Origin of the sequence: Serratia sp. OLAL2 (genome assembly GCF_002752475.1) — a bacterium.
In the GTDB taxonomy this organism is placed as follows: Bacteria; Pseudomonadota; Gammaproteobacteria; order Enterobacterales; family Enterobacteriaceae; genus Serratia; species Serratia bockelmannii.
On record NZ_MSTL01000017.1, the window covers coordinates 115344 to 171270 of the forward strand.

Consider the following 55927-nt stretch of genomic DNA (forward strand, 5'->3'; position numbering starts at 1 on the left):
CCTAATAACATGCAGGATTATAAGGTTAATGGCGATACTTACCGCATCGTAAAAGATCCGCAGAACTTCTCGCAGACCGGCCTGGCGGCCTGGTATGGCGAAGAAGCCAACGGCAACACCACGGCGCTGGGCGAGCAGTTCGACCCCAACGGTCTGACTGCGGCGCACCCGACCTTACCGATCCCAAGCTATGTGCGCGTCACTAACCTGGCCAATGGCCGTCAGCTGGTGGTGCGCGTCAACGATCGCGGGCCTTACACCAAGGGCCGTATTATCGATCTGTCGAAAGCCGCCGCCGATCGCCTCAACCTGTCGAACAACACCAAGGTCAAAGTCGATTTCATCAACGTGGCGCCGGACGGCACGCTGAGCGGCCCAGGCACCATCGGTACCATCGTGGCGAAGCAGAGCTATGCCCTGCCGTCGCGCCCGGATCTCGGCGCCAGCGGCATGGGCACCCCCATCCAACAGGACGTGCCGGTCGCCAGCGGCGCGGCGGTACGCCCGATCGATAACAGCACCCTGCGCACCGACGACGACAACGCCCCAGCAACTGGCGGCAACGCCGGTAGCGGCCGCAGCGGTTTCCTCGGCGCGCCAAGCGCATTGCCGGCCGGCGTGCTGGAAGGTTCGGAGCCTGAAGCCGCCGCCGTGGCAGCACCGGTCGCGGCCGGCGCCGCAGCTGCCGGCATGGCTGCCGCTTCGTCCTCCGGCGGTTACGTGGTGCAGGTCGGTGCGCTGAGCAGCGCCGAGCGTGCCCAGAGCTGGCAGCAAAGCCTGAGCCAACAGTTTGGCGTCCCGGGCAAAGTGGCGGCCAACGGCAACGTTTATCGCGTCCAGCTCGGCCCGTTCAGCAGCCGTCAGCAGGCGGCCCAGCTGCAGCAACGCCTGGCGAGCGAAGCGCAACAACAGTCTTTCGTTACTGCTGCACCCTGAGCATTAAGCCCGGTGGGCATTCACGGCCGATAAGCGGTTATTTAGCTGAAACATTTTCTTGCAGCTAAAAGGGCACTAACCGCAATTAGTCAGATGAATGGGTAATGCCTGCCGGGATCGCATCTGCTATAGTGTGGCTCGTTTTTTAACTTTACTTTCACGGATGTTGTAGTCCCGATCATGAAACAAGTAACTTCTTTTCGCTTAATCAAAAGCATCGCCCTCGGCACCGTTATCGCAATGAGCGCAGCCTCCGTTGCGCACGCCGATGACGTTAACATCAAAACCATGATCCCAGGTGTCCCGCAGATCGATGCGGAAGCGTACATCCTGATTGATTACAACTCCGGCAAGGTGCTGGCCGAGATGAACGCCGATGCGCGTCGCGATCCGGCCAGCCTGACCAAAATGATGACCAGCTACGTCATCGGCCAGGCGCTGAAAGCGGGTAAAATCGGCCAGGACGATCTGGTGACCGTCGGCCAGGACGCCTGGGCGACCGGCAACCCGGTGTTCAAAGGCTCCTCGCTGATGTTCCTGAAGCCGGGCGATCGCGTGCCGGTCTCCAAACTGACCCGCGGCATCAACCTGCAGTCCGGTAACGACGCCTGCGTGGCGATGGCCGACTACGTCGCCGGCAGCCAGGACGCGTTCGTTAACCTGATGAACACCTACGTCAGCAAGCTGGGCCTGCAGAACACTCACTTCCAGACGGTACACGGCCTGGATGCCCAGGGCCAGTACAGTTCGGCGCGCGACATGGCGCTGATCGGCCAGGCGCTGATCCGCGACGTGCCGGAAGAGTACGCGATTTACAAAGAAAAAGAGTTCACCTTCAACAATATCCGCCAGATGAACCGCAACGGCCTGCTGTGGGATAACAGCCTGAACGTCGACGGCATCAAAACCGGCCATACCGACGCGGCGGGTTACAACCTGGTGGCTTCGGCGACCGAAGGCCAAATGCGCCTGATCTCCGCCGTGATGGGCGGCCGCACCTACAAAGGCCGTGAAGCCGAAAGCAAGAAACTGCTGACCTGGGGCTTCCGCTTCTTCGAAACCGTGGCGCCGTTGAAAGTCGGTAAAGAGTTCGCCTCCGAGCCTGTCTGGTTCGGCGATGCCGACCGCGTTGAGCTCGGCGTGGACAAAGACGTCTACCTGACCATTCCGCGCGGCCGCATGAAAGATCTGAAGGCCAGCTACGTGCTGAACACGCCGGAAATTCACGCGCCGCTGGCGAAAAACCAGGTGGTGGGCAGCATCAACTTCCAGCTGGACGGCAAAACCATCGATCAGCGCCCGCTGGTGGTGATGAACGAAGTGAAAGAAGGCGGTTTCTTCAGCCGCATCGTGGACTACATCAAACTGATGTTCCACCACTGGTTCGGTTAACGGTTGAAACGGGCGAAATTGCCCCCATATACTGAATAACATTAACTCCCGCCCCGGCGGGAGTTATAATTTATAGATTAGCTAGCACTCTGGAGCGCACGCACATGCAAAAAACTAAACTGAACGAACTGCTCGAATTCCCTTGCTCGTTTACCTACAAGGTGATGGGCCTGGCGCAGCCTGAGCTGGTTGACCAGGTAGTTGAAGTGGTGCAGCGCCATGCGCCGGGCGATTACAACCCGCAGGTCAAGCCAAGCAGCAAAGGCAACTACCACTCCGTCTCCATCACCATCAATGCCACTCACATCGAGCAGGTCGAAACCCTGTACGAAGAGTTAGGCAACATTGAAATTGTTCGCATGGTGCTGTAATTCCAGCATAAACCCCTGCTTATCAACCCGGGATGGCGCAGCGTCTTCCCGGGTTGCGCATTTTTGGTCAGCGAAAGGCTGGCCGCAAGCCGGAGCGCCCGGTATAATGGCTTTACCACTTCTGTAACCTGACGATGACTCTTTTGCAACCAGACAAGATCATTTTGCGTCAGCTGGGGTTGCAGCCCTACGCGCCTGTATCCCAAGCCATGCATAACTTCACCGACAGTCGTACCGAGACTACGCCGGACGAACTGTGGCTGGTACAGCATCACCCGGTGTTCACCCAAGGCCAGGCCGGCAAAGCCGAGCATGTGCTGATGCCCGGTGATATCCCGGTGGTCCAGAGCGATCGCGGCGGCCAGGTGACCTACCACGGCCCGGGTCAGCAGGTGATGTACGTGATGGTCGATCTGAAACGCAACAAGGTCGGCGTGCGTCAATTGGTCACGGCGATAGAAGATACGGTTATCAACACCCTCGCCCACTTTCGCCTCGCATCGCGCGCCCGTCCAGATGCGCCTGGCGTGTATGTGGGGGAGCAGAAAATCTGTTCGTTGGGTTTGCGGATCCGCAAAGGCAGCTCATTCCACGGCCTGGCCCTGAATGTGGCGATGGATCTCAGCCCCTTCCAACGCATCAACCCTTGCGGTTACGCCGGCATGCAGATGACGCAGGTCAGCGCGCTGGCGCCCGGCGTTGGCCTTGAAGACATACACCCAATCCTGGTACAGGAATTTGTTCATTTACTCGGCTACCAGACGGTCGAGCTTCGTAACTGGAACCTGCACGATTATGAGTAAACCAATTCAGATGGAACGCGGCGTCAAATACCGCGATGCTGACAAAATGGCGCTGATCCCGGTCAAAACGGTGGTCACCGAACGGCAGGAGCTGTTGCGTAAACCCGAGTGGATGAAGATCAAACTGCCTGCCGACTCAACGCGCATTCAGGGCATCAAAGCCGCGATGCGTAAAAACGGCCTGCACTCCGTCTGTGAGGAAGCCTCGTGCCCTAACCTGTCCGAGTGTTTCAACCACGGTACCGCCACCTTTATGATCCTCGGCGCTATCTGCACCCGTCGCTGCCCGTTCTGCGACGTGGCCCACGGCCGCCCGATCGCGCCAGACGCTAACGAGCCGGAAAAGCTGGCGCAAACCATCGCCGACATGGCGCTGCGTTACGTGGTGATCACCTCGGTTGACCGCGACGACCTGCGCGACGGCGGTGCTCAGCACTTTGCCGACTGCATCTCGGCCATCCGCGCCAAGAGTCCGAACATCAAAATTGAAACGCTGGTGCCGGACTTCCGCGGCCGTATGGATCGCGCTCTGGAGATCCTCACCGCCACGCCGCCGGACGTGTTTAACCACAACCTGGAAAACGTGCCGCGCGTCTACCGCCAGGTGCGCCCGGGCGCCAACTATGAGTGGTCGCTGAAGCTGCTGGAGCGCTTTAAAGAAGCTCACCCGGATATCCCGACCAAATCCGGCCTGATGGTCGGCCTGGGCGAAACCAACGCGGAAATCGTTGAAGTGATGCGCGATTTGCGTCGCCACGGCGTGACCATGCTGACGCTGGGCCAGTACCTGCAGCCGAGCCGTCACCACCTGCCGGTGCAGCGCTACGTCAGCCCGGCCGAGTTTGACGAGATGAAAGAAGAAGCGATGGCGATGGGCTTCACCCACGCCGCCTGCGGCCCGTTCGTGCGTTCGTCTTACCACGCCGATCTGCAGGCCAAAGGGATGGAAGTGAAATAACGCGTAATAGTTTGTTACGCTAAAGACGGCGGAAACGCCAAAAAACGGATGTCCGCAAGGCATCCGTTTTTTATTGCGCGCAGTCAGACGGAATTAAACGTCTTTCTTTTCGACGCTCTGCTGAGCGGACTGGCTCTCGGCGGTGCTGTTGCCGGCGGCCGGCGGCGTGCTGTCGTCGCCCACCGCTTTTTTAAAGCCTTTCAGCGCCGCGCCAAGATCGGCGCCGAGCGTGCGTAGTTTGCTGGTGCCGAACAGTAAAATCACCAACACCGCAATCACCAGAAGTTTGGTAATGCTGATACCTTCCATACTCACCTTCTTATCATAGAGCGCTGTGTGAACAGCGAGAAAAACTGACCTTGCCTGCGAATATTTAGCGACTTTCCTTCGGCTCACACAACCGCAACATGTAACAGAGTGAGATCCGTTGCAGGAATGTCACGCAACCTCGCGGCGTGAATCCCAGACTATTCTTAGTTTATCACCCGCATGATACGCTGCCGTGATACTCATCAGGGAGATGCCGGATGTATATTGCCCCATCCATTTTCGATGCCCGAAAATCCGGCCTCAGCTTCGCCAAACGCACCTATCTGCCCCGCGTCGCCGGTCTGGGGCTCGGGTTTATCTGCGTTTGCGCCGCGCTCTATCCCTTGGCTCCGCCCGCGGCGGTCTGGCTATTGCTGGCCTTTCACGGCTTTCTCTGGCCGCATCTGGCCTATCGCCTGGCCTGCCGCGCCAAAGATCCGTTCAAAGCCGAGATCCGCAACCTCTTGATCGACTCCGCCTTCGGCGGCTTCTGGGCAGCGATGATGGCATTCAATGCCCTGCCGGCGATCGTCATCCTGTCGATGATGAGCATGAACAACATCGCTTCGGCCGGCAAAGCGCTGTTTGTCAAAGGATTGGCGATTCAATTGGCCACGGCGATGCTCACCGGCACGCTGCTCGGCTTCCCGTTTCATCCATACAGCACGCCGCTGCAAGTCTATCTGTGCCTGCCGATGATCTACCTTTATCCGACGTTGCTGGGGCTGGTGACCTACCGCACCGCCAAACGGCTGGCGGAAAAAAAACAGGAGCTGCAACGCATCAGCACCCGCGATGGGCTGACCGGCTTATATAACCGTCGCCACTGGGAACATCTTCTGCATCGCCAGTTCGATAGCTGCCGCCGCTACCAGGACAACGCCACGCTGATCCTGATGGACATCGACCGCTTCAAAACCATCAACGACACCTTCGGCCATGCGCTGGGGGATGAAGCCCTGGCGGTATTGGCGGAAGAGCTGCTGATCGGTTTGCGCAACGTGGATATCGTCGGGCGCTACGGCGGCGACGAGTTTGGCGCGGTGCTGCCGAACACTAACGCCGAACAGGCGGAAATCGTCCTGCACCGCATCCAGCAGCGGCTGGACGCGGTCAGTTTCAAGGAGGCGCCGCAGCTGCGGCTGCAGATCAGCGCAGGCATCGCTAACTACCACCCCGCGCTGAGCGGCTATCTTGACTGGCTGAAAGCGGCCGACGGTGCGCTCTATCGGGCGAAGCATAATGGCCGCAACCGGTTGGAAACGGCAGTGCCGCCAGGGGAGTAACTTACTGACTTAATAACTTGGCAAAATACTTCGGCGCTTCGACAAAGCCTTCGCGCCGGTAAAACGCATGCGCCCGCTCGCGGCGACTGTGGCAATGGACCTCTAACCGATCGCAGCCGCGACGGTGCGCCAGCGCCTCGCCCTCCGCCAGCAGCCGCCGGCCTACGCCCGCGCCGCGCGCTCGGTCATCGACGCAAAAATAGCTGATGCGGCCAATGTCGCCGGCCAACGCCAGCTGCGGCAGGAAATGCAGCGACAACACGCCCAACACCTGCTCCCCGTCCGTCGCCACCAGCAGCGCCTCATCCGGATGCGCCAACAGTTGCTGCATGCGCTGCGTCAGAAACGCCTCGGTGCCGGGATAATCCAACGCCGTCATTAATTCGGCGATAGCATGGCGATCGCTCAGGCGCGCCGTTCTGATTTGCATAGGGTGACCTCGCAGAGTGTCGATACTACAAAATAGATGGCGTTAGGTGTAACATCCACCGGGTACGGCAAAAAAGGCCGTGCGGCACGCTGGAGATGACATTCCTCCCTAACCGCCTTCACAGGCTGATGATGTCTACGTAACCTCTCGGAGAGAGGCGCGTAGCGTTACGCCTGTCCCTTTCCGAGTCCCGTGAATTTCTCTGATTGAAAGGTAGTTGCCCCATGTTGAGTTCTTTACTGGCCGTATTTATCGGCGGCGGCATCGGCAGCGTTTTGCGCTGGGCGGTAAGCATGAAAATGAATCCGCTGAATGCCCACATTCCGCTCGGTACGCTGATGGTCAATCTGATCGGTGGTTTTATCATCGGTCTGGCGATGGCGATTTTCACCCGCATGACGCATCTGGATCCCACCTGGAAATTACTGATTACCACCGGATTCTGCGGCGGCCTGACTACCTTCTCCACCTTTTCGCTGGAGGTGGTATACCTGATGCAAGATGGCCGCTTCGGCTGGGCGCTGGCCAACATGCTGCTCAACCTGGCCGGCTCGCTGGCGATGACGCTGCTGGCCTTTATGCTGGTGATGTGGCTCAACGGGCGCTAAGCCCTTAATGTTTCCTTAATCTTGCATGCGCATAATCTCATCCAGTACTCCTGACTGGATGAGAAACCGCTATGTTTAGCCTGCCGAAAACCGCCGCCGAAGCGATTGCCATTGCGCTGTGCGTCCTGATCGTCGCCGCCTTTATCAAATCCTACCTGTTCGCTTAAGCGCCCTTACCCGCAGCACGCGTTCATCTTGCGTCTTTCCGGCCGTTTACACTACAATTGAGAATGAACGTTCACACCCAAAAATGTGAACCCGGCTCACGCGTAGCAAAGGATCGGGCAGATGCTCTCCCCCAACGACAGTAAACAGGCCAAGGTGCAGGCGCGCCGCGATCAGATCGTCGAAGCGGCGAAAATCAGTTTCCGCCGCCACGGCTTCCACGCCGCCAGCATGGCGGAGATCGCCCAAGGCTCGCAGCTCAGTGTCGGTCAAATCTATCGTTATTTCGCCAATAAAGACGCGATTATCGAAGAGATCGTCAACCGCATCATCACTAACAAGATGCAGCGGCTGGAAAACCTTGGCGATCACATCAACCTGATCGCCGGCACGTTGGCGGCGCGCACGCTGTTTCAGCAGCCGGGCGAGAGCGAAACCGATCACATGCTGATGCTGGAAGTGACCGCCGAGGCCACGCGCAACCCGGTGGTGGCCAAACTGCTCAGCGATGCGGAAGCGCGGCTGTTTCGCCACGTGTGCCACAATCTGCAGCGGCTGTATCCCCATTTCAGCGCGGAAGAGATCGCCGCGCGGGTGGAATTTATCGCCGTCATGAGCGAAGGCACCGGTTACCGTATCCTTACCACGCAAAAAGCCGATGCGTCCCTGCTGCGCGATCTGTATCAGCAGGCCATTTCTCACCTGTTCAGGAAACTCTAATCTCCCATGACCAAACACTTAGCCAGACAGCGTCTGGTGTACGCCGTCGTGCTTGGCCTGCTGGCCGCGCTGGGGCCGCTGTGCACCGATCTCTACCTGCCCGCCCTGCCGGAAATGGCGGGTGAGCTGAATACCTCCACCGCCGCCGCGCAGCTCAGCCTGACCACCGGGCTGCTCGGTCTGGGCGTCGGCCAGCTGATTTTCGGCCCTTACAGCGACAAATTGGGCCGTATGCGCCCGCTGCTGCTGTCGCTGATCCTGCTGCTGGGCGCTTCGCTGTGGTGTGCGCTGGCGCCCACCATCGACCAACTGCTGATCGCCCGCCTGCTGCAAGGCATCGCCGGTGCCGGCGGCGCGGTGATTTCCCGCGCCATTGCTCGCGATCTGTACGCCGGCCATGAGCTGACCCGTTTCTTCGCCTTGCTGATGCTGGTTAACGGCCTGGCGCCGATCGTCGCACCGGTGCTGGGCGGCGTGATGCTGCAGGTAATGAATTGGCGCGGTATCTTCGGCGTGCTGGCGGCCATCGCCGTGCTGCTGTTCAGCCTGTCGGCGCTGAAGCTGCGCGAATCCCTGCCGGTCGAGCGCCGCAGCCAGGGCGGTATCCTGGCGATGCTGATGTCGCTCGGCGGGTTGCTGACCCAGCGCTATTTCATGGGCCTGTGCCTGACACAGGGCTTCGTGATGGCCGGCATGTTCGCCTATATCGGCGCCTCGCCTTTCGTCTTGCAGCAGATCTACGGCCTCAGCCCGCAGATGTTCAGCCTATGCTTCGCCATTAACGGCGTCGGCTTGATCATTGCGGCACAGCTGGCCAGCCGTCTCAGTTCGCGTTGGGGGGAACGCCGGGTATTGAGGGGCGGGTTAACGCTGGCGGCCGTCGCGTCGCTGTTGCTGCTGTTGGCCGCCGCGCTGCATGCGCCGCTGGTCGTGTTGCTGGTGCCGCTGTTCTTCTCGGTAGCGGTGATCGGCATCGTCGGCCCGACCGCCTCTTCGCTGGCGATGCAAAGCCAGGGAGACAAAGCGGGCAGCGCCTCGGCCTTGATAGGCGTGTGCATGTTCGCCCTCGGCGCCTGCGCCGTGCCGCTCACCGGGCTGGGCGGCACCTCGGGCCTGTCGATGGCGCTGACCATCGTCGGCTGTTACGCCATCGCCATCCTGCTGTTCGGCCTGTTGGCCCGCCGCAACGACGCATAACGCGCCCAATAAAAAACCCGCTCAATGAGCGGGTTTTAAGAAATTCAGCTACGCAGCTTAGATAGCAGTAACGTTAGCGGCAGATGGGCCCTTGGCACCGTTCGTGATTTCAAATTCTACACGCTGGCCTTCAGCAAGCGTTTTGAAACCGTTGCTAACGATGGCAGAGAAGTGGACGAAAACGTCCTTGCTACCATCTTCCGGAGTAATGAAACCGAAGCCTTTGGATTCATTAAACCACTTAACGCTACCTTTAATCTTAGACATCAAACTTACCTTTAACGTGAATGAAAGACACAAAACCTGTGTCGATTACAGTACAGCAAGCAGGCAGGATTTTGTCCACCACCGCGATCACAGAAATCCGATAAAGAGTGAAAAAATCCGTGTTGTCCGGTGTAAATGGATTGCACCGGTTGCGATACGTTACCGTTCCAGGCCAAACCTCTCCCTGCGCCGGCGAACAACGAGCGAACGCCCAAACTCGCCCGCTTCCCCCAGCGTTGACGCCCCCATGCAGACGCAATCGCTATGAAATATAACCAGATGGTCTTTTTGCTTCGGCGGTCCCTGCACTAGGGTTAGGGTTTATTTCCCACTGTGAGCCAAGCCTATGACCAGCCAATTGGCAGACAAAATCATCGCCTATCGGCGTGAGCTGCACCAAAACCCGGAACTTTCCAATCACGAATTCGCCACCACCGCCCGGCTGACCCGCTGGCTGGAAGAGGCAGGCATCCGTCTGCTGCCGCTGGCGCTGAAAACCGGCGTCGTGGCGGAGATCGGCAGCGGCAAGGGGCCGATTATCGCGCTGCGCGGCGACATTGATGCCCTGCCGATCGACGAAATCGCCGACGTGCCCTTCAGCTCGCAAAACAGCGGCGTAATGCACGCCTGCGGCCACGACTTTCACACCTCGGTGATGCTCGGCGCCGCGCACCTGCTCAAAGCGCGTGAGGCCGAGCTGCCCGGCACGGTGCGCATCTTCTTCCAGCCGGCGGAAGAGACCTTCAACGGCGCCCGGCACCTGATCGACGCCGGCGCGCTGGATAACGTTGCGGCGGTATTTGGCCTGCATAACGCGCCGGAGCTGCCCACCGGTACCTTCGCCACCCGCGCCGGGCCGTTCTACGCCAACGTCGATCGTTTCCAGATCCTCATCACCGGCAAAGGCGCCCACGCCGCCAAACCGGAACAGGGCGTCGATACCATCGTCACCGCCAGCCAGATCGTCGGCGCGCTGCAGACGCTGCCCAGCCGCAGCTTCAGCTCGCTGGAATCGCTGGTGGTGAGCGTGACGCGCATCGAAGGCGGCAATACCTGGAACGTGCTGCCGCAAACCGTGGAGCTGGAAGGCACGGTGCGTACCCACAGCGACGCGGTGCGCCGCCAGGTGCCTGATAAAATTCGCCAGGTGATCGACGGCGTTGCCGCCGCGCTCGGCGCGCAGGCCGAACTCCACTGGCAGCCGGGGCCGCCGGCGGTGATCAACGACGCCCATTGGGCGGCGTTCAGCAAAACCGTCGCCGCCGAGGCCGGCTACCGGGTCGAAGAGGCGGAGCTGCAAATGGGGGGTGAAGATTTCGCGCTGTATCTGCATCACGTGCCGGGCGTCTTCGTCAGCATCGGCTCCGCCAGCGAGTTCGGCCTGCATCATCCGCGTTTCAATCCCGATGAACGCGCCCTGTTCCCCGCGGCACAATATTTTACGCTGCTGGCGGAACGCACGCTGCAACAGCTCACTACCGCGCCAGAAAAAGCCCTCAGCAACGCCTGAATAACGTGAAATAGTATTTCCCCGACGCCGCAGATACCGCGCCGGGGATTATTATTTTCGCTCGCCGTGATATTTGCAGTTTTCAACATTTGAATATGCTGTTTTGTTGTTTTACATCCCGTTGCCGCTCATCAATAGTGGACACATCGACACCGCGCGCCTTTGCGGCGCATGACAGGATAATCACGATGAGCGACAACGCGAATAATCAACGGCAATTACGGCTGGGCGCCATTCTGCACGGCGCATCGGGAAATATGTCCGCCTGGCGCCACCCGGATGCCACCGCCGACGCCAGCATCAACCTCGAATTTAATATCGCCTCGGCGAAAAAAGCCGAACAGGGGAAATTCGATTTCGTGTTTGTCGCCGATGGGTTATATATCAACGAAAAATCCATTCCGCATTTTCTTAATCGTTTCGAACCGCTCACCCTGCTGGCCGCGCTGGCCGCCGCCACCGATAAAATCGGCCTGGTAGGCACCCTTTCCACCTCTTACAGCGATCCGTTCACCGTCGCCCGCCAGTTCGCCAGCCTCGACCACCTGAGCAACGGCCGCGCCGGCTGGAACGTGGTGACGTCGCCGCTGGAAGGCTCGGCCAAAAACTTCTCGCGCGCCGAACACCCGGAACACAGCCTGCGTTACCGCATCGCCGGCGAATTTCTCGACGTCGCCAAAGGGCTGTGGGATTCCTGGGAAGACGATGCCTTTGTGCGCAACAAGGCTAGCGGCGAATTCTTCCGCACCGGCAAGCTACACACCCTCAATCACCAGGGAGAGTTCTTCTCGGTGCAGGGGCCGCTGAACATCGGCCGCACGCCGCAGGGGCGCCCGATCCTGTTCCAGGCCGGCGCCTCCGAAGACGGCAAACGGCTGGCGGCTCAACACGCCGATGCGATCTTCACCCATCACGACACGCTGGAACAAGCGCAGGATTTTTATCAGGACGTGAAGCGGCAGCTGGTGGAACAGGGGCGCGAGCCGGACGACCTGCGCATCTTCCAGGGCGTCAGCGTGATCGTCGGCGACGACGACGCGGACGTCGAGCGCCAGTACCAGGAGACCGCCCGCCTGGTCAGCATTGAGAACGCCCTCAACTATCTTGGCCGCTACTTCGAACATTACGACTTTTCCCGCCATCCGCTGGACGCCCCCTTCCCGGACATCGGCGATCTGGGGCAAAACAGCTTCCGCAGCACTACCGACGCCATCAAGCGCAACGCCCGCGAACGTAACCTCACGCTGCGCCAGGTGGCGCTGGAAGCCGCCTCGCCGCGCCCGGTGTTCAGCGGCACGCCGGAAGCGGTGGCGGACGGTCTGCAACGCTGGTTCGACGGTGAAGCCGCCGACGGTTTCATCATCAGCGGCGGTACGCCCAACGCCTTCGGCCACTTCGTCGATCGGGTGGTACCCATCCTGCAACAGCGTGGCCTGTTCCGTCAGGCGTACCACGGCGATACGCTGCGCGAGCACCTGGGCCTGAAGCGCCCGTTGAACAGATTCACCCAATAATAAGATCGTTTTCAGGGATATCCGCTATGCAGAAAACCGTTACCGCCGCCCTCGTGGCGGCCTTGCTGAGCCTGACCGGCGCCGCGCAGGCGGGCACCGGCATCGATTTACAGGCCAATGAAATCCCGATCCACGCGCCGAAAAACCCGCAGGCGATCGCCAAACTGCCGGCCGATTTCCACTTCGTGAAGCCGGGCCAATTCACCGTTGCAATCGCCGCGCTCAACACGCCGCCGCTGGCGCTGTTCGCCGCCGATAACCGGCGGCTGATCGGCAGCGAAGTGGATATCGCGCAGCTGGTGGCCGACAGCCTGGGGCTTGAATTAAACGTGGTGCAAACCTCGTGGGAAGACTGGCCGCTGGGGGTGGTTTCCGGCAAATATGACGCAGCCATCACCAACGTCACCGTCACCAAAGAGCGCAAAACCCGCTTCGACTTTGCCACCTACCGCATCGATTCGCTCGGCTTTTACGTCAAAACCGGCGGCAAGATCGCGACGATCAAACAGCCTGCCGATATCGCCGGATTAAAGATCATCGTTGGCTCCGGCACCAATCAGGAAGCAATTTTGCTGGCGTGGGACAAACAGAACCGGCAGCAGGGGCTCAAACCCTTCCAGCCGATCTACGTGACCGACGATGCGGCCGCCACGCTGGCGATCCAGTCCGGCCGCGCCGACGCCTACTTCGGGCCGAACGTGCTGGGCGCCTATAAAGCGGCGCTGAACGGCCGCACCCGGCTGGCGGGCACGGTGGAAGGCGGTTGGCCCAAGGCGGCACACATCGCCGTCACCACCCGTAAAGGCAACGGCCTGGTGCAGGCGGTGAACGAAGCGCTGAACGGCGCGATCCGCGGCGGGCTGTACGATCGGGTGCTCAACCGCTGGGGCGAGAGCGTCGAACGCCTTGCGCAGTCGGAAATCAACCCGCCCGGCCTGGGCGATTAGGAGCGCGCGATGACGCAAGACACTTTCATTCAGACGCTGCCGACCGACCCGCTGATCGCCCCGGTGATCGAGGGGCTGTTCGGCGAATATCGCCAGCGTTACGGCGACTATTTTGGTGACCAGGAACCGGAAGCGCTGGATCTGTACGCGCCGCCGCAAGGGGCCTTCATCGTGCTGCTGCGCGCCGGTGCGCCGATCGCCATGGGCGCCTTCAAACGCTATGACGCACAGACCGCCGAGCTGAAGCGCATCTGGACGCGAGGCGATCTGCGCCGCCAGGGCCTGGCGCAGCGAGTGTTGCAGCAGTTGGAAACGCTGGCGCTGGCGCAGGGATATCGCCGGCTCTATCTGACCACCGGCTTTCGCCAGCCCGAAGCGGTGGGCCTGTATCTGAACAACGGGTATCAGCCGCAGTTCGATCCCACCGTCGACAGCGAGGTTTACAGCCGCCCGCCCTACGATGGCCGCCTGCCGTTCCGCAAAAGCCTGATTGCAGAGGACGCGTGTTGTTGCGCGTCGGAAAGGAAAATCGCCTAAGACCCCTTTATCTGTATCGGGAGACATGACATGTCCAAACAAGAAGTCTTGAAAGTGGTGCCCGCCCGCTATCCGCTGCGGCTGATCGGCGCGCTGTTTTCGCTGTTTATTCTGGCCGCCATCGTGCAATCGGTGGCGGGTAACGCGCGCTGGGAATGGGGCGTGTTCGCCGAGTGGTTCTTCGCGCCGGCGGTACTGGCGGGGCTGGGGCAAACCCTGCTGCTGACGCTGCTCGGTACGCTGTTCAGCATCCTGTTCGGCACCCTGTTGGCGCTGGCGCGCCTGTCGCGCTCCTACCTGCTGGCGTCGCTGGCCTGGGGCTATATCTGGCTGTTTCGCTCTCTGCCGCTGATCCTGGTGCTGATCATTCTGTACAACTTCTCCTATCTGTATGACGCCATCTCGCTGGGCATTCCCTTCACCTCCGTGGTGTTCGCCAGCTTTCCCACCATCGACATTCTCGGCCAGTTCGCCGTGGCGGTGCTGGGCCTGACGCTGGTGCAGTCCGCCTACACCGCCGAGATCATCCGCGGCGGCATCCTGGGCGTGGATTACGGCCAGCACGAGGCGGCGGCGGCGCTAGGCCTGCCGGGCTATCGTCGCACCTTCCGTATCATTCTGCCGCAGGCACTGCGCTCCATTATTCCGACCGGCTTCAACGAGATCATCAGCCTGGCGAAAGGCACCTCTATCGTTTACGTGCTGGCGCTGCCGGAGCTGTTTTACACCATTCAGGTTATCTATAACCGCACCCAGCAGGTGATACCGCTGCTGATGGTCGCCACCGTCTGGTACCTGTTCATCACCACCGCGCTGTCGGTGATCCAATACTATATCGAGCGCTATTTCGCCCGGGGCGCGGTGCGCGAATTGCCGCCGACGCCCTGGCAGAAACTGGCCGGCTGGCTAAAACGTTAGGAGACCCACATGTCTGAAGCCATTGATTATTACGCCTTGCCCGAGCAGCCGGTACGCAATCTCACCCCGGTGCCGGCACGCGGCCTGATCGAAATCAGCAACGTCAGCAAGTTCTTCGGCAAACACAAGGCGCTGGACGACGTCAGCCTGACGCTGCAGCCGGGCACCGTGACCGTGATCCTCGGCCCTTCCGGCTCCGGCAAATCGACGCTGCTGCGGGCGATCAACCACCTGGAGCGCGTCGACGAGGGCTTTATCCGCATCGACGGCGACTACGTCGGCTACCGCCGCAAGGGCAACCGGCTGTACGAGCTGAAGGAAAAGGCCATCCTCCGGCAGCGCATCAACGTCGGCTATGTGTTCCAAAATTTCAACCTGTTCCCGCACCTGACGGTGCTGGAAAACATCATCGAAGCGCCGGTGGTGCACAAAATTCACTCCCGCGAGCGGGCGAAGGCGGTCGCCTATGAGCTGCTGGATACCGTCGGGCTGCGCCACAAGGCGGATGCCTACCCGCGCCACCTCTCCGGCGGCCAACAACAACGCATCGCCATCGCGCGCGCGCTGGCGCTGAACCCGAAGGTGATCCTGTTCGATGAACCGACCTCCGCGCTCGATCCCGAGCTGGTCGGCGAAGTGCTGGACGTGATTAAGGGGTTGGCGGATCTGGGCGTCACGCTGGTGGTGGTCACGCATGAAATCGGCTTTGCGCGCGAAGCGGCGGATCGGGTGGTGTTTATGGTCGACGGGCAGATCGTCGAACAGGGCGACGCCAGGCAGGTGCTGTCCCAACCGCAGCATCCGCGCACCGTTAACTTCCTCAACAAAGTGCTGTGATCGTCGGGGCGCCGCGGCGCCCCGCACCTGAGCCGCTTATAGGCCGGCGAAACGCCGCTTCTCGGCGGCGAAATCCAGCGGGCGGATCCCCTGCTGGTTTTTATCCTCGTCGGTCAGCAACGCCGGCGGAATAAACCAGGTCACCTCGAACAGCAGCCCGTCCGGATCGTGACCATAAATGCTTTTGTGCACGCCATGATCCTCTTCCAGCCCGAGAATACCGCGTTCGGCCAACTGGTGACGAATGCGCTCCAGCTCTTCCAGACTGTCCACTTCCCAGGCCAGATGGTACAGCCCGGCCGGTGGCTCATGCTCCGCCGGCGGCTCGTTGTTGGCACGAAACACCCCGGCGCGCTGCTGGCCCAGATTCTTGCTGAACAGCGCCAAATCGTGATCGTTTTCCGAATCGGCGGCCTGGGTAAATACCGCGCGATCGGGGCTGTCGGACGGCTTCAGCTTGAAGCCCAAGACCTGATGATAAAAGTCGGCGCTCTGCCGCACATCGCTGACATACAGCACGGCGTGATTGAGACGTTTGATGCCCATCGATATTCCTTTTTCGCATTGAATGAAGTCAGCATGAACATAGCATGTGGCCAGGAAGCCGCTAAATGCCGTTATCGCATGACTAAATGCCGCCCGCGCAATCTGTCGCTGCAAGGCATTCCGCGCTATCATAAGCGCTGTATTGAACCCTTTTGTGAGAATAGCGATGAACGGCAAGATAACGACTTTTTTTGAAGACAAAGGCTTCGGCTTTATTACCGACGAGAACGGAGAAAATCGTTATTTTCACGTGATTAAAGTGCAGAACCCGGAGCTGATTAAGAAAAACGCAGCGGTCACCTTCGAGCCAACCAACAACACCAAAGGCCCGTCGGCTTATGCGGTAAAAGTGTTGGCGCCCAGCAAATACATCATCATCGCCAATGAAAGAATCAAGATCACCAGCATCAAGTCTTTTAATACCTTCACCAAGGAAGTGCCGGTCAAAGCCGACGTGGATAAAGAGAACACCGTGCTGTCGGTCGGCCTGCTGATGAACCGCATTCGCCCACAGTCCGAAGATCAGGCGCAGACCATGCAAACGCTGCGCATGCTGACCATTACCACCTTCCAGAACACCACCCATACCTTCTCCGAGCACGAGATCGATATGGATGAAACCATCAAGGCGCTGAAAAACCTGTAAGTATCTGCGTACGGAAAATAACCAACGAAATTTGTCGTTGCCTGTGTTAGCGTGAGTTTTCACCTGACACAGGCCATTGATATGTCCGATTCCAGCAGCGTCAAAGGTTTTATCAACCGCTCCACCCAAATCGTCTGCCCTAAATGCGGCTATGTTACCCGGCAAAAATGCGCAGCAATGCTGCAAGATGTGATACTGATTTGCCCTAATTGCGAAACCCGCTTCGAGCCCAGGCAAGGCTGAAAACGGTTAACGGAACAGGATATGCTCGACGCTGTTGCCGTTGATCACGTTGAACGACTCCACCCGATTACGCCCCTGCGATTTGGCGCGATACAGCGCGATATCCGCCATATTCATCAGCTGTTCCAACGATTTCACCTCATTCATCGCCAGGCTGGCAACGCCGACGCTGATGGTGATTTTCAACGTCTGCTTGCCTTCCGCCTGCAGCTCCGTCTGCTCCACCAGCCGGCGCAAATGTTCCCCCAGCGCCACGCCCTGCGCCGCCAGCGCGCGCGGCAGCATGATAGCAAACTCTTCCCCGCCCAAGCGGCCGAACAGCTGATCATGACGCAGCTCGCGCCGCACGATGTGCGCGAACGACGCCAAAACCTGATCGCCGGCGCTGTGGCCGTGCGTATCGTTGATCTGCTTGAAATGATCGATGTCGATCAGCAGCAGCGACACCGCCTCTTTGGAACGGTGTTTATGCTCCAGCAACTCGCCCGCTTTGCGGGTCATCGCGCTGCGCGCCAGCACCCCGGTCAGAAAATCGTGGTTGGCACTGTGCTCCAGACGTCGCATCAGCTTGCGGTTGGCGGCGATGGAGCTGGCGAGGATCAGCGGCCCCATCACCAGCATGGCGATGCCCAATCGGGCGGACATCAGGGTATCGAGGAAGGCGTTGTGGTTGTTCGGCGTTTCATAAAGCACCAGGTTGGCAGAAATGCTGCTGATCTCGGTCATGCCGGTCAACAACGTCAGCAACGTCACGGGGAACAGCGGGTAGCGTACCGCGCACCACAGCAGCGCCGGGATCGGGAAGGCGATGGCGCCCGGCCCGCCGATATAGACGCTGAACGCCAGCGACAGCAGCAACGCCAGCAACGGCAGGCAGCCTTTCAGGCGCCAACGTACCTGCATGCGCAGCAGTTGCTTCAGCCGCGGCGCCGCCATCAGCACCGGCAACAGCAGCAAGGTCGTCGAGAATTGCTCACTGAACCAAGCCAGCCAGGCGATCACCACCGTGTTGTTATAGAGGCTATCATTACGCAGCACCGACAGCGTCGACGCCACCGCCGCGCCGGCCAAACTGGCGCTGAACATATAGAGTATCGCCTGGGGCTTGCCCATGCGCCGTTGAGATTGTGGCAGCATCAGCATGATGCCGTAACCGACGGCGATCAGCGACATGTTGCAGGCGTTCAGCCACAGCGCCAGAGACCAACCTTCGCCGGTGCTGAGATCGGCGGCGACCATGCCCAGATAGGTGGTAAGCCAGCCGAGCGGCGTGCCGTAAATGGGTTTGCGCAGCAGCAGACCGAGCAGAATCGCATTCACCGGCCAAAATAAGGAAAGCGAGCCAATCGGCCGGCTAAGAATACCCACCAGGGAAAGCAAAAAAGCCAGCATGAAAAGATTGATCAGCTGAACCGTTAGCGGCAGGCCATGCCTGGCGTTTATTCTGGCGTTCATCGCCTTGCCCATATTTTGCTAATAACCAGAATAATAATGTGCATACTCTCTCGCCCGGCCAGTGAGGGATAGTCAACCCGGATTTCAACCAAAAAAGCCAGACAAATCAATAATAAAAAACGTTAACATTTAATTAACAGACTTTTCTTAGCCCCGTTCGGCTGCGGCGGGCACACCCGCGTAGCGTCAGCAAATAATGGCTACTCTGCTGTCAGCATAGCGCATAGCGTAATAGGTCGCCGACGGCGTCAATTACATTAATAAGCTTGTGGTTATTGGTCGTTGAATGATGTTTGAATAACTGCGCGATTATTTTCCTGCAACTGGGCCGCCCGTGCAATAACAACCCAAAAAAAGCCCGCATGAAGCGGGCTTGCTTGAACAACAGCAAATCGACAGTTACAACACGGCCATGCCTTGCATGCCCGTGTTGCCACGCAGTATAGCGGTGAAAGCTTAAGCAGACCTTAGCAACAAAAAACCCGGCCTAGGAACCGGGAATATTTGTACGAAATGCAGTGTTAGCCCAAGCAGGCTAATAACATTTCGCAGCCTACACGCCAATTGTGCAGAGAAAATGAACGCGGCATCCGTTCAACCGCACCGCCACCCCATCTACACGGTAAGGCCTTACGCCAGTTTGGCGGCAAAGCCCGCTACGCGCTGGCCATAGAGCTTGGCGGTCGCCAGATCGCCCGACAGCATCTCATCCACGCCGGCATCCGCCGGGGTCTGCACCAGCAGCCCCACCGAACCGCCCAGGTTATTGACGTCGGTACGCTGCGCCGATTTGGTGTTGGCCGGCAGCAGCCCCAGACTGACCCACAGGCCGCCATGTTGCGAAGCCAGCGTCTGCAGCGCGATCAACGTGACCTGCTTGTCGCCGTTCAGGCTGGCGCTGTTGGTAAAGCCGCCGAACACTTTGTCCTGCCACTTGCGGCCGAACCAGGCTTTGGAGCTCGCGTCGGCGAATTTCTTGAACTGCCAGGACGGGCCGCCCATATAGGTCGGCGAGCCAAAGATGATGGCGTCCGCCTCATCCAACGTCTGCCAGGCTTCGTCGCTGATGTCACCGTTCTGATCGATGGCGATCAGTTCCGCCCCCGCACCTTCCGCCACGACTTTCGCCAAACGCTCGGTATGGCCGTAGCCGGAATGAAACACCACTACTGTCTTCGCCATAGAAATTCTCCACTCATTGCACAAAGGCACCGACGGCGCCCCCTCTCGCGTTCAATCTAATCAAGCGCGCAGCGGCTGAATACCGAATAAAACTGACGGTGTTATTCAAAAAAATCGCGTTACGCACCGCCGGGTATGCGCAGATAAAAAAAATCCCGCACAAGGCGGGATAAACTTAACAGGGATGGGGTAATACACTACAGGGAATGGATAACACACAACATCATCGGGTAGAGCTACAGTACCAATCCCAATGTATAGAACTGTCATCCCCGCGTAAGTTTGCTCGGCCAGATGTAACGCCGAATGGGAAATATGACATTTTGCTCAACGCACCACGAACAGGCGCGACTCAAAGCCGCCGCTCTTGAAGGTGCCGGTATTGACCCACCCGGGCGGCGAACGGCCGAAGTCCTGATTGAAATCGCCGCCGCTGACCAGCCAGATCCGGCGATGGCCTTTCGCTAACGTGCTGAGATTATCGACGTAAGTCTGCGCCGCCCGATCGTGGAAAAAGGTGCCGAAACCATAGGCATTGGGCTTGCCCGAAATGCCGTTGGGCCTGGCCGGGGTATACAACAGGGCGCGATAGCCCTGCTTGTTGTAATACACATAGCTCAGGTAGTTGAACATGTTGCTGACCACCACCGCATCGTTAGGCTGATAGAGACTGTTGATGTAGTGCACCATCACTTTGAACTCATCTTTCTCGACCGGGTAATCGTTACGCACGCCGCAGCCGAACAGCAAACTGAAGAACAGCAGCAAAGAAATCCCGCGCACCCGGCTTTTCGTGCCGGCGATCAGCACGCCCAACACCAGCGGAATGCCGAGCGCAGCCGAGTAGAGATAGCGATCGACAAACAGCGGCGAGCGCCAGGAAATGGCGAATACCAACGTCACCGGGATCAGAATGCCGCCGAGCAGCAGCAGCGAGAATGTTCTCGGCGTCTCCCGCCGCCACAGTAGCAATGAACATAAGGCGATAAACATCGCCGGCAGCAGCCAGAGAATGACCGTCGGATAATTGCTGCCATCATGCCCAGTGAGAAAACGCCAATACATCGCCGGCAGATCGCCCCAGGAAACCTGAGGGATCCAACCGACGTCGCCGCCGACCCGCAGCTCGGCGATATGCGCCAGCAGATTGAACAGCACCAGCAGCCAGGGAATGTAGGCCACCCCGATCGCCACATTGGCCAGCCACCACGCCGGCTGCTTGATGTAACGTACGCCTTCGCGGCGGCACGACAGCGCCAGCAGCACCAGCCAGTGAGCGATCAGCGTAAAAATCGTGAAGTAGTGGGTATAAAAGCTCAGCGTCATCAACAGCGCATACAGCGCCAGATAGCGGCGGTTATCCGGTGTTTTCAGCCATTTCGCCAGCACCATGGCGGCGGCGATCGCCAGCATCCCCATCAGCGCGTACATGCGCGCCTCCTGGCTGTAACGCACCGCCATCGGCATGATTGCCATCAGCCACCCCGCTATCAGCGCCGCCCGCTCATTGGTCAACCAACGGGTAAAACGCATCGCCAGCGCCACCGTCATTACGCCGAACACCAGGCTCAGCGAGCGGGCCGCCATGATGCCGTCGCCAAACAGCGCCATCCAGCCATGCAGCAACAGGTAATAAAGCGGCGGGTGAACATCGAAAGAAGCGTGGTACAGCAAAGCGCCCACGTCATAGCGGCTGGTCAGTACGCTGGAGGCTTCATCGCACCAAAAATACCGATCTGATAAGGAAATAAATCGCACGATCGCCGAAAACGCCACGATCGCCAACGCGTAATGTTTGTAACCGATGCCCTTTAAGCCGTTGTTGCTCAAAGAAACATTCGATACCTGCTGCAGTGACATAACGGCATTCCGCCCAAGAGAACCACACCGTGTGGAGACGCAGCGTCATCATTGCCGACGGCGGGTAAATGGCGGGTAAATCAGTGCGAAAAAGTCGGTGCAATCACCGCGGCGCCGCACGGCCCTCAGCGGATTTCAACGCTGATATCCGGGTAGGCTTTCTCGCCATCGCTGAGGTAATGCCCCAACGCCCGGTAAGCCATGACGTACAGCACGGCGGCGGCGCACAGGCACAGCAAGGTCACGAGCAGGAATCTGGATTTGCGCACGATAGGCTCCATGGGGAAATTTTCGCCTATTGTAGCGTGACAAACTAAACGAAGGTTCAATGCCGCTTGCCGTTTCCTGTGACCGCGTTCGGTGCCTGGCAAAGACCCGTCACTTAAATCCCCACTGTCCCCGCAGTGAACAGGAACCAGCCGCCCGTCCTCTTTATGAACAAAAAGAGAAAAGTGAATTGCCCGCCGGTCCCTTTTTCCACCGATGCGCCCTCTCTACTATTGGTCCTATCCAGCTGCTTAACGCTCAGCTGGCTGACCTCACAACCGCCTTAGGCACGAGTGTTTCGGGATAGCAGCGTGCTTCACCGCCGCTTTTCAGATACGACACATTAAAGGAGTTGCAACAATGGCTGTAAAATTTCCTTATGCCGGTCAATCTTTTACCATCAAGATGGACAATGGTCTCGAAGTTAAAAACGCCTACCATGCCAGTGAAAACACCATTACCGTTGAGTTTCTAAACGGAGAACTTCGTGGAACCATTATGAATGTGCCTTTCCAGTGGCGTTCATTGGCTGACGGCTATTTCATGATTTCCTGGCAAGAGTCCGATAAAAATACCGTTGTTCACTGCGATAATTTCGAAAAAAACATTTCTTATGCTTACTACACAACGATGAGTGGAGATTTTTACGTGATGGAAGGGAAAATTATTTAATTTAATTCAGGATCTTTAATTTTTTTCGTGTATTAATTTCTGCTCTATCAAATAACCTATCCTTAGCGTGGCCGTTTTTAAAATCCAGCAGCTAGGCTCCCCCTAGAGTTGGAACATTTATTCAGCATGTAGGTGACGGTTTCACCGCCGGTGGTGGTGACGCTGACCGCTATCAGCGCATAGCCCTTGCCTTCGAATGCATCGGGGGTAGACCAACGCCCCCCCCATTCCGGATAAACCAATCATTGTATTATTACTTACGAAGTCATCCTCCCTCAAGCAGATGTTGCTTGCCTAATAAGCAATGAAAGCGCGACATTAATGCTCTACAGCTTTGCCTACTCCCTTTTTAAATTTATAGTTATCGACAGCGCTAAATATCTCCGTAAAAAGGTCATCATCTCCTTTAGCCCAAAATATTTCTGGATCATCCCCACCCCACATATCATGAGTATGACATACAAACTCAAGTAGACCTGTATCAAAGTTAGTGAAATCGATATGTTTTTCTTCACTTCTCATTATTATATTTTAATAAAAAAGCACGATTTGACAAGTGCAGTTATTAATATTATAAAAAGAGAGGAAATCATTTAAATTCTTTCTCAAAAGAGGAAGATCGCTTTCTTCAGTAACTCTATGATGATAAAAGAAAATAAAATCTTTTTTACCTCGATATTTTAATTGTCGAGATATTCGCCGTTTGAAAGCTCGGCCATCCTCTTTAATTTTTAGAGGATCATGATGAGTGAATTCAAACCCAATCATATGCCTTTCACTATATTGCCCTTCACAATCCTTATAAAATATCGAACGTAAGACAGAATTATCCCCATCAGGAAAATACCTCAAGAAATCTCTTTTCAATAAATTTTTATATCCATCTCTTTCCATCTGAATCGCATATTCAATATTAGATCGTCCAGAAGAAAATACAGAGCTAAAAGATTTCCTTTTGTGCCTTCTAAGAATATCATCCGGAAGGCAATTTTCCCCTATTGAAATCCAAAGAACCTCCGAGTTAGAATTATTACGGTACTTCCATTTTTTATGAAGATTAACAACAGTTCGCTTCAGTGACTTAAGATTGTTTTTTATATATTGTTTAATAACTTCGCTACTCATCAATACACCTCATTTTTACTGCACTATCAATATAGTTTACATAATAAACATCAAGTTATTGATAAACTTTACTTTAACCAACCAATACACTTACAAACAGGTTCTAATTACAGCTTTAATTAATGCTTAAACACAACATCTGGTACACACCAGTCATTTATATGGTAATTACCTGCCGACTCAATTTTCTCAACAAGTAAATTCAGATGCATTCATTGATGTATTAAAATTTAAATCAAATCCGAACATAAAAATTTACATAATATAGATATTATACTTCAAACACATTAACTCAACCATCTTAAAACTCAATCCATCCCAAAAATCATTTAATTTTTATAGTCTTTTTTACTTAAAAATGCAACTTACTTGCGATAACAACACACACAGCGCGTTCAAATTTTAATCAGAAAAACTCAGGCCGACTAATGATGATCCTATAGGAAGCAACTTCGTAGTTATAGCAGATGATAATGTTAAGAGCATCTGAAGCAAACAAGATGGTGGAGAGTCTATCTACGTCACTAGCAAACATTCAAAGTCGTGTTAGGAGCGCATGCATTATGATGGACTGTAGTAAACATCAGGAGAATTCTTAATGGCACGCCCTATAGGATTCGAACCTATGACCTACGGCTTAGAAGGCCGTTGCTCTATCCAACTGAGCTAAGGGCGCATTGAGATGCGGCAACCTGTGGTTGCGGGTTGCGATTATACGGTCAGAGGTTAGCGAGTCAATGCCTTTTCATGACGTTACGGCGGCGACGGCGCTTTATGGCGTTTTTTCCGCCAGCGCCCGCGCTATGTTACGGTGCGCCAGGCCGACCGCGGTATCGCCTGGTGTGCGCTCAGCCTCTTGCCGCCCACCGCCCCGCCGCAGACAAAGGCGCGTAGACTGTACCACTGCGGCAATATCCCCCCAATCGGCATGCTCAACCACCTGCATATTGCAGGTCGCTTCCCCCCTTTCCCCCAATGCGGAGTCAGGGCGTGCGCTGTTTAAGGATGCCTGGCTCCACGGCGCCCAAGCCAGCAATAGCGCGCAACCTCCCCATGCGCTGCCGTTCATGCGCACAGCTTCCGCCACAGCGCGCTCAGGCGCGCCCGCCACGACGGCGCTGCCTGGTGCTGGCCGAGCTGATGCAGCGCGGTGAGTTGCGCACTGCCCGCCGGATGCCGTGAAGAATCGAACACCGTCTCCCCTACGTGTTTAGGCTCCGCCGGTTGCTGATCAGGTTGATGATGCAACGGATAAAGCCGGGTTATCGCTCTCATGATCCTGCCCTCTTTCGCCCTGTGTATGGCCCCAGCGTATGCAAATGCAGGTAAAAATGGCGTAGAGGATCCTGAGGCCGATATAAAAAAAGCGTAAATCGCCGTCGGCAACGGCGGCGAGGGTGATTCTGCGCCTGACAGCGCGCTCAGCTTCTGCCAGAATAGCGGCATCCCCGCTTTTCTTAATTGATGGATTTCCACACTGATGTCAGCAAAGATTATTGATGGTAAAACGATTGCGCAGCAGGTTAGAAACGAAGTGGCTGAGCAAGTGAAACAACGTCTGGCGGCCGGCAAGCGCGCCCCAGGGCTGGCGGTTGTGTTGGTCGGCGAGAATCCGGCTTCGCAAATTTACGTCGCCAGCAAGCGCCGCGCCTGCGATGAAGTCGGCTTCCTTTCCCGCTCCTACGACCTGCCCGCTGCCACCAGTGAAGCCGAGCTGCTGGCGTTAATCGACCAGCTGAACGCCGACGCGGAAATCGACGGCATTCTGGTGCAGCTGCCGCTGCCGGCCGGCATCGATAACGTCAAGGTGCTGGAACGCATCCACCCGGACAAAGACGTCGACGGCTTCCACCCGTACAACGTCGGTCGCCTGTGCCAGCGCGCGCCTAAGCTGCGACCGTGCACGCCGCGCGGCATCGTTACCCTACTGGAGCGTTATAACATCGATACCTACGGCCTGAATGCCGTGGTGGTCGGCGCATCCAACATCGTCGGTCGCCCGATGAGCATGGAGCTGCTGCTGGCCGGCTGCACCACCACCGTCACCCACCGCTTCACCAAGAATCTGCGTCATCACGTCGAGAACGCCGATCTGCTGGTGGTGGCGGTCGGCAAACCGGGCTTCATTCCGGGCGACTGGATCAAACCGGGCGCCATCGTGGTGGACGTCGGCATCAACCGCTTGGAAAGCGGTAAAGTGGTGGGCGACGTCGATTTCGACGCCGCCAGCGAGCGCGCCGCCTACATCACCCCGGTGCCGGGTGGCGTTGGCCCGATGACCGTTGCTACACTGATCCAAAATACCTTGCAGGCCTGCGAGGAATATCACGACGTTCAACCTAAATAAGTAAGGCAGTATGGAAATTTTCAATCTGGACAATCATCCCCACGTCGAACTGTGCGATCTGCTGAAGTTCCAGGGCTGGTGTGAAAGCGGCGGCGCCGCCAAAGAAGTGATCGCTGAAGGGCAGGTGAAAGTCGACGGCAAGGTCGAAACCCGCAAGCGCTGCAAGATCGTCGCCGATCAGGTGGTGGAGTTCAACGGCGGCAAGGTCATGGTTAAACCCTAATCCGCTGCCATAGAAAAAGGCGCTGAATTCAGCGCCTTTTTTGTTTTTCCCTGCGGCCGGATTATTTACGGCGCCAGGTGGTGCCCTGCGGGCCGTCTTCCAGCACGATGTTCATCTCGTTCAACCGATCGCGAGCGGCATCCGCCAGCGCCCAGTCTTTGGCGGCACGCGCTTCGTTACGCTGTTTGATCAGCGCTTCAATCTCCGCTACTTCGCCGTCATCAACCTGAGCGCCCCCTTGCAGGAACTGCTCCGGCTCCTGCTGCAGCAGGCCGAGCACTTTCGCCAGCTTGCGCAGTTCCGCCGCCATGCCGTTGGCCGCCGCCATGTCTTCACCCTTGAGGCGGTTAACCTCGCGCGCCAGATCGAACAGCGCCGAGTAGGCTTCCGGGGTATTGAAGTCGTCGTCCATCGCTTCGCGGAAGCGGGCTTCGAACGCTTCGCCGCCGGCCGGTGCGGCGTCGGCATCGGTGCCGCGCAGCGCGGTATAGAGGCGCTCCAGCGCGGTGCGCGCCTGCTTGAGGTTCTCTTCGCTGTAGTTCAGCTGGCTGCGATAGTGGCCGGACATCAGGAAGTAACGCACCGTTTCCGCATCGTAATGGCCGAGCACGTCGCGGATGGTGAAGAAGTTATCCAGCGATTTGGACATCTTCTCTTTGTCGATCATCACCATGCCGGAGTGCATCCAGTAATTGACGTACGGGCCGTCGTGGGCGCAGCTCGACTGCGCGATCTCGTTCTCGTGGTGCGGGAACATCAGATCGGAACCGCCGCCGTGGATGTCGAAGTGGGTGCCCAGCTGTTTGCAGTTCATGGCGGAGCATTCGATATGCCAGCCCGGACGGCCCGGCCCCCACGGCGACTGCCAGCTCGGCTCGCCCGGCTTGGACATTTTCCACAGCACGAAGTCCATCGGGTTGCGCTTCACGTCGTCGATTTCCACGCGCGCGCCGGCCTGCAGCTGATCCAGATCCTGGCGCGACAACAGCCCGTATTGCGGATCGCTGTCGATGGAGAACATCACGTCGCCGTTGCTGGCCACATAGGCGTGATCGCGATCGATCAGGCGCTGCGTGATCTCGATGATCTCGGCGATATGCTGGGTCGCGCGCGGCTCTTGATCCGGACGATCGATCAGCAGCGCGTCGAAGTCGGCGTGCATTTCCGCCAGCATGCGTTCGGTCAGCTGGTCGCAGGTCTCATGATTTTCCGCCGCGCGGCGGATGATTTTGTCGTCCACGTCGGTGACGTTGCGCACGTAGTTCAGCGAATAGCCGAGATAGCGCAGGTAACGCGCCACCACGTCGAAAGCGACAAAGGTACGACCGTGGCCGATGTGACACAGGTCATAAATGGTTACCCCGCACACGTACATGCCCACTTTCCCGGCATGAATGGGTTTGAATTCCTCTTTTTGACGACTCAGGGTATTAAAAATCTTTAGCATCGGGAGATTCCGTGGTGTGCGTGATAACAAAAAAGATAACCGGGCTTCAGGTTTCCGCCCGGTAGCGTATTGAAACCTGAAGCCTGATCTATTGCAAGGTTAAGGCCATGCTTTGCTGGCTTCACGCGAAGAAAACGCGCAAAATTCGGCGGTCAGCGCAATTGTTATAATATAACATAAACACAATTACCACAGACAGTGCGCGGTTGAGCCGCTGCTGACTCGCTAGGGCGGATATGTTATAAGGGCGGTCTGAATGTTCACTCGCTTTACGTGACGTCTCACTTCACCTTGTTAGGATTAAAACTATGGTTACTTTCCACACCAATCACGGCGATATCGTTATCAAGACCTTTGCTGACAAAGCGCCGGTTACCGTTGAAAACTTCCTGAACTACTGCCGCGCCGGTTTCTACGACAACACCATCTTCCACCGTGTGATCAACGGCTTCATGATCCAGGGCGGCGGTTTCGAGCCGGGCATGAACCAGAAAGCGACCAACGCGACTATCAAGAACGAAGCCAACAACGGTCTGAAAAACACCATCGGCACCCTGGCAATGGCACGTACCAACGATCCGCACTCCGCCACCGCACAGTTCTTCATCAACGTGGCTGACAACGACTTCCTGAACTTCCGCGGCGAAAACGCGCAAGGTTGGGGCTACTGCGTGTTTGCAGAAGTGGTTGAAGGCATGGACGTGGTCAACAAGATCAAAGGCGTGAAAACCGGCCGCAGCGGCATGCACCAGGACGTACCGGTAGAAGACGTCGTGATCAACAGCGTGACCGTCAGCGAGTAATCGCGGCTGCATGAGTACGCTGTTCATCGCAGATCTGCACTTGTGCGCACAGGAACCGGCAATCACTGCCGGTTTTCTGCGTTTTTTACGGCGCGAAGCGGTGCACGCCGACGCGCTGTACATCCTCGGCGACCTGTTTGAAGCCTGGATCGGCGACGACGATCCCGAGCCGCTGCACGCGGAGATCGCCGCGGCGCTGAAAGCGCTGCAACAGGCCGGTGTGCCCTGCTATTTCATCCACGGCAACCGCGATTTTCTGCTCGGCAAACGCTTCGCCCGCGCCAGCGGCATGCAGCTGCTGCCGGAAGAAAAAGTGCTGGAGCTGTACGGCCGCAGGATCCTGATCCTGCACGGCGACACCCTGTGCACTGACGATCAAGCCTATCAGCAATTCCGCCGTAAAGTGCACAACCCGCTGATTCAAAAACTGTTCCTCGCGATGCCGCTGCGCTGGCGACTGAAGATCGCCGCCAAGATGCGCGCCCGCAGCCAGCAATCCAACCAGTACAAGTCGGACGCCATCATGGACGTCAACCCGCAGGCGGTCGAGCAAACCATGCTGCGCCACGACGTGCACTGGATGATCCACGGCCATACCCATCGCCCGGCGGTGCATCGGCTGGCATTGAGCAACGGCGAAGCCCATCGCGCGGTGCTGGGTGCCTGGCACGTCGAAGGATCGATGATCAAAGTCAGCGCCGACGCCGTCGAGCTGATCTCATTCCCATTCTGAATTCCGCACTGGCGCGCGAGTAAAAATTCGCGCTTTCGACGGTGAAAACCGGCGACGCAACCGTTTTCCTCGCCGTGCGCTCATGGTATGCTCTACGCCCTCATTCGGCCCTCAGCCGACGCCAGAAAAATCACAGGAGCCTTACACCCATGGGAGCCAACGCCGCTTCAGCCGCCAATACCGGGGCTAAAATCGCAATTGTAATGGGATCGAAAAGTGACTGGGCCACCATGCAGTTCGCCGCCGAAGTCCTGACCCAGCTCGATGTCCCCTTCCATGTCGAAGTCGTTTCCGCTCACCGCACGCCGGACAAGCTGTTCAGCTTCGCCGAGCAGGCTGCCGCCAACGGCTTTGACGTGATCATCGCCGGCGCCGGCGGTGCGGCGCACCTGCCGGGCATGCTGGCGGCGAAAACCCTGGTGCCGGTGCTGGGTGTGCCGGTGCAAAGCGCCGCGCTGAGCGGCGTAGACAGCCTGTACTCCATCGTACAGATGCCGCGCGGCATTCCGGTGGGCACGCTGGCGATCGGCAAAGCCGGCGCCGCCAACGCCGGGCTGCTGGCGATGCAGATCCTGGCGCTGCACGACGCCGCGCTGGCGCAGCGTTTGGCGGACTGGCGTCAGGCGCAGACCGAAGACGTCTTGAACCACTCCGATCCGCGGGAGGACGCATGAAGCCGGTTTGCGTACTGGGCAACGGCCAACTGGGGCGCATGCTGCGCCAGGCCGGCGAACCGCTGGGCATCGCCGTCTACCCTGTCGGCATCGATGCCGAACCTGAAGCGGTGCCGTATCAGAACAGCGTCATTACCGCCGAGATCGAACGCTGGCCAGAAACCGCGCTGACGCGCGAGCTGGCGACCCACAGCGCCTTCGTCAACCGTGACATCTTCCCGCGTCTGGCGGATCGCCTGACGCAAAAACAGCTGCTCGACCAGCTCGGCCTGGCGACCGCGCCGTGGCAGCTGCTGGCGAGCGCCGCCGAATGGCCGCAGGTGTTCGCTGCGCTGGGCGAGCTGGCGATCGTCAAACGCCGGGTCGGCGGCTATGACGGCCGCGGCCAATGGCGCTTGCGCCCGGGCCAGGAAGCCGAACTGCCGGCCGACGCCTATGGCGAGTGCATCGTCGAGCAAGGCATCCATTTCTCCGGCGAAGTGTCGCTGGTGGGCGCGCGCGGCCACAACGGCCGTTCGGTATTCTACCCGCTGACCCACAACCTGCATGAAGACGGCATCCTGCGCACCAGCGTGGCGCTGCCGCAGCCCAACCCGGCACTGCAGCAACAGGCCGAGCAGATGCTGGCGGCGATCCTGAACGAGCTGAACTACGTCGGCGTGATGGCGATGGAGTGCTTTATCGTCGGCGATCGGCTGCTGATCAACGAACTGGCGCCGCGCGTGCACAACAGCGGCCACTGGACGCAAAACGGCGCGTCCATCAGCCAGTTCGAACTGCACCTGCGCGCGATTCTCGGCCTGCCGCTGCCGCAGCCGGTGGTGAGCACGCCGTCTGTGATGGTCAACCTGATCGGCACCGCCGTCAACGAACAGTGGCTGTCGCTGCCGCTGGTGCATCTGCACTGGTATGAGAAAGAGGTGCGCCCGGGCCGCAAGGTCGGCCACCTCAATCTGAACGACCCGAGCGCCGCCGATCTGCGCCAGGCGCTGCAGGCGCTGGCACCGCTACTGCCGGGTGAATACCAAAGCGGGCTGGCCTGGGCACAGCAGAAGCTGGCTTAACGGTTTATACCGCCGAAAAGAAGAAGGTTCAGCCCAGGCTGAACCTTTTTTTTGCCGCAAAGATCAACGCGAGCCGATGTTGCGCAACGGTTTGCCGGCCATCAGATTGCGTTCAATATGTTCCAGAGAAATATTTTTCGTTTCCGGGATCAGCGCCAGCGTGATGAAAACAAACAGCACGTTAAGCCCCGCATAGACCCAAAAGGTGTGAGCGCTACCCAACGAATTCAGCATGGTCAGGAATGTCGCCCCCACGATCATATTGGCGATCCAGTTAGTGGCGGTGGAACAGGTGATGCCGAAATCGCGGCCTTTCAATGGCTGGATCTCTGAGCACAGCACCCAAATCAGCGGGCCGGCGCTCATGGCAAAGCCGACGATAAACATCAGCAGCATGACGATGGCGAAATATTGCTCCGCCGCCGAGTTCATGCCGATGTTCATCATGGTTCCCAGCGCCCCCATGCCGACGGCCATCACGATAAACCCAAGGATCAAAGTGGGCTTGCGGCCCCAGCGGTCTACCAGCCCAATAGCGATAAAGGTGGCCAGCACGTTGACCAGACCGACGATCACCGTGCCCCACATCTGCTGTTCCGTACTGGCGAAGCCCGCCAGACCGAAAATCTTCGGCGCGTAATACATGGTGACGTTCATCCCGGTGAACTGCTGCATCACCTGAAGAAGAATGCCAAGGAAAACCGCGCGGCGGAAATTTTTATTGCCTTTGAACAATGCCCAACCGCTTTGCTTCAGTTTGAGGCTTTCACGAATTTCATTCAGTTCATACTGCGCCTGGGCACTACTGTCGCGCAGCTTCTCCAACACCTGACGCGCCTGCTCATGACGATTGCGCGAGGCCAACCACCGCGGGCTGTCAGGTAAAAAGAACACGCCGACCAACAACAGCCCGGCCGGGATGGTGATGACGCCCAACATCCAGCGCCAGGCACCGGTATAGCTGAATGCCGTATCAGACAGGTAAGCGGCCAGAATACCGATGGTGATCATCAATTGATACATCGAGATCATGCTGCCGCGGATTTTCTCCGGCGCGATTTCAGAAAGATAAATCGGCGCGGTATAAGAAGCGATCCCCACCGCCAATCCCAGCAGAATACGTGAAACGATCAACACCTCCACGTTGGGGGCGAACGCAGAACACAGCGATCCCGCCACGAAGAGGATAGCGCCGATCATCAAACTGTATTTGCGCCCCAGCCGGAAGTTCATCCAGCCGCTGCCGATAGCGCCGACGGCGGCGCCAAACATCATTGAGCTGACCACCCACTCCTGCTGAGAGCTGGTGATCTGAAAAGTCTCGGTAATAAACGGCAGGGCGCCGGCGATCACGCCGATATCAAGACCGAACAGCAGGCCGGCCAAGGCGGCTAAAAAACAGACGAAAAAAGTCATGCCGACATGAGTCGGGCTTTTCTCCGCCGGTGTCACTTTGACGGTATCGCTCATACAGCCTCCAGGAGAAAACGGTCATCAGTGTGCGACATGATAGGAGGCAATGCGTCTAAGATAAGTGAGTGCGATTACATTAGTGAAAACGGTTACATTCCATTAAAAATGGATATGCTGTTTTTCAAGGTGGATAAAGTCGCTTAATTTATGCATAACCTTATAAATTAATGCATAAAATAGGCGAAACCGACCTGATATCCGTTGCACCGATTATCAAAGGTAGCCGTATTGACACAACATAAATGTAATCGATTTCACTTAAGGTAGGCATGAAGAGGAATAGCGCCAGTAACGCGCCCAAGAAAAACGGCAGGCCCGGCCACGCTTGGCGGCAACGGGCCTGCGACAGCAAGATCAGCCCTCATAACTGCGGAACAACGCCCGGCCGCGCAGCAGGCGCACGCCCAGCCAGCCGCCGCACAGCGACAGCAGCAGCGCGCTGGCCAGCGGCAGCGCCCACCACAGCACCGGCGTCGGCGTCCACGGGAAGTCAAACACCCGGCTCTGCAGCAGCCACAGCGCCGCCTCGGCGCCTACCGCCGCCGCGATGCCCGCCACCAGCCCCAGCAGGGCGAACTCGCACCACAGCGTGCGGCGCAGCAGCCGTTTGCCGGCCCCCAGCGTGCGGTACACCACCAGCTCCTGGCGGCGCTGACGCATGCCGACCTGCACCTGTGCCAGCAGCAGTAGGCCGCCGCACAGCACCACCAGAACCACCATCACCTCCAGCGCGCGGCTGACCTGTTGCAGCACGCCGCCGACCTGTTTCAGGATCGCGCCGATGTCCAGCAGGCTGAGCGTTGGGAACTGGCGGTTGAGCTGGGTCAGCATCTGGCCGTCGCCGTCGTAGCGGAAGCTGGTGAGCCAGGTCTGCGGCTGGCCGTCCAGCGCGCCCGGCGGGAAGATAAAGTAAAAGTTCGGCTTCAGGCTTTCCCAATCCACCTGGCGCAGGCTGGTGACTTTGGCGCTGAACGCCTGGGTATCGCCGCTGAAGGTCAGCGTGTCGCCCAGCGTGATCTTCAGCCGCCCGGCGATACCTTCATCCATCGAGACTTCGCCGCTTTTCGGCGGCCAATTGCCCGCCACCAACGGATTGTGATCCGGCAGTTCGGCCAGCCAGGTCAGGTTCAGCTCACGGTTCACCGCCTCGCCGCCCGGATCGTCTTCATGCACCCGTTCGGTCGCCACCTGCTGGTTTATCTCGGTCAGGCGCACCCGGACGATCGGGTAATAGGTTTCCGGTTTGATCTGGTGCTGCTGCAGGAAGGTTTTCACCTGCGGCACCTGCGCCTCGGTCATGTTGAGCAGGAAATAGTTCGGGCTGTCCGGCGGCAGCTGTTGCTGCCAGCGTTCGAGCAGATCGCCGCGCAGCACCAACAGCAGCGCCAGCAGCATGAACGACAGCGAGAACGCCGCCAGCTGGCTGATGGTCACCCACGGCTGATGCAGCAGGCGGTTGACCGCCAGCCGCAGCGCCAGGCTCTTGAGCGTGATGCGGCGCAGCAGCAGCAGACTGCCCCAGCCGATGCCGCCCAGCAGCAGCGCCAGTACCGCCATACCCGCCAGGATCGCCCACAGCAGCGTGCTGGCCCCCATCAGCGTCACCAAAAGCGCCACCACGATCGCCACCGTCACCGGCAGGAAGTAGCGCAGCGGCCAGACGTTGGCCACCACATCGCGGCGCAGCACCCGCAGCGGCTGGGTAGCCAGCAGTTGGCGATACGGCCGCAACCCGACCAGCAGCGAAATCAGCACCAGCGCGCCGAGCGCCCACAGCCACGGCCAGGCGCCGGCGGCGGGCAATGCAGCCGGCAACACCGGTTTCAGCAGGCGAATCAGCAGCGCTTCGAACGCCAGCCCGATCGCCCCGCCGCACACCGCCGCCAGCGCCATTACCGCCAGCCACTGGCCGACGATCAATTTACGCAGCGCGCCGCGCCCGGCACCAAGAGTTTTCAGCACCGCAATCAGATCGTAGCGGCTGCGGCAATAGTGGCTCATCGCCACCGCCACGGCGGCGATCGACAACAGCAGCGTCAGCAGAGCCGACAGCAGCAGGAACTGTTGGGAGCGCTGCAGCGACTTGCCGAGCGCGCTGCCGGACTCCTGTAGCCCGAACCAGCGCTGATCCGGCGTCAACTGCGGCGTCAACCGCGCTTCGTAACGCTGAATATCCGGCTCGGCGCCGGCGAACATGTAGCGGTAGGTCAGCCGGCTACCCGGCTGCACTGCGCCGGTCTTATCGACGTCCGCAAGGTTGATCATGATGCGCGGCGCGGTCTGGAACGGATTGAAACCGGCGTCCGGCTCCTGAATGATTTCACCGGCGATGCGCAGCGTGGTGTCGCCCACCTCGAGCGAATCCCCCACTTTCACGTTCAGCAGCGCCAGCAAACGCGGCGCCACCAGCACGCTGCCCGGTTCAGGCTGGATGTTGGCCGGGCGCGTTTCCAGCTTGCCGTACAGCGGATAGGCCAGATCGGTGGCTTTCACGTCCGCCAGCTGCGGCCGATCGCCGGCATAGGTCATGGTGGTGAACGACAGCTGACGACTCACCTTCAGCCCCTGTTGCTGCGCGTCCAGCAGCCAACCTTCCGGCACCGGATGCGCGCTGCGCAACACCCGATCGCCGGCGATAAAGTCACGGCTCTGCTGGCTGAGCCCTTTGTCCATGCGATCGCTGATGCTGCCCAGCGCCAGCACGCAGGCCACGGAGAGCGTCAACGCCAACCAAACGATCAGCAGCGACGGCGAGCGCCATTCGCGCCAGAACCAGCGCCAGATCATGCTTCCTCCCACAGCTTGCCTTCACGCAGCCGCAGCCGCCGCTGGCAGCGCGCCGCCAGGGTTTCGTCATGGGTCACCAGGATCAGGGTAGTGTCAAAATCGCGGTTGAGGGAAAACAGCAGGTCGGCGATGCGATCGCCGGTCTGACGATCGAGGTTGCCGGTCGGTTCATCGGCGAACAGCACCCGCGGTCGGCCGCTGAAGGCGCGCGCCAGCGCCACGCGCTGCTGCTCGCCGCCGGACAGCTGCGCCGGCAGGTGATCGAGCCGTTTCCCCAGCCCCAACTGATCGAGCAGTTGCACCGCCTGCTCGCGGCTCTGTCTGTCGCTCTCGCCGCGCAACAGCGCCGGCAGCTGCACGTTCTCCAGCGCGTTCAGCGTCGGCACCAGCATGAACGACTGAAACACGAAGCCGACATTCCTGGCGCGCAGCGCGGCGCGCCCCTCTTCGTCCAGCGCGGTCAGCGACTCGCCGAGCAAGCGCACCTCGCCTTCGCTGCCGTCATCCAGCCCGGCCAAAATGCCCAGCAAGGTCGATTTCCCCGATCCGGATTCGCCGATCAGAGCGATCGTCTGCGCGGGTTTGACAAGCAGCTCGACTCCGGTAAGGATGGTGAGCTGATGCTCACCCTGACCAACGTGTTTACTAAGATGATGAACTTCAAGAACGTTTTCCGCTGGCATCTTCCCTTCCTTTTGCTGTTGGGATTATTCAGTTTACGCGCTGCCGCCGCCGATACCTTGTTGATTTTGGGCGACAGTTTAAGCGCCGGCTACCGCCTGCCGATCGAGCGGGCGTGGCCGACGCTGTTGGCCGAACAGTGGCAGAAAAAGTCGGGCGCGCCGCAGCTGGTCAACGCCAGCATCAGCGGCGACACCGCCGCGCAGGGGCTGGCGCGTCTGCCCGCGCTGCTGAAACAGCATCAGCCGCGCTGGGTGCTGATCGAGCTGGGCGCCAACGACGGCCTGCGCGGCTTCCCGGCGCAGGACGTGCAGCGCGATCTCGGCCAAATCATCACGTTGGTGCAGCAAGCCGGCGCGCAGCCGCTGCTGATGCAGATCCGCATCCCGCCGAACTACGGCCGCCGCTATACTGAAGCGTTCAGCGCCGTCTACCCGGCGCTGGCCAAACAGTTCAACATTCCGCTGCTGCCGTTCTATATGGAACAGGTGGTGGTGAAGCCGGAATGGATGCAGGATGACGGATTGCACCCCAATGGGGATGCCCAGCCGTTTATCGCCACCTGGATGGCGGAGCGCCTGGAGCCTCTAGTAAAACATGAGTCTCACTAAATTAGGGTCGTACACTAGGTAAAGTTATGCAAAAAGCGGTATTGATAACCGGCTGTTCCAGCGGGATTGGCTTGATTGCGGCGCAGGATCTGCGCAACCGCGGCTACCGGGTGCTGGCTGCCTGCCGCAAACCGCAGGACGTGGAAAACATGCGCCAGCTCGGGCTGGAAGGCATCGAGCTGGATCTGGACGACAGCGCCAGCGTCGAGCGCGCCGCCGCCGAGGTGATCGCGCTGACCGACGGCCGCCTGTACGGCCTGTTCAATAACGGCGGTTTCGGCGTTTACGGCCCGCTCAGCCGCATTTCGCGCAGCCAGCTTGAGCGGCAATTCGCCACTAACCTGTTCGGCACCCACCAACTGACCCAACTGTTGTTGCCCGCGATGTTGCCGCACGGCGAAGGGCGCATTATTCAGACCAGTTCGGTGATGGGCCTGGTTTCCAGCGCCGGGCGCGGCGCCTACGCCGCCAGCAAGTTCGCGCTGGAAGCCTGGTCGGACGCGCTGCGCATGGAGCTGCACGGCAGCGGCATTCAGGTCAGCCTGATCGAACCGGGGCCGATCTCCACCCACTTTAGCCAGAACGTCAACCAGGCGCAGAGCGACAAGCCGGTGCACAATCCCGGCATCGCCAAGCGTCTGACGCTGCCGCCGGAGGCCATTCTGCCCAAATTGCGCCACGCGCTGGAAAGCCCGCGCGCCAAATTGCGCTACCCGGTGACCCTGCTGGCGCACGCCATGAGCGTGCTGCGCCGCATTTTGCCGGGCCGCTGCCTGGATTGGCTGCTGCGCAGCAACGCTTAATTCGCCCGCCGGGGTTGAAGAATGGCGGCGCGCCCCCATCTACACCCCATGGCTCCGCACGATCAGAGAGAAAAAAGATGCTAGCTCAAGCTGTTGTTGATATTAACGAAACTAACCTGCACCAGACGCTGGAACAGTCGATGTCCATTCCGGTGCTGTTCTACTTCTGGTCCGAGCGCAGCCAACACTGCCTGCAGCTCACGCCGGTGCTGGACAAGCTGGCGGCGGAATACGCCGGTCAGTTCATTCTGGCCAAGGTGGACTGCGACGCCGAACAGATGATCGCCTCCCAATTCGGGTTGCGTTCGATTCCGACGGTCTACCTGTTTAAAGACGGTCAGCCGGTCGATGGCTTCCAGGGCCCGCAACCGGAAGAAGCGATCCGCGACTTGCTGCAGCGTTTCCTGCCGAAGGAAGAAGATCTGAAACTGGCGCAGGCGCAAGAATTGCTGGCCGCCGGCAACGCCGCCGAAGCGCTGCCGCTGCTGAAAGACGCCTGGCAGAGCAGCCAGCAGCGCAGCGACATCGGTCTGACGTTGGCCGAAACCCAGATCGCCCTCAGCCGCAGCGAAGATGCCGAAGCGGTGCTGGCGACCATCCCGCTGCAGGATCGCGATACCCGCTATCAGGGCCTGGTGGCGCAGATTGAACTGTTGAAGCAGGCGGCGGACACGCCGGAAATCCAGCAGCTGCAACAACAGGTGCAGCAGCAGCCGGACAACGTCGAACTGGCGGTGCAGCTGGCGCTGCAGCTGCATCAGGTCGGGCGTAACGAAGAAGCGCTGGAACTGCTGATGGGGCATCTGAAGAAAGATCTGGCCGCCGCCAACGGCAGCGCACGCAAAACCCTGATGGACATTCTGGCCGCGCTCGGCACCGGCGACGCGCTGGCCGCTAAATATCGCCGCCAGTTGTACTCTCTGCTGTACTGATATCCGTCATACTTGAAGCTGCATCCAGGCGGCAAACGTGAGAAGCCCTGGGAACTTAGATAACTAAGTGACCAGGGCTCGAACATGCAGCCAGCTTGAAATATGACGGGGATTAGCGATAGACCCGCACCCCGCCCTCCACGCCCGCCGGGCTGAACAACACCTGCCACAGCTGAATGTTGCGCGAACGGAACGCGCCGGCGCAGGCGTTCAGGTAATAGGTGAACATGCGTTCGAAGCGCTCGGAATAACCGCCCATCAGATCCGGCCACGCCTTTTTGAAATTCTCCAGCCAGGCCATCAGCGTGCGATCGTAATCGGCCCCAAAGTTGTGCCAATCCTCCATCACGAAACGCCCTTCGCTGGCCTCGGCAATATGCCGCACCGAAGGCAGGCAGCCGTTGGGGAAGATGTATTTGTCTATCCAGGCGTCGACGTTGAGATCGGTCTGATTGGAACCGATGGTGTGCAGCAAAAACAGGCCGTCGGGCTTCAGGTTCCGCGCCGCGACGCTGAAATAGGTGTCGTAGTTTTTCGGCCCGACGTGCTCGAACATGCCGACCGACACAATGCGATCGAACTGACGATCCAGATCGCGGTAGTCCTGCAGCAAGATCTCGACGTCCAGCCCGGCGCAGCGTGCCTGCGCCAGCTTCTGCTGCTCGGCCGAAATGGTCACGCCGTGCACCGTGACGCCGTAGTTTTGCGCTGCAAACTGCGCCAGCCCGCCCCAGCCGCAGCCGATATCCAGCAGCGTCATGCCCGGTTTCAGCTGCAGTTTCTCGCAGATCATCCGCAGCTTGTCCTGCTGCGCCTGCTCCAGCGTCTGCGCCTCTTTCCAGTAGCCGCAGGAGTATTGCATGTAAGGGTCGAGCATCGCCCGGAACAGGTCGTTGCCGATGTCGTAGTGTTCTTTGCCCACCTGCCAGGCACGCTTGCGCGATTGGCGGTTGAACAGCCGGGCATAGGCGATGCGCGCGATGTCGCTCAGGCTTTTCGGCAGCCGCTCATCGACGCCGGCCTGCAAAATGCGGGTGAACAGCATATCCAGCCGTTCGCACTCCCACCAGCCGTCCATATAACCTTCGCCGAAGCCGAGCGAGCCTTCCTGCAAAATGCGTTTGAACAGCGCCGGGTTATGCACGCGGATATCCCAGGCGCGCGGGCCGTTGATGGCGACGCCGGCTTCCGCCAACATCTCCTCCACAATGCGATACCAACGATCCTTCTTCTGGGCGAGTTCATCAACACTGAGCGAATCCATAACAATCCTTGGCCGAAATGTCATTTCAAAAAGCATAGTCGCAAATAAAAATGACAACTTTTTGACGGTAAATACAGGGGGTGTTTTTACTCTAGCCAAGGCGAGCAACAGCATGAAATGAATAAAAATTATTGAAATCATGCCATTTAGGCATACTTATTTTTCAGCTGTGCCACACTTGTCGTGACAACACTCTGTTCCAGACGCGGGATCCACCGCTCGCGGGTTGCGTCAGCGCCCTGGATTAAGTCGCGGTATCAGTAGGCATTTTTCCGGCGCTGACGTAATATCTGTTTACATATGTCTGACAGGAGGTTTGCATGCTTACTTTTATTCCCATCGTGATCGTCGTCGCGCTGATTGTGGTGTTCGCCGGCGTCAAAATTGTGCCGCAGGGGTTCCAATGGACGGTAGAACGCTTCGGCCGCTACACCAAAACGCTGATGCCGGGGCTGAACCTGGTGGTGCCGTTCATGGACCGCATCGGCCGCAAAATCAACATGATGGAGCAGGTGCTGGATATCCCTTCCCAAGAGGTGATTTCCCGCGATAACGCCAACGTCGCCATCGACGCGGTGTGCTTCATCCAGGTGGTCGATCCGGCGCGCGCCGCCTACGAGGTTAGCAACCTCGAACAGGCGATCGTCAACCTGACCATGACCAACTTCCGCACCGTGCTCGGCTCAATGGAGCTCGACGAAATGCTGTCGCAGCGCGACAGCATCAACAGCCGCCTGCTGCACATCGTCGATGAAGCGACCAATCCTTGGGGGGTGAAAATCACCCGTATCGAGATCCGCGACGTGCGGCCGCCGGCGGAACTGATCGCCTCGATGAACGCCCAGATGAAGGCCGAGCGCACCAAGCGTGCCGACATCCTGGAGGCAGAGGGGGTGCGTCAGGCGGCCATTCTGCGCGCCGAGGGGGAGAAACAATCGCAGATCCTGAAGGCCGAGGGCGAACGCCAGTCGGCGTTCCTGCAGGCGGAAGCGCGTGAACGCGCCGCCGAGGCCGAGGCGCGCGCCACCCAGCTGGTATCCGACGCCATCGCCAGCGGCAACATTCAGGCGGTGAACTACTTCGTGGCGCAGAAATACACCGACGCGCTGCAAAAGATTGGTTCCTCCAACAACAGCAAAGTGGTGATGATGCCGCTGGACGCCAGCAGCCTGCTCGGCTCGATCGGCGGCATTACCGAATTGCTGAAAGAAAGCAAAGGCAAATAATCATGCTCGAACTGATCGCGGCGAATCCGCTGTGGTTCTGGCTCTCTCTCGGGGGCGTGTTGCTGGCGGCGGAAATGCTCGGCGCCGGCGGCTACCTGCTGTGGAGCGGTGTGGCGGCGCTGTTGGTCGGCGCCCTGATCTGGCTACTGCCGCCGCTTTCCTGGGCATGGCAAGGCATGATCTTCGCCGTCCTGACCGTCGTCGTCGCTTACCTGTGGTGGTACTGGCTGCGTCGGCGCCCGGCAGCCGCATCCGGCGGGTCGCCGGTGCTCAACCAGCGCAACCGCCAGCTGATCGGCACCCGCGCCACGCTGACGGAGCCGATGCACAACGGTATGGGGCGCATTAATATCGGCGACAGCAGCTGGCGCGCGCAGGCGGCGGAAGATCTGCCCGCCGGCACCGAGGTGGAAGTGGTGGCGGTGGAAGGGGTCACGCTGGTGATCCGCGCCATCAGCCGTTAATTAGAACGACAACACCCCGCCAGGTTATTGATGATGGGGCACTCCGCCCCCTCATCGCCCGGGCATTGTTCCGCCAGCGTCAGCAGGCGCTGGCGCATGTTCCCCAGCTCGCTGATGTGCTTTTCGATCTCCGCCACCTTCTGCAGCGTGCGCGCCTTCACGTCGGCGCTGTGGCGGGCCGGATCGTTGAACAACGCCACCAGTTCGCGGCACTCGTCCAGGTTGAAGCCCACCTGCCGCGCCTGACGCAGCAGCGTCAGCTCTTCGACATGCTTGGCGGAATAGTGGCGGTAACCGTTGTCGCTGCGGATCGGGGCGGTAATCAGCGCTTTCTCTTCGTAAAAACGAATCGTCTTGCTGGTTAACCCGGTTTTTTTCGCGACGTCGCTAATATTCATTTCCCCTCCTTGACCTTACCCTTGCTGGAAGGTTTAAGCTCCATTCTTAGTGAAAACAGGTCCGGCGGTCAACCTTTAAACACCGCCCTTTAAGCAAGGAGTTCAATCATGTCACACACCACTATGCTGGCATTGCAGGGGCTGTCCTGCATGAACTGCGCACAGCGGGTGAAAAAAGCCCTGGAAAGCCGCAGCGATGTCGAACAGGCGGAGGTTAACGTCCATTACGCCAAAGTGACCGGCGAAGCGCCGGACAGCGCGCTGATCGACAGCGTGATCGCCGCCGGTTATCAGGCAGAAGTCGCGCCGCGCGCCGACACCGAACTGCAGCTGAGCGGTCTGAGCTGCATGCACTGCGTCGGCAGCACCCGCAAGGCGCTGGAAGCGGTGCCGGAGGTGTTCGCCGCCGAGGTCGAGATCGACAGCGCGAAAGTGTACGGCGATGCCGATCCGCAGGCGCTGATCGCCGCGGTGGAACATGCCGGTTATCACGCCAGCGTGGCGGGTGCCGTCGTCCCAAAAACTGAGCCGTTGACTGACGCAACACCTTCGTTGCCGGACGTTCAGCCAGCGGCGCAGCCTCCCCTTCCGGCAACCGACAACGCGGACGACAGCGTACAGCTGCTGCTCAGCGGCATGACCTGCGCCAGCTGTGTCAATAAAGTGCAGCATGCGCTGCAAAGCGTCCCCGGCGTTGAACACGCGCGCGTCAACCTGGCGGAGCGCAGTGCGCTGGTCACCGGCGCCGCCGATGCGCAGGCACTGGTAGCGGCGGTGGAAAAAGCCGGCTACGGTGCCGAGATGATTCAGGACGAGACAGAACGTCGCGAACGCCAACAGCAGACCGCACGCGCCAACATGAAGCGCTTTAGCTGGCAGGCGGCGCTGGGGCTGGCGTTGGGTATCCCGCTGATGGCCTGGGGGCTGTTCGGCGGCAGCATGACGCTGACGCCGGAAACCCAGCGCCCCTGGCTGCTGGTCGGCGTCATCACCCTGGCGGTGATGGTGTTTGCCGGCGGGCACTTCTACCGCAACGCCTGGCGCGCGCTGATGAACGGCAGCGCCACCATGGATACCCTGGTGGCACTCGGCACCGGCGCCGCCTGGCTTTACTCGATCGCCGTCAACATTTGGCCCGATTTCTTCCCGACGGAAGCGCGCCACCTCTATTACGAGGCCAGCGCGATGATCATCGGTTTGATCAACCTCGGCCATGCGCTGGAGCAGCGCGCTCGTCAGCGTTCTTCACAGGCGCTGGAGCGGTTACTGGATCTGACACCGCCCACCGCGCGGCTGGTGACCGACGACGGCGAACGCGATATCCCGCTGGCGGAGGTGCAGCTCGGCATGACGCTGCGGCTGACCACCGGCGATCGCGTGCCGGTCGACGGTGAAATCGTGCAGGGCGAAGTCTGGCTCGATGAAGCGATGCTGACCGGCGAAGCGGTGCCACAGCAGAAAGGCCCCGGCGATACGGTGCATGCCGGGACGGTGGTCGACGACGGCAGCGTGCTGTTCCGCGCCGCCGCCATCGGTAGCCAAACCACGCTGGCGCGCATCATCAAACTGGTGCGTCAGGCGCAGAGCAGTAAACCGGCGATTGGCCAGTTGGCTGACCGCGTCTCGGCGGTGTTCGTGCCGGCGGTGGTGGCGATCGCCCTGTTCAGCGCAGCGATGTGGTACTTCTTCGGCCCGCAGCCGCAGCTGGTCTATACGCTGGTGATCGCCACTACGGTGCTGATCATTGCCTGCCCGTGCGCATTGGGCCTGGCAACGCCGATGTCGATCATCTCCGGCGTCGGCCGCGCGGCGGAGTTCGGCGTGCTGGTTCGCGACGCCGACGCCCTGCAACAGGCCAGCCAGTTGGACACCCTGGTGTTCGACAAAACCGGCACCCTGACCGAAGGGAAACCGCAGGTGGTGGAGATCCTGACCTTCAATCAGGTCAGCGAGCAGCAGGCGATCGGCTGGGCCGCCGCGCTGGAACAAGGCTCCAACCACCCGCTGGCGCGCGCCATCATGGAACGCGCCGCCGGGCAAACGCTGCCGCAGGTGGCGCAGTTCCGCACCCTGCGCGGCGCCGGGGTCAGCGGGGAGATCGACGGCGCGCAGTTGCTGCTGGGTAACGCCGCGCTGCTGGAACAGCATCAGGTCGCGACCGCCGAACTGGATGCGCCGATGCGCGCCCAGGCCGAACGCGGCGTGACGCCGGTGCTGCTGGCCGTTGACGGTAAACCGGCCGCGCTGTTCGCCATTCGCGATCCGCTGCGCGAGGACAGCATCGCGGCGCTGCAGCGCCTGCACCAGCAGGGATATCAGCTGGTGATGCTGACCGGCGACAACCCGGTGACCGCCAACGCCATCGCCAAAGAGGCCGGTATCGATCGGGTGATTGCCGGCGTGCTGCCGGACGGCAAAGCGGCGGTGATCAAACAGCTGCAGGCGCAGGGCCAACGCGTGGCGATGGTCGGCGACGGCATCAACGACGCCCCGGCGCTGGCGCAGGCCGACGTGGGCATCGCGATGGGCGGCGGCAGCGACATCGCCATCGAGACCGCTGCCATCACCCTGATGCGCCACAGCCTGAATGGCGTAGCGGATGCAGTGGAGCTGTCGAAGGCCACGCTGCGCAACATGAAGCAGAACCTGTTCGGCGCCTTTATCTATAATACGCTGGGCATTCCAATCGCCGCCGGCGTGCTCTACCCGCTGACCGGCACACTGCTCAGCCCGGTGGTGGCGGGTGCCGCGATGGCGCTGTCGTCGATTACCGTAGTCAGCAACGCCAACCGGCTGCTGCGTTTTAAACCCAGGAAGTAAGCTCCGGGGCGCCGTCAAGGCACCCCGCTGTTTTCCGGGCTTCCCTGCGCGGCGGATAGCGTTTAGCATGAATAACGATTTTCCCTCGCCTTGCACGCGAAAACGCGCACCCGTTATTCAGGAGCCACGCCGTATGGGTCAACTGTTACGCCGCCTCGCCGCCTTTCTCGGCCTGATCTCGCCCAAAAGTTACGCTTATCCGGCGCTGGACATCACCCTGCCGGGCGAACGTCGGCTGCATCTGGTAGGCAGCATCCATATGGGCACCGTCGATATGTCGCCGCTGCCGCCCCGGCTGGCCGCCCGGCTGCAACAGGCCGACGCGCTGATCGTCGAAGCCGATATCACCGGCGCCGCCTCCCCTTTCGACCACGCCGAACAGCAGCCGGAGCTGGAACAGCGCCTGTCCGCCGAAGAGTATCAACAGCTGCTGGCGCTGTGCCACGAACTGGGCGCCGATCCGCACGCCTTCGCCACCCTGCCCGGCTGGCAGGTGGCGCTGATGATGCAGGCGCGGCAGGCTCAGCGTCTGGGGCTGCGCGCAGAGTACGGCGTAGATTATCAGCTGCTGCAGGCCGCCAGAGCGCAGGACAAACCGGTGATCGAACTTGAAGGGGCGCAGCAGCAGTTGGCAATGCTGGAACAGCTGCCGGAAGGCGGCATCGCACTGCTGCGCGATACGCTGGAACACTGGCATACCAACGCGCGGCTGCTGCAAACCATGGTGAGCTGGTGGCTGGACGCCAAACCGCGCGGCACGCTGGACACGCTGCCGGCCACCTTCAGCGCTGGGCTGTACGACGTGCTGATGCATCAGCGCAATCGCGACTGGCGGCGTCAGCTGGAGGCGCTGCCGGCCGGGGACTATGTGGTGGCGGTTGGCGCATTGCACCTGTATGGCGAGGATAACCTGCCGGCGATGCTGCAGCCACAGGGGTAAAAAAGTGGCCAATATCGCTATTGGCCAGTCAAAGAGGAATTTCTTGTATTCTAGTTATACGCATAGCAACCGTGTTAACGGTTACAGTAAACAGGGTAGCAACCCGGTGAATATCTTGGCAACCCGCTTTATGTAACAGCCGCTCAGGTTGCCGGGCAGGTTGGATTTTTGTATTTTTAAGGCTGGTTATCACCCCTTCCCCGCTGGGGACATTTTGGACAACACATCATGACGCCCGCAGTCGTTCTGCTTGAGAAACAAAAGGTCGCCTTCACCCTCCATCCTTATCACCACGACAGCGACGAAACCAACTTCGGCGATGAGGCGGTGAGAAAGCTGGGGCTGGATGCCGATCGGGTTTACAAAACCTTGCTGGTGGCGCTGAACGGCGACGCCAAACACCTGGCGGTGGCGGTCACGCCGGTCGCCACCCAGCTGGATCTGAAAAAGGTTGCCCGCGCCCTCGGCGCCAAAAAGGCCGAGATGGCCGATCCGCAGCTGGCGCAGCGCGTCACCGGGTATCTGGTGGGCGGCATCAGCCCGCTGGGGCAGAAAAAACGGCTGCCGACGGTGATCGACAGCCCGGCGCAAGCGTTCGCCACCATCTACGTTTCCGGCGGCAAACGCGGGCTGGACATCGAGCTGGCCGCCGCCGATCTGTGCCGCCTGCTGGCCGGCAGCTTCGCCGACATCGCCAAACGCGACTGACGCCGCGTACTCAGCGGCACACCACCGTGGCGTCACAGGCTGCCAGCGTCTCCACCAGGCGGTCCTCCAGCGCCTTCACCTCCGCGCCGGGCACCAGATAGTTGTTGCTGATAATGGCGAACGCCAGCGGCCGTCCGGTCGCCGAATCGACATAGCCGCTGAGCGACGAGACCCCGGTCATGGAGCCGCTCTTGGCGTGGGCGCGCCCCGCCGCCGCGCTTTTTACCATACGGTGCTGCAGCGTGCCGCCCACCAGCAACCCCGGCTGGCCCGCGACGGGCAAAGCGCGATACCAGTCGGCGAACCACGGCTGTTTTCTGGCCGCCAACAGCAGCGTCGTCAGCTGTTGCGGCGTGATCTGGTTCATGCGCGACAGCCCTGAACCGTCCACCTGACGGTACGCGCCGGCCGCGATGCCCTGGCTTTGCACAAACTGGCCGATCGCCTGCAGGCCGGCGGCCCAATCCCCCTTACCCTGCGTTTTGCGGCCCATCACTTTGGTCAGTACCTCACCGTAACCGTTATTGGACACTTTCAGGAAGGTGACGACCAGGCGGGAGAGCGGCGGCGAGGTTTTTTGCGCCAGCAGCTGTGCGCCGGCCGGCGTCACACCCTCTTCAGCATTACCGCGCAGGGTAATGCCGTGCGCGCGCAGGGCATTTTGCAGTAAGGCACCAACCACGCGGGTGGGTTGATCGACAGTGATCAATCGCGAACGAGCCTCCGCCTGCGCGGCAATGGTGCCGCTGACCACAACCCGGTTACTGCCCGGTTGGCGCTCGAACGTCAGTGCGGTGTCGCCGCCGGTGCTGGTACGGTTGACCAGCGTCACCGCGTCATTGGCGGGATAGAAGCTCACCCGCCCCGGCGCACCGGCGCGGGCGCCCGGTTGCACATCCACCCGCACCACGTTGATATCGCCGCCGGGGGTAAAGGCGTAGTTTAGCGCCGAGATCGGTGCAGCGAAGGCAAAGGGTTCATCGTCCCAGCTCCAGCCGGCGCCGAATGGCGTTTGATCGAACGCGCTGGCGTCCAGGATCAGCCGCCCATGAATCTGGCGAACGCCGCGCTGCGCCAGCGTGGCGGCGAAGGTGTCGAGATCGTCAGGATGCAACGTCGGATCGCCGCTGCCCTGCAGATAGAGATCCCCCTGCAAGGTGTTGCCGCGCTGTTCACCGGTGGTCAGCAGCCGGGTTTCAAACCGGTAATCCGCCCCCAGCACGCCGAACGCCGCCAGAGAAGTGAACATCTTCATGTTGGAAGCCGGCGCCAAACGCTGCTCCGCGTGCGCCTGATACAGCACGGTGCCGCTCTCGGCATCGCGCACCATCACGCCGCTCGACGCCCCAACCAGCGCCTTGTCCTGGCCGAGGGCCGCCAGCGCCTGGCTAAGCGTTTGCTCATGACCTTGGCCGGATGACGAACACCCCGCCAGCGCCAGGATGGCGGGCAGCAGCCAGCCTGCGGTTTTCAACATGTCATCTTCCTGTTTGCGTTATCAAAACCAAATTGTCGCTCAGGCTATCATTGGAAGGCAGCGGTGGCGAGAATGTCCGCCCCGTTTATCATTCAGCTACGCGCAGGCAACGCCAAACGACGCTCGTTGTGCGCCACCCGCCACGCCAACAGCAGCACGCAGAGGCTGCAGAGCGACAGCACGGCACCCAAGTGCAGCGACAGCCCCGCCAGCACCAGGCCACCGCCGAGCATCAGGTAATACATCAGGCCAAGGATGGCGCCGGCGGTGCCCATGCAGTCTTTATAATGGCGCAGCGCGCGCGCCAGAATATTGGGAATGGCGATGCCGTACGCCATCACCACCAGCATCATCGGCAGAACAAACCACAAGGTCCCTTCCAGCAGCAATACCAGCAGGCCGCCGGTCAGCGACAGCGCGCAGGCCAGCATCAACAGTGCGGGGAACAGCCAGCGTTTGCCGATCAAAAACTTGTTGATCGCCGCGCCGATACCCACTCCGACCGCCAATACCAAACCGGTATAACCGAACCACTGCGCCGGCAATCCCAACGCTGAGAAGTGGAATGGCGCCAGTTGGTAATAGCTGAACATGCAAATATTGAACAACGCCACCAACAGCGCACTGAGCCAAATATCCCCGTCCTTGATCATCCGCCCCAGCGTGCCGAAAAATGAACTCTTCACCACCTGTTGCGGACGCGTCTCCGGCAGTTGCCAACCGGCATAGCCCAACAACAGCGCCGCCAACAGCGCCAAACCGCCGAACACCCCCTGATAGCCCCAATAGTAAGTCAGCACTGCGCCGCTCAACACGCCAACCGCCGGACTGATCGCCATGGCGATCCCCATCACCGAGAACACCCGCGCCAACTCATAACCGTCGAAGCGATCGCGAATCGCCGTTTGCGTCCCGACCGAACCGACCGCCGCGCCAAAGGCGGCCAGCACACGCGCCGCCAGCAGCACGCTGAAGCTGCCGCTGAACAGTGCGATGATAGAAGCCAGCAGATAAAGCGTCAGCCCGGCCAAAATGGTAGGACGCCGCCCGATGACGTCGCACATCCGCCCCCATACCACCACGCCGAGCGCAAAAGCGAAAAAGTAACAAGAGAGCGTTTGCGCCGCCATCTCCGCACTGACCCGGAAACCGTGCGCAATGTGCGTCAATGCCGGGCTGTAGATGGTCTCCACCACCTGGGGAAACATCATCATCGACGTCGCCAACGTCAGCGTCAGTTTACGTTGCATAACAGATCCTGTAGCCAAGAATAGGCTGCACAAGGTAGCATCAGCTCCCCGGTGCCGATTACAATATAAAAGACAATAAATTTACAAAATCGGACATACTATGGCGTGGCTTCAGGCGCAGGACAGTTTTAATCCGGATACGCTCGACAACGGGGTACTCGGGATCGCCGCCGAACTGGCGCAGCACGACTCGGGCACGCATTGGCATGACAGGGGGCAGTTGCTGTTCTGTCAGCAAGGCAGCATGCGCATCACGCTCAACCAAAGCATCTGTATGCTGCCGCCGGGCAGAGTCGCCTGGATCCCGCCGCAGGTGGCTCACCGCGTTCAGGTCAACGGCGTCGTCGGTTACCGTTCGCTTTATCTCGACGCCGATCGCTATGCCTGTCTGCCTGCGCAGCTTGCCGTACTGACAGCCTCGCCGCTGCTGCGCGAGGTGTTGGAACGCATCGCGTTCGCCGCCTTCGACACCGACTGGCAGCATGGGCCTTACGCCAATATTCTGGCGGTCTGCCTCGACGAGATCGCCGCCGCGCCGCGCGAACTGACGCTGCTGCCGCTGCCCAGCGACCGCCGCCTGCGCCATCTGGCCAATCTGGACATGCTTCCGCCGCTGCACGAGCTATCGCGCTATAGCGGCGCTTCCGAGAAAACCATCAGCCGGATTTTCCGCCGTGAAACCGGGCTCGGTTATCAACAATGGCGTCAGCAATGGCGCCTGATCAAAGCGATAGAGATGCTGGCCGCAGGGATGAGCCAATCCGACGTCGCCGGCCAGCTGGCGTTTTCCAGCGACAGCGCCTTCGCCACTTTTTTCAAGAATATGATGGGTTGCCCAGCGAGGGCGTATATGGAGAGACGAAAGTAAGACGCCGTCTAAAACGGCAACGCCGACAGAAGGCGTTGATGGAGAGGAGGCTCGCGAAGGCGGGAACGGCGCCCCCGCGACACGCGAGAACGCCGTTCCGCTACACCTCTATCGATAGACGATCTCGCCCTTTGGCTCGTAGGCCGCCGCATCCAGCGGCGAGTGTTTCTCGATGTACTGCTTCAGCACTTCGGCATCGATAAAGCCGGTGTTGACGTAGCTCGGCAGCCCGTCCAGCTTCGGATAGCCGTCGCCGCCCAGCGCATTGAAGTTCAGTGTCGCCATGCGGTAGGTTTTATCCGCCTGCAGCGGCTGGCCGTTGATCTTCACCTCGCTGACGCCCTTGCCGTCCGCCACTAGGCTGACGTTGGCGAACTGGGCGTAGGCGCCGGAGTCCGGCTTCATGTTGGCCACCACCGCCAGATACTGTTCAACCTCACGGCCTTTCATATCGACATGCACCAACGTGTTGCCAAACGGCTGCACCTTGAGCACGTTCTTGTAGGTGATATCGCCGCTTTCAATCGAATCGCGCACCCCGCCGCCGCTCATCACGGCGAAGTCGGCGTCGGCGCGCTCCCTCTGCGCCGCCAGCATCACCCGAGCCAGGTTGGTCTGCACGAAGCGCACCTTGCTGCGATCGCCTTCAAGCTTGCCGTTGACGCTGCCGATCTTCACGCCCAGCTGCGCCTTGCCCTTATCCTGGAACGGCGTCAGCAGCTTCATCATGGTCGGATCTTCCGCAATCTGCTGGGTGTAGTACACCCGCTCGCTGGTGCCGTCCGCCTTCTCCACCTTCTTCTTCAGGTTTACCGGGATCAGCTGATAATGCACCAGCTTCAGCTCGCCGTTGCGGAATTCGAAGTCGGCGCGACCCACGTATTTCCCCCACTCATGCGCTTGCACGATCCAGGTGCCGTTCTGGCGATCCGGCGAGCACGGCGTGCCCGGCACATAATCCACCTGTTTGCGGTTGTCGCCGGCCATACACACCGGATCCTGTGAGTGGCCGCCGACGATCATGTCGAGATATCCGGCCGGCAGGCTGCGCGCCATCTCCACGTCGCCCGGCGCGTTCGAGCCGTGTTCGCCGTTATCGTAGTGCCCCATGTGGGTGGCGGCGATAATCACGTCCGGCTTCTCGTCCTTGCGAAGTTGCTCCACCACCTGCTTCGCTTCCTGCGCCGGCACGCGGAACTCCATGTCGGTGAAGTACTCCGGGTTGCCAATCTTAGCAGTGTCGTCGGTCGTCAGGCCGATAACGGCAATCTTGATGCCCTGCTTGTCGAACAAGGTGTAAGGCTTGAACAGGCGTTGGCCGGTGCTTTTCTGATAGATATTGGCGGACAGCAGCGGGAAAGTTGCCCATTTCTCCTGCTGGCGCAGTACGCTCAGCGGGTTGTCGAATTCGTGGTTGCCGATCGCCATCGCGTCATAGCCCACCAGGTTCATGCCGCGGAAGTCCGGCTCGGCGTCCTGCAAATCCGATTCCGGCACGCCGGTGTTGATATCGCCGCCGGACAGCAACAGCAGGCTGCCGCCCTGCGCCGCCACTTCCTGACGAATGCCGTCCACCAGCGTTTTCTGCGCGCCCAGACCGTATTCGCCGTGATCGTTCTGCCAGAAGTGACCGTGATGATCGTTGGTATGCAGAATGGTGATGGCGTAGGTCTTATCCTTTTCCCAGGCACTGGCGGCCCCCGACAGCAACGTCAGGGAAACGGCCAGCGCGCATGCGGTGGTTTTCAGCGAAAAACGCATGGCGGATCTCCGTGTATTCAATAGCTTTTATGATGAGGGCGGAATTGTAGCGCGAATTAATGACAGCTGATTTCAAATTTTTGCGATGTGAGTCTGATTATTTCAGATATGGTAAAAATTGGGCGCCCTGCCTAAGATGTCATCTCTGTGCTCAACAACTTCTCAGGCTAATAATAATATGACCGACAGTAGCCAAAGCGCGATGCCGCCCGCCAAGGGCAGTGCGGTGAAGGGAACCGCCTTCTCCATCCTTGGCGCCATCAGCGTGTCTCACCTGCTCAACGATATGATCCAGTCGCTGATCCTGGCGATCTACCCGATCCTGCAAGCCGATTTCCACCTCAGTTTCGTGCAGATCGGCATGATCACCCTGACCTATCAGCTAACCGCCTCGCTGCTGCAGCCGCTGATCGGGTATTACACCGATAAACACCCGCAGCCTTACTCGTTGCCGATCGGCATGGGCTTTACCCTGTCCGGCCTGCTGCTGCTGTCGGTGGCGAGCACCTTCCCGCTGGTGCTGCTGGCGGCGGCGCTGGTGGGCACCGGCTCATCGGTCTTCCACCCAGAATCCTCGCGCGTGGCGCGCATGGCCTCCGGCGGACGACACGGCCTGGCGCAGTCGCTGTTCCAGGTCGGCGGCAACTTCGGCAGCTCGCTCGGCCCGCTGCTGGCCGCGCTGATCATCGCGCCTTACGGCAAAGGCAACGTCGCCTGGTTCACGCTGGCGGCACTGCTGGCGATCGTGGTATTGCTGCAGGTCAGCAAGTGGTATCAACATCAGCACCGGGCAACTAAAGGGCAGCCGAAAAGCCCGTCGATGCTGAAACCGCTGCCAAAACGTACCGTTGCCTACTCGCTGGGCATTCTTCTGGTGCTAATTTTCTCCAAATACTTCTACTTGGCCAGCATTAGCAGCTATTACACCTTTTATCTGATACATAAGTTCGGCGTTTCAGTGCAGAATGCGCAAATTCATCTGTTCGCCTTCCTGTTCGCAGTAGCGGCTGGCACCATTATCGGCGGGCATCTTGGCGATAAGATAGGGCGTAAATACGTTATTTGGGGCTCTATTCTCGGCGCTGCACCATTTACCCTTGTTTTACCCTATGCATCACTCTATTGGACCGGCATTTTAACGGTGATCATCGGGGTTATTCTCGCCTCGGCGTTCTCCGCCATTCTGGTCTACGCTCAGGAGCTTATCCCCGGTAAAGTCGGCATGGTTTCCGGCTTATTCTTCGGTTTTGCTTTCGGTATGGGCGGGTTAGGCGCGGCAGTTCTTGGTTATGTCGCCGATTTAACCAGTATCGAACTGGTCTACCAAATCTGTGCTTTCCTACCGCTGATCGGCATTATCACCGCGCTACTGCCCAATATGGAGCATAAACCGCAATAACCCCGCGAACCGCCCGGATGAAATTATTTATTCATCCGGGTTATCCTACGGATAAATCAATGTTATTTGGCTTATCTGACACAAAACTCCCTTATTGCCCCGCCTTAAGTGAAATCCTCTGCTTTTTTACAAAAAAGGCCAAATTAGCCAAGCAAGCCGCGAACAAATGCAATAAACTAAATGTATCTTTTCGTAACTTTGTTGCGTTTCTCCCGTGCCGCGATGCATAGCCAGAAGGAGTATGGATGCATAATTCAACACCGCTCATTACCACCATCGTCGGAGGGTTAGTACTCGCCTTCCTCCTCGGCATGCTGGCGAACCGCCTGCGCATCTCCCCTCTGGTGGGGTATCTGGCCGCAGGGGTACTCGCCGGCCCGTTCACCCCCGGTTTCGTTGCTGATACCTCACTGGCGCCGGAACTGGCGGAAATCGGCGTTATCCTGTTGATGTTCGGTGTTGGCCTGCACTTCTCTTTGAAAGACCTCCTCGCAGTAAAATCTATCGCCATACCCGGCGCCGTGGCGCAGATAGCCGTCGCTACCCTGCTCGGCATGGGGCTGTCCAAGCTGCTCGGCTGGGATCTGATCTCCGGGCTGGTGTTCGGCCTCTGTCTCTCCACCGCCAGCACCGTGGTGCTGCTGCGCGCGCTGGAGGAACGGCAGCTGATCGACAGCCAGCGCGGGCAAATCGCCATCGGCTGGCTGATCGTCGAAGATTTGGCGATGGTGCTGACGCTGGTGTTACTGCCGGCCTTCGGCAACATGCTGGGCAACAACAACGCCAGCAGCGGCCAACTGCTGATGGAGCTGGCGCTGACCATCGGCAAGGTCATCGCCTTCATCGCGCTGATGATCGTGGTCGGCCGCCGTCTGGTACCGTGGATCCTGTCGAAAACCGCCAGCACCGGCTCGCGCGAACTGTTCACCCTGGCGGTATTGGCGCTGGCGCTCGGCATCGCCTACGGCGCGGTGAAACTGTTCGACGTCTCCTTCGCCCTGGGCGCCTTCTTCGCCGGCATGGTGCTGAACGAGTCCGAACTGAGCCACCGCGCGGCGCACGATACCCTGCCGCTGCGCGACGCGTTCGCGGTGCTGTTCTTCGTCTCGGTCGGCATGCTGTTCGATCCGATGATCGTGATTAACGAACCGCTGGCGGTGCTGGCGACGCTGGCGATCATCGTGTTCGGCAAATCCGCCGCTGCGTTCCTGCTGGTGAAAATGTTCGGCCACTCCAAGCGCACCGCGCTGACCATCTCCGCCAGCCTGGCACAGATCGGCGAGTTCGCCTTTATTCTGGCGGGCCTTGGCATCACGCTCGGCATGATGTCGGAACACGGTCGCAATCTGGTGCTGGCAGGCGCTATCCTGTCGATCATGCTCAACCCGCTGTTGTTCACCCTGCTGGAGCGCTATCTGGCCAAGACCGAAACCATCGAAGAGCAAATCCTCGAAGAGGCGGTGGAAGAAGAGAAGCAGATCCCGGTAGAGATGTGCAACCATGCGCTGGTGGTCGGCTACGGCCGCGTCGGCAGCCTGCTGGGCGGCAAACTGGCCGAGGCGGGCATTCCGCTGGTGGTGATCGAAAACTCCCGCCCGCGGGTGGAAGCGCTGCGCGAGCAAGGCATCAAGACGGTGTTGGGCAACGCCGCCAATCCGGAAGTGATGGATCTGGCGCGGCTCGACTGCGCACGCTGGCTGCTGCTGACTATCCCCAACGGCTATGAGGCCGGCGAGATCGTCGCCTCGGCGCGCGCCAAGCGCCCGAACATCGAGATCATCGCCCGCGCCCACTACGACGACGAGGTGGCCTACATCACCGATCGCGGCGCCAATCAGGTAGTAATGGGCGAACGGGAGATCGCCAACAGCATGCTGAACATCCTGCAGCTGGACACCCTGAGCGAAGAAGAAAAAATGGGCGGCTGCCCGATCTGAAACGCCCCGCGCGCACAAAAAAAGGTCCGGCATGCCGGACCTTTTCTTTTTCAGCGGGTTAACGCTCCCAGTAAGACTCTTCCAGGCTGTCTTCGCGCTCCGGCAGGCCGCGAGTGAGGCGCGGCGAATGCTGGTTCAACACCTGGTAGCTGACGCGGTTGGCGTATTTGCACACCTGCGCCAATGAGGAGTATGTCAGGTAACTACGCACGTGCTTGCTGGAATTCGGCACGTTATGGCGGTGATAGCCGTTCGCGGCGATATCGTGCAGCAACGCCGACAGTGCGCCGTCGCCGGCGCCGTTGGTGTTCATGATCCTCTCGGGGCCGCCCATATAAGGCGCGATGTGCGAATAAACGCGCAGCGGATTTTCACAGTGTTCGCGGCGCATGGCGCGGCTGAATTCGTAGCGGTTGAACTCGGCGATATGCCCCGGCAGCAGCGGGTGCTGGGTCTGGCGCTTGTTGGCTTCTTCGGTGTAACCCGCCATATACAGGCCGTTCGGCCCGGCGGTGCACAGCACCAGATCCACCCACTCCAGCGCCATGTCCGAGGCGGTCAGCGGATCGCTCAGCCCGGTCAGCTCCAGCGCTTCGTCTTCATTCATCGCCAGAATCGTCACGTTTTCCTTCAGGAAGTCGCGCCACCACTGCGGGTTGTCGGCGATCACGTACTTGGTGCCCAGCGTCAACACCACCGGCACGTCGTGTTTTTTGGCATATTCGATCGCCTGCAGGGTGGCGGCCTTCATCGGCTCCCCCTCCTTACAGCGCACCAGATAAGAGCTCAGCACCAGCGCCGACGCGCCGGCGATCACCTCTTCAGGAATGCTTTCCGGGCGCAGCTGGTTCATTTGGCCAGGGTTGATGGCGAAGGTGCGCTCGCCGCTTTCCCCGATCAGCGTGAAGCAGCGGCCGATGGCGCCGTCTACGCCCTGCAGATAGTTGAGATCGGTACGGCTGGAGGTATTGCACAGATAACGGTAGGCGTAGCTGCCGATTTTCACGTTGCTGCACATCACGCCGAGCAGCACCGAGCGATCGTCCGCCAGCACCGAATAGTTGTGCATGGTGTTACCGATGGTGCCGCCGGCGAACTGATGGGTAACCAGGTTGTTTTCGTTCAGTTCCTGATAC

57 protein-coding genes, 1 tRNA gene and 1 riboswitch (2 of these 59 only partly in view) are annotated in these 55927 nt (G+C 59.6%); of the genes, 35 read left to right on the plus strand and 23 right to left on the minus strand.

Going from position 1 to position 55927, the window contains the following annotated elements; all coding sequences use genetic code 11:
- The 5 genes from rlpA to lipA all read left to right on the plus strand — a co-directional run.
- On the plus strand, positions 1-936 hold the 3' portion of the coding sequence (rlpA, locus tag BVU99_RS12175) for an endolytic peptidoglycan transglycosylase RlpA (protein ID WP_025301837.1). 150 nt of this gene lie to the left of the window's left edge; the window shows 936 of its 1086 coding nt (coding positions 151-1086); the start codon falls outside the window, past its left edge; it ends in the stop codon at positions 934-936.
- A 180-nt stretch (positions 937-1116) separates the two neighbouring features.
- Positions 1117-2328, plus strand: a complete 1212-nt coding sequence (gene dacA / locus BVU99_RS12180) for a D-alanyl-D-alanine carboxypeptidase DacA (RefSeq protein WP_004940010.1) — start codon at positions 1117-1119, stop codon at positions 2326-2328.
- 104 nt (positions 2329-2432) lie between these two features.
- On the plus strand, positions 2433-2699 hold the full coding sequence (ybeD, locus tag BVU99_RS12185) for a DUF493 family protein YbeD (RefSeq protein WP_004940012.1): 267 nt from the start codon (positions 2433-2435) through the stop codon (positions 2697-2699).
- Positions 2700-2833: 134 nt separating this feature from the next.
- Positions 2834-3502 carry a lipoyl(octanoyl) transferase LipB gene (lipB, locus tag BVU99_RS12190; protein WP_049206180.1) on the plus strand — a complete coding sequence of 223 codons (669 nt, stop codon included), beginning with the start codon at positions 2834-2836 and terminating at the stop codon, positions 3500-3502.
- Positions 3495-4460: a lipoyl synthase gene (lipA, locus tag BVU99_RS12195; protein WP_025301835.1), complete on the plus strand. Its 966-nt coding sequence runs from the start codon at positions 3495-3497 to the stop codon at positions 4458-4460. Before lipB ends, lipA begins: the two co-directional genes overlap by 8 nt.
- A gap of 93 nt (positions 4461-4553) precedes the next feature.
- On the opposite strand, the gene tatA is transcribed toward lipA, so the two are convergent.
- Positions 4554-4769, minus strand: coding sequence for a Sec-independent protein translocase subunit TatA (gene tatA, locus BVU99_RS12200; RefSeq protein ID WP_025301834.1), 216 nt, complete (start codon positions 4767-4769; stop codon positions 4554-4556).
- A 218-nt stretch (positions 4770-4987) separates the two neighbouring features.
- On the opposite strand from tatA, the gene BVU99_RS12205 reads away from it, so the two are divergent.
- The gene (locus BVU99_RS12205; RefSeq protein ID WP_099816684.1) at positions 4988-6055 is read left to right on the plus strand and encodes a diguanylate cyclase; all 1068 of its coding nucleotides are present in this window, start codon (positions 4988-4990) and stop codon (positions 6053-6055) included.
- Position 6056: 1 nt separating this feature from the next.
- Here the strand turns inward: BVU99_RS12205 and BVU99_RS12210 are convergent, their stop codons facing one another.
- The gene (locus BVU99_RS12210) at positions 6057-6485 is read right to left on the minus strand and encodes a GNAT family N-acetyltransferase (protein WP_025301832.1); all 429 of its coding nucleotides are present in this window, start codon (positions 6483-6485) and stop codon (positions 6057-6059) included.
- 82 nt (positions 6486-6567) lie between these two features.
- A riboswitch (Fluoride riboswitch) is annotated at positions 6568-6630 on the plus strand.
- 79 nt (positions 6631-6709) lie between these two features.
- Between BVU99_RS12210 and crcB the strand changes: the two genes are divergently transcribed.
- From crcB to BVU99_RS12225, 3 genes are all read left to right on the plus strand, one after another.
- Positions 6710-7093 (plus strand): fluoride efflux transporter CrcB, encoded by a 384-nt coding sequence (crcB, locus tag BVU99_RS12215; RefSeq protein ID WP_099816683.1) that lies wholly within the window; start codon positions 6710-6712, stop codon positions 7091-7093.
- A 288-nt stretch (positions 7094-7381) separates the two neighbouring features.
- Complete coding sequence (locus BVU99_RS12220) at positions 7382-7978, plus strand: TetR/AcrR family transcriptional regulator (protein WP_025301831.1); 597 nt, start codon at positions 7382-7384, stop codon at positions 7976-7978.
- Positions 7979-7984: 6 nt separating this feature from the next.
- The gene (locus tag BVU99_RS12225) at positions 7985-9175 is read left to right on the plus strand and encodes a multidrug effflux MFS transporter (protein WP_025301830.1); all 1191 of its coding nucleotides are present in this window, start codon (positions 7985-7987) and stop codon (positions 9173-9175) included.
- A gap of 57 nt (positions 9176-9232) precedes the next feature.
- On the opposite strand, the gene cspE is transcribed toward BVU99_RS12225, so the two are convergent.
- A complete protein-coding gene (gene cspE / locus BVU99_RS12230) occupies positions 9233-9442 on the minus strand; it encodes a transcription antiterminator/RNA stability regulator CspE (RefSeq protein WP_004940030.1) in 210 nt (69 codons plus the stop codon).
- Between the two features lie 346 nt (positions 9443-9788).
- On the opposite strand from cspE, the gene BVU99_RS12235 reads away from it, so the two are divergent.
- The 6 genes from BVU99_RS12235 (at position 9789) to BVU99_RS12260 (ending at position 15705) form a co-directional block, all read left to right on the plus strand.
- Entirely contained in the window at positions 9789-10952 is a 1164-nt protein-coding gene (locus BVU99_RS12235) for a M20 peptidase aminoacylase family protein (RefSeq protein WP_043135741.1), read from the plus strand.
- Between the two features lie 188 nt (positions 10953-11140).
- Positions 11141-12466: an LLM class flavin-dependent oxidoreductase gene (locus BVU99_RS12240; RefSeq protein ID WP_049295155.1), complete on the plus strand. Its 1326-nt coding sequence runs from the start codon at positions 11141-11143 to the stop codon at positions 12464-12466.
- Between the two features lie 26 nt (positions 12467-12492).
- A complete protein-coding gene (locus BVU99_RS12245; protein ID WP_099816682.1) occupies positions 12493-13413 on the plus strand; it encodes an ABC transporter substrate-binding protein in 921 nt (306 codons plus the stop codon).
- 9 nt (positions 13414-13422) lie between these two features.
- Positions 13423-13950 (plus strand): GNAT family N-acetyltransferase, encoded by a 528-nt coding sequence (locus tag BVU99_RS12250; protein ID WP_043135734.1) that lies wholly within the window; start codon positions 13423-13425, stop codon positions 13948-13950.
- A 30-nt stretch (positions 13951-13980) separates the two neighbouring features.
- On the plus strand, positions 13981-14868 hold the full coding sequence (locus BVU99_RS12255) for an amino acid ABC transporter permease (protein WP_019454099.1): 888 nt from the start codon (positions 13981-13983) through the stop codon (positions 14866-14868).
- Positions 14869-14877: 9 nt separating this feature from the next.
- The gene (locus BVU99_RS12260; protein ID WP_025301825.1) at positions 14878-15705 is read left to right on the plus strand and encodes an amino acid ABC transporter ATP-binding protein; all 828 of its coding nucleotides are present in this window, start codon (positions 14878-14880) and stop codon (positions 15703-15705) included.
- A 36-nt stretch (positions 15706-15741) separates the two neighbouring features.
- On the opposite strand, the gene BVU99_RS12265 is transcribed toward BVU99_RS12260, so the two are convergent.
- Positions 15742-16251 carry a VOC family protein gene (locus BVU99_RS12265; RefSeq protein ID WP_043135732.1) on the minus strand — a complete coding sequence of 170 codons (510 nt, stop codon included), beginning with the start codon at positions 16249-16251 and terminating at the stop codon, positions 15742-15744.
- A gap of 166 nt (positions 16252-16417) precedes the next feature.
- Here BVU99_RS12265 and BVU99_RS12270 point away from each other — a divergent pair, with 166 nt between their 5' ends.
- The gene (locus tag BVU99_RS12270; RefSeq protein ID WP_099816681.1) at positions 16418-16897 is read left to right on the plus strand and encodes a cold shock domain-containing protein; all 480 of its coding nucleotides are present in this window, start codon (positions 16418-16420) and stop codon (positions 16895-16897) included.
- A gap of 81 nt (positions 16898-16978) precedes the next feature.
- On the plus strand, positions 16979-17140 hold the full coding sequence (locus tag BVU99_RS25305) for a YnfU family zinc-binding protein (protein ID WP_015376921.1): 162 nt from the start codon (positions 16979-16981) through the stop codon (positions 17138-17140).
- Between the two features lie 6 nt (positions 17141-17146).
- Here BVU99_RS25305 and BVU99_RS12275 read toward each other — a convergent pair whose 3' ends face one another.
- The 4 genes from BVU99_RS12275 to BVU99_RS25115 form a co-directional block, all read right to left on the minus strand.
- Positions 17147-18595 (minus strand): GGDEF domain-containing protein, encoded by a 1449-nt coding sequence (locus tag BVU99_RS12275; RefSeq protein ID WP_038628979.1) that lies wholly within the window; start codon positions 18593-18595, stop codon positions 17147-17149.
- Positions 18596-19225: 630 nt separating this feature from the next.
- Positions 19226-19777: a flavodoxin family protein gene (locus BVU99_RS12280; RefSeq protein WP_004940045.1), complete on the minus strand. Its 552-nt coding sequence runs from the start codon at positions 19775-19777 to the stop codon at positions 19226-19228.
- 327 nt (positions 19778-20104) lie between these two features.
- On the minus strand, positions 20105-21637 hold the full coding sequence (locus BVU99_RS12285) for a glycosyltransferase family 39 protein (protein ID WP_099816680.1): 1533 nt from the start codon (positions 21635-21637) through the stop codon (positions 20105-20107).
- Positions 21638-21762: 125 nt separating this feature from the next.
- On the minus strand, positions 21763-21906 hold the full coding sequence (locus tag BVU99_RS25115) for a hypothetical protein (RefSeq protein WP_016928795.1): 144 nt from the start codon (positions 21904-21906) through the stop codon (positions 21763-21765).
- 358 nt (positions 21907-22264) lie between these two features.
- Between BVU99_RS25115 and BVU99_RS12290 the strand changes: the two genes are divergently transcribed.
- A complete protein-coding gene (locus tag BVU99_RS12290; protein ID WP_099816679.1) occupies positions 22265-22576 on the plus strand; it encodes a hypothetical protein in 312 nt (103 codons plus the stop codon).
- A gap of 318 nt (positions 22577-22894) precedes the next feature.
- Here BVU99_RS12290 and BVU99_RS25310 read toward each other — a convergent pair whose 3' ends face one another.
- The 5 genes from BVU99_RS25310 to BVU99_RS12310 all read right to left on the minus strand — a co-directional run bounded on the left by BVU99_RS25310 (position 22895) and on the right by BVU99_RS12310 (position 24976).
- On the minus strand, positions 22895-23098 hold the full coding sequence (locus BVU99_RS25310) for a hypothetical protein (RefSeq protein ID WP_244590501.1): 204 nt from the start codon (positions 23096-23098) through the stop codon (positions 22895-22897).
- A 9-nt stretch (positions 23099-23107) separates the two neighbouring features.
- Positions 23108-23701 (minus strand): DUF1796 family putative cysteine peptidase, encoded by a 594-nt coding sequence (locus BVU99_RS12295; protein WP_244590502.1) that lies wholly within the window; start codon positions 23699-23701, stop codon positions 23108-23110.
- 599 nt (positions 23702-24300) lie between these two features.
- Positions 24301-24377, minus strand: a tRNA-Arg gene (locus tag BVU99_RS12300).
- 96 nt (positions 24378-24473) lie between these two features.
- The gene (locus tag BVU99_RS12305) at positions 24474-24770 is read right to left on the minus strand and encodes a hypothetical protein (protein ID WP_043135724.1); all 297 of its coding nucleotides are present in this window, start codon (positions 24768-24770) and stop codon (positions 24474-24476) included.
- Complete coding sequence (locus tag BVU99_RS12310; RefSeq protein ID WP_025301819.1) at positions 24767-24976, minus strand: hypothetical protein; 210 nt, start codon at positions 24974-24976, stop codon at positions 24767-24769. The genes BVU99_RS12305 and BVU99_RS12310 overlap by 4 nt, the downstream gene beginning before the upstream one ends.
- Positions 24977-25181: 205 nt before the next feature.
- Here BVU99_RS12310 and folD point away from each other — a divergent pair, with 205 nt between their 5' ends.
- Both folD and ybcJ read left to right on the plus strand, forming a co-directional pair.
- Positions 25182-26048, plus strand: a complete 867-nt coding sequence (folD, locus tag BVU99_RS12315) for a bifunctional methylenetetrahydrofolate dehydrogenase/methenyltetrahydrofolate cyclohydrolase FolD (protein ID WP_016928798.1) — start codon at positions 25182-25184, stop codon at positions 26046-26048.
- Positions 26049-26058: 10 nt separating this feature from the next.
- Positions 26059-26271: a ribosome-associated protein YbcJ gene (gene ybcJ, locus BVU99_RS12320; RefSeq protein WP_033637394.1), complete on the plus strand. Its 213-nt coding sequence runs from the start codon at positions 26059-26061 to the stop codon at positions 26269-26271.
- Positions 26272-26332: 61 nt separating this feature from the next.
- On the opposite strand, the gene cysS is transcribed toward ybcJ, so the two are convergent.
- The gene (gene cysS / locus BVU99_RS12325; protein WP_033637393.1) at positions 26333-27718 is read right to left on the minus strand and encodes a cysteine--tRNA ligase; all 1386 of its coding nucleotides are present in this window, start codon (positions 27716-27718) and stop codon (positions 26333-26335) included.
- 308 nt (positions 27719-28026) lie between these two features.
- On the opposite strand from cysS, the gene ppiB reads away from it, so the two are divergent.
- The 4 genes from ppiB to purK all read left to right on the plus strand — a co-directional run bounded on the left by ppiB (position 28027) and on the right by purK (position 30992).
- Complete coding sequence (gene ppiB / locus BVU99_RS12330) at positions 28027-28521, plus strand: peptidylprolyl isomerase B (RefSeq protein WP_025301816.1); 495 nt, start codon at positions 28027-28029, stop codon at positions 28519-28521.
- 10 nt (positions 28522-28531) lie between these two features.
- Entirely contained in the window at positions 28532-29254 is a 723-nt protein-coding gene (locus tag BVU99_RS12335) for a UDP-2,3-diacylglucosamine diphosphatase (protein WP_060432577.1), read from the plus strand.
- A gap of 149 nt (positions 29255-29403) precedes the next feature.
- Positions 29404-29928: a 5-(carboxyamino)imidazole ribonucleotide mutase gene (purE, locus tag BVU99_RS12340; RefSeq protein WP_099817508.1), complete on the plus strand. Its 525-nt coding sequence runs from the start codon at positions 29404-29406 to the stop codon at positions 29926-29928.
- Positions 29925-30992 carry a 5-(carboxyamino)imidazole ribonucleotide synthase gene (purK, locus tag BVU99_RS12345; RefSeq protein ID WP_099817507.1) on the plus strand — a complete coding sequence of 356 codons (1068 nt, stop codon included), beginning with the start codon at positions 29925-29927 and terminating at the stop codon, positions 30990-30992. The genes purE and purK overlap by 4 nt, the downstream gene beginning before the upstream one ends.
- 63 nt (positions 30993-31055) lie before the next feature.
- Here the strand turns inward: purK and BVU99_RS12350 are convergent, their stop codons facing one another.
- The 3 genes from BVU99_RS12350 to ybbA form a co-directional block, all read right to left on the minus strand.
- A complete protein-coding gene (locus BVU99_RS12350) occupies positions 31056-32462 on the minus strand; it encodes a sugar porter family MFS transporter (protein WP_043135713.1) in 1407 nt (468 codons plus the stop codon).
- Between the two features lie 357 nt (positions 32463-32819).
- Positions 32820-35252, minus strand: a complete 2433-nt coding sequence (gene ybbP, locus BVU99_RS12355) for a putative ABC transporter permease subunit YbbP (protein ID WP_025301813.1) — start codon at positions 35250-35252, stop codon at positions 32820-32822.
- Positions 35249-35935 (minus strand): putative ABC transporter ATP-binding protein YbbA, encoded by a 687-nt coding sequence (gene ybbA, locus BVU99_RS12360; protein WP_025301812.1) that lies wholly within the window; start codon positions 35933-35935, stop codon positions 35249-35251. The genes ybbP and ybbA overlap by 4 nt, the downstream gene beginning before the upstream one ends.
- Here ybbA and tesA point away from each other — a divergent pair.
- From tesA to BVU99_RS12375, 3 genes are all read left to right on the plus strand, one after another.
- Positions 35906-36544, plus strand: coding sequence for a multifunctional acyl-CoA thioesterase I/protease I/lysophospholipase L1 (gene tesA / locus BVU99_RS12365; protein ID WP_161800806.1), 639 nt, complete (start codon positions 35906-35908; stop codon positions 36542-36544). The genes ybbA and tesA overlap by 30 nt on opposite strands.
- A gap of 26 nt (positions 36545-36570) precedes the next feature.
- Positions 36571-37347, plus strand: coding sequence for an SDR family oxidoreductase (locus BVU99_RS12370; protein ID WP_004940195.1), 777 nt, complete (start codon positions 36571-36573; stop codon positions 37345-37347).
- Positions 37348-37424: 77 nt separating this feature from the next.
- The gene (locus BVU99_RS12375; RefSeq protein WP_025301810.1) at positions 37425-38279 is read left to right on the plus strand and encodes a co-chaperone YbbN; all 855 of its coding nucleotides are present in this window, start codon (positions 37425-37427) and stop codon (positions 38277-38279) included.
- A gap of 112 nt (positions 38280-38391) precedes the next feature.
- Here the strand turns inward: BVU99_RS12375 and cfa are convergent, their stop codons facing one another.
- The gene (gene cfa / locus BVU99_RS12380) at positions 38392-39543 is read right to left on the minus strand and encodes a cyclopropane fatty acyl phospholipid synthase (protein WP_099817506.1); all 1152 of its coding nucleotides are present in this window, start codon (positions 39541-39543) and stop codon (positions 38392-38394) included.
- Between the two features lie 320 nt (positions 39544-39863).
- Here cfa and BVU99_RS12385 point away from each other — a divergent pair, with 320 nt between their 5' ends.
- Both BVU99_RS12385 and BVU99_RS12390 read left to right on the plus strand, forming a co-directional pair.
- Complete coding sequence (locus tag BVU99_RS12385; protein ID WP_004940203.1) at positions 39864-40769, plus strand: SPFH domain-containing protein; 906 nt, start codon at positions 39864-39866, stop codon at positions 40767-40769.
- 2 nt (positions 40770-40771) lie between these two features.
- Entirely contained in the window at positions 40772-41233 is a 462-nt protein-coding gene (locus tag BVU99_RS12390; protein WP_025301808.1) for an NfeD family protein, read from the plus strand.
- Here the strand turns inward: BVU99_RS12390 and cueR are convergent.
- Positions 41230-41631, minus strand: a complete 402-nt coding sequence (gene cueR, locus BVU99_RS12395) for a Cu(I)-responsive transcriptional regulator (protein ID WP_025301807.1) — start codon at positions 41629-41631, stop codon at positions 41230-41232. The genes BVU99_RS12390 and cueR overlap by 4 nt on opposite strands.
- Before the next feature lie 108 nt (positions 41632-41739).
- Here cueR and copA point away from each other — a divergent pair, with 108 nt between their 5' ends.
- From copA to ybaK, 3 genes are all read left to right on the plus strand, one after another.
- On the plus strand, positions 41740-44451 hold the full coding sequence (copA, locus tag BVU99_RS12400) for a copper-exporting P-type ATPase CopA (protein WP_099817505.1): 2712 nt from the start codon (positions 41740-41742) through the stop codon (positions 44449-44451).
- Positions 44452-44584: 133 nt separating this feature from the next.
- The gene (locus BVU99_RS12405; RefSeq protein ID WP_025301805.1) at positions 44585-45391 is read left to right on the plus strand and encodes a TraB/GumN family protein; all 807 of its coding nucleotides are present in this window, start codon (positions 44585-44587) and stop codon (positions 45389-45391) included.
- 228 nt (positions 45392-45619) lie between these two features.
- Positions 45620-46099 carry a Cys-tRNA(Pro)/Cys-tRNA(Cys) deacylase YbaK gene (gene ybaK, locus BVU99_RS12410; RefSeq protein WP_004940240.1) on the plus strand — a complete coding sequence of 160 codons (480 nt, stop codon included), beginning with the start codon at positions 45620-45622 and terminating at the stop codon, positions 46097-46099.
- A 10-nt stretch (positions 46100-46109) separates the two neighbouring features.
- Here the strand turns inward: ybaK and dacB are convergent, their stop codons facing one another.
- Both dacB and BVU99_RS12420 read right to left on the minus strand, forming a co-directional pair.
- A complete protein-coding gene (gene dacB, locus BVU99_RS12415; protein WP_099817504.1) occupies positions 46110-47576 on the minus strand; it encodes a D-alanyl-D-alanine carboxypeptidase/D-alanyl-D-alanine-endopeptidase in 1467 nt (488 codons plus the stop codon).
- Between the two features lie 92 nt (positions 47577-47668).
- Positions 47669-48826 carry a multidrug effflux MFS transporter gene (locus BVU99_RS12420; RefSeq protein ID WP_049209319.1) on the minus strand — a complete coding sequence of 386 codons (1158 nt, stop codon included), beginning with the start codon at positions 48824-48826 and terminating at the stop codon, positions 47669-47671.
- A 100-nt stretch (positions 48827-48926) separates the two neighbouring features.
- On the opposite strand from BVU99_RS12420, the gene BVU99_RS12425 reads away from it, so the two are divergent.
- The gene (locus BVU99_RS12425; protein ID WP_099817503.1) at positions 48927-49694 is read left to right on the plus strand and encodes a helix-turn-helix transcriptional regulator; all 768 of its coding nucleotides are present in this window, start codon (positions 48927-48929) and stop codon (positions 49692-49694) included.
- 108 nt (positions 49695-49802) lie between these two features.
- On the opposite strand, the gene ushA is transcribed toward BVU99_RS12425, so the two are convergent.
- Positions 49803-51455: a bifunctional UDP-sugar hydrolase/5'-nucleotidase UshA gene (gene ushA / locus BVU99_RS12430; protein ID WP_099817502.1), complete on the minus strand. Its 1653-nt coding sequence runs from the start codon at positions 51453-51455 to the stop codon at positions 49803-49805.
- Positions 51456-51633: 178 nt separating this feature from the next.
- Between ushA and BVU99_RS12435 the strand changes: the two genes are divergently transcribed.
- Both BVU99_RS12435 and ybaL read left to right on the plus strand, forming a co-directional pair.
- The gene (locus tag BVU99_RS12435; RefSeq protein WP_099817501.1) at positions 51634-52854 is read left to right on the plus strand and encodes an MFS transporter; all 1221 of its coding nucleotides are present in this window, start codon (positions 51634-51636) and stop codon (positions 52852-52854) included.
- 245 nt (positions 52855-53099) lie between these two features.
- Positions 53100-54791: a YbaL family putative K(+) efflux transporter gene (gene ybaL, locus BVU99_RS12440; protein WP_025301798.1), complete on the plus strand. Its 1692-nt coding sequence runs from the start codon at positions 53100-53102 to the stop codon at positions 54789-54791.
- Between the two features lie 58 nt (positions 54792-54849).
- Here the strand turns inward: ybaL and BVU99_RS12445 are convergent, their stop codons facing one another.
- On the minus strand, positions 54850-55927 hold the 3' portion of the coding sequence (locus BVU99_RS12445) for an inosine/guanosine kinase (protein ID WP_025301797.1). Its footprint extends 227 nt past the window's final position; only the last 1078 of its 1305 coding nucleotides appear in the window; its start codon lies off the right edge, out of view; its stop codon occupies positions 54850-54852.

Coding starts and splice junctions, on each gene's coding strand:
- BVU99_RS12305 (WP_043135724.1), bottom strand. CDS start 24,770: ATGAACGGCAGCGCATGGGGAGGTTGCGCGCTATTGCTGGCTTGGGCG.
- BVU99_RS12370 (WP_004940195.1), top strand. CDS start 36,571: ATGCAAAAAGCGGTATTGATAACCGGCTGTTCCAGCGGGATTGGCTTG.
- ybaL (WP_025301798.1), top strand. CDS start 53,100: ATGCATAATTCAACACCGCTCATTACCACCATCGTCGGAGGGTTAGTA.
- BVU99_RS12375 (WP_025301810.1), top strand. CDS start 37,425: ATGCTAGCTCAAGCTGTTGTTGATATTAACGAAACTAACCTGCACCAG.
- BVU99_RS12285 (WP_099816680.1), bottom strand. CDS start 21,637: ATGTCACTGCAGCAGGTATCGAATGTTTCTTTGAGCAACAACGGCTTA.
- cfa (WP_099817506.1), bottom strand. CDS start 39,543: ATGGATTCGCTCAGTGTTGATGAACTCGCCCAGAAGAAGGATCGTTGG.
- BVU99_RS12275 (WP_038628979.1), bottom strand. CDS start 18,595: ATGAACGCCAGAATAAACGCCAGGCATGGCCTGCCGCTAACGGTTCAG.
- BVU99_RS12295 (WP_244590502.1), bottom strand. CDS start 23,701: ATGAGTAGCGAAGTTATTAAACAATATATAAAAAACAATCTTAAGTCA.
- BVU99_RS12210 (WP_025301832.1), bottom strand. CDS start 6,485: ATGCAAATCAGAACGGCGCGCCTGAGCGATCGCCATGCTATCGCCGAA.
- ybbA (WP_025301812.1), bottom strand. CDS start 35,935: ATGCCAGCGGAAAACGTTCTTGAAGTTCATCATCTTAGTAAACACGTT.
- BVU99_RS12270 (WP_099816681.1), top strand. CDS start 16,418: ATGAACGGCAAGATAACGACTTTTTTTGAAGACAAAGGCTTCGGCTTT.
- dacB (WP_099817504.1), bottom strand. CDS start 47,576: ATGTTGAAAACCGCAGGCTGGCTGCTGCCCGCCATCCTGGCGCTGGCG.
- BVU99_RS12405 (WP_025301805.1), top strand. CDS start 44,585: ATGGGTCAACTGTTACGCCGCCTCGCCGCCTTTCTCGGCCTGATCTCG.
- folD (WP_016928798.1), top strand. CDS start 25,182: ATGTCAGCAAAGATTATTGATGGTAAAACGATTGCGCAGCAGGTTAGA.
- BVU99_RS12240 (WP_049295155.1), top strand. CDS start 11,141: ATGAGCGACAACGCGAATAATCAACGGCAATTACGGCTGGGCGCCATT.
- BVU99_RS12255 (WP_019454099.1), top strand. CDS start 13,981: ATGTCCAAACAAGAAGTCTTGAAAGTGGTGCCCGCCCGCTATCCGCTG.
- purE (WP_099817508.1), top strand. CDS start 29,404: ATGGGAGCCAACGCCGCTTCAGCCGCCAATACCGGGGCTAAAATCGCA.
- BVU99_RS12290 (WP_099816679.1), top strand. CDS start 22,265: ATGGCTGTAAAATTTCCTTATGCCGGTCAATCTTTTACCATCAAGATG.
- BVU99_RS12205 (WP_099816684.1), top strand. CDS start 4,988: ATGTATATTGCCCCATCCATTTTCGATGCCCGAAAATCCGGCCTCAGC.
- tesA (WP_161800806.1), top strand. CDS start 35,906: ATGAACTTCAAGAACGTTTTCCGCTGGCATCTTCCCTTCCTTTTGCTG.
- cueR (WP_025301807.1), bottom strand. CDS start 41,631: ATGAATATTAGCGACGTCGCGAAAAAAACCGGGTTAACCAGCAAGACG.
- BVU99_RS25305 (WP_015376921.1), top strand. CDS start 16,979: ATGTCCGATTCCAGCAGCGTCAAAGGTTTTATCAACCGCTCCACCCAA.
- cysS (WP_033637393.1), bottom strand. CDS start 27,718: ATGCTAAAGATTTTTAATACCCTGAGTCGTCAAAAAGAGGAATTCAAA.
- lipB (WP_049206180.1), top strand. CDS start 2,834: ATGACTCTTTTGCAACCAGACAAGATCATTTTGCGTCAGCTGGGGTTG.
- BVU99_RS12235 (WP_043135741.1), top strand. CDS start 9,789: ATGACCAGCCAATTGGCAGACAAAATCATCGCCTATCGGCGTGAGCTG.
- BVU99_RS12260 (WP_025301825.1), top strand. CDS start 14,878: ATGTCTGAAGCCATTGATTATTACGCCTTGCCCGAGCAGCCGGTACGC.
- BVU99_RS12350 (WP_043135713.1), bottom strand. CDS start 32,462: ATGAGCGATACCGTCAAAGTGACACCGGCGGAGAAAAGCCCGACTCAT.
- copA (WP_099817505.1), top strand. CDS start 41,740: ATGTCACACACCACTATGCTGGCATTGCAGGGGCTGTCCTGCATGAAC.
- ppiB (WP_025301816.1), top strand. CDS start 28,027: ATGGTTACTTTCCACACCAATCACGGCGATATCGTTATCAAGACCTTT.
- BVU99_RS12225 (WP_025301830.1), top strand. CDS start 7,985: ATGACCAAACACTTAGCCAGACAGCGTCTGGTGTACGCCGTCGTGCTT.
- purK (WP_099817507.1), top strand. CDS start 29,925: ATGAAGCCGGTTTGCGTACTGGGCAACGGCCAACTGGGGCGCATGCTG.
- BVU99_RS12310 (WP_025301819.1), bottom strand. CDS start 24,976: ATGAGAGCGATAACCCGGCTTTATCCGTTGCATCATCAACCTGATCAG.
- ybaK (WP_004940240.1), top strand. CDS start 45,620: ATGACGCCCGCAGTCGTTCTGCTTGAGAAACAAAAGGTCGCCTTCACC.
- BVU99_RS12280 (WP_004940045.1), bottom strand. CDS start 19,777: ATGGCGAAGACAGTAGTGGTGTTTCATTCCGGCTACGGCCATACCGAG.
- BVU99_RS12385 (WP_004940203.1), top strand. CDS start 39,864: ATGCTTACTTTTATTCCCATCGTGATCGTCGTCGCGCTGATTGTGGTG.
- ushA (WP_099817502.1), bottom strand. CDS start 51,455: ATGCGTTTTTCGCTGAAAACCACCGCATGCGCGCTGGCCGTTTCCCTG.
- ybcJ (WP_033637394.1), top strand. CDS start 26,059: ATGGAAATTTTCAATCTGGACAATCATCCCCACGTCGAACTGTGCGAT.
- BVU99_RS12390 (WP_025301808.1), top strand. CDS start 40,772: ATGCTCGAACTGATCGCGGCGAATCCGCTGTGGTTCTGGCTCTCTCTC.
- lipA (WP_025301835.1), top strand. CDS start 3,495: ATGAGTAAACCAATTCAGATGGAACGCGGCGTCAAATACCGCGATGCT.
- BVU99_RS12245 (WP_099816682.1), top strand. CDS start 12,493: ATGCAGAAAACCGTTACCGCCGCCCTCGTGGCGGCCTTGCTGAGCCTG.
- dacA (WP_004940010.1), top strand. CDS start 1,117: ATGAAACAAGTAACTTCTTTTCGCTTAATCAAAAGCATCGCCCTCGGC.
- BVU99_RS12250 (WP_043135734.1), top strand. CDS start 13,423: ATGACGCAAGACACTTTCATTCAGACGCTGCCGACCGACCCGCTGATC.
- BVU99_RS25310 (WP_244590501.1), bottom strand. CDS start 23,098: ATGAGAAGTGAAGAAAAACATATCGATTTCACTAACTTTGATACAGGT.
- cspE (WP_004940030.1), bottom strand. CDS start 9,442: ATGTCTAAGATTAAAGGTAGCGTTAAGTGGTTTAATGAATCCAAAGGC.
- BVU99_RS12220 (WP_025301831.1), top strand. CDS start 7,382: ATGCTCTCCCCCAACGACAGTAAACAGGCCAAGGTGCAGGCGCGCCGC.
- BVU99_RS12420 (WP_049209319.1), bottom strand. CDS start 48,826: ATGCAACGTAAACTGACGCTGACGTTGGCGACGTCGATGATGATGTTT.
- BVU99_RS12335 (WP_060432577.1), top strand. CDS start 28,532: ATGAGTACGCTGTTCATCGCAGATCTGCACTTGTGCGCACAGGAACCG.
- tatA (WP_025301834.1), bottom strand. CDS start 4,769: ATGGAAGGTATCAGCATTACCAAACTTCTGGTGATTGCGGTGTTGGTG.
- BVU99_RS12425 (WP_099817503.1), top strand. CDS start 48,927: ATGGCGTGGCTTCAGGCGCAGGACAGTTTTAATCCGGATACGCTCGAC.
- BVU99_RS12265 (WP_043135732.1), bottom strand. CDS start 16,251: ATGGGCATCAAACGTCTCAATCACGCCGTGCTGTATGTCAGCGATGTG.
- ybbP (WP_025301813.1), bottom strand. CDS start 35,252: ATGATCTGGCGCTGGTTCTGGCGCGAATGGCGCTCGCCGTCGCTGCTG.
- crcB (WP_099816683.1), top strand. CDS start 6,710: ATGTTGAGTTCTTTACTGGCCGTATTTATCGGCGGCGGCATCGGCAGC.
- ybeD (WP_004940012.1), top strand. CDS start 2,433: ATGCAAAAAACTAAACTGAACGAACTGCTCGAATTCCCTTGCTCGTTT.
- BVU99_RS12435 (WP_099817501.1), top strand. CDS start 51,634: ATGACCGACAGTAGCCAAAGCGCGATGCCGCCCGCCAAGGGCAGTGCG.